The sequence below is a fragment of the Lentzea sp. NPDC058436 genome, assembly GCF_042721515.1.
GTDB lineage: Bacteria > Actinomycetota > Actinomycetes > Mycobacteriales > Pseudonocardiaceae > Lentzea.
Genome location: NZ_JBHXLF010000011.1, coordinates 113,943 through 171,051, shown reverse-complemented (window position 1 = coordinate 171,051; position 57,109 = coordinate 113,943). Strand labels below are relative to the sequence as shown.

The 57,109-nt window shown below is 70.5% G+C and carries 52 protein-coding genes and 1 pseudogene; 31 read left to right on the top strand and 22 right to left on the bottom strand.

Going from position 1 to position 57,109, the window contains the following annotated elements; genetic code table 11:
• Nucleotides 1-82: 82 nt before the first annotated feature.
• The 5 genes from ACFWN2_RS31620 (at nt 83) to ACFWN2_RS31600 (ending at nt 4,401) form a co-directional block, all read left to right on the top strand.
• Nucleotides 83-328: a hypothetical protein gene (locus tag ACFWN2_RS31620; RefSeq protein WP_382433656.1), complete on the top strand. Its 246-nt coding sequence runs from the start codon at nt 83-85 to the stop codon at nt 326-328.
• Between the two features lie 6 nt (nt 329-334).
• The gene (locus ACFWN2_RS31615; RefSeq protein WP_382433654.1) at nt 335-1,000 is read left to right on the top strand and encodes a response regulator transcription factor; all 666 of its coding nucleotides are present in this window, start codon (nt 335-337) and stop codon (nt 998-1,000) included.
• The gene (locus tag ACFWN2_RS31610) at nt 997-2,277 is read left to right on the top strand and encodes an ATP-binding protein (protein ID WP_382433652.1); all 1,281 of its coding nucleotides are present in this window, start codon (nt 997-999) and stop codon (nt 2,275-2,277) included. The genes ACFWN2_RS31615 and ACFWN2_RS31610 overlap by 4 nt, the downstream gene beginning before the upstream one ends.
• Before the next feature lie 715 nt (nt 2,278-2,992).
• Nucleotides 2,993-3,505: an ATP-binding protein gene (locus tag ACFWN2_RS31605; protein WP_382433650.1), complete on the top strand. Its 513-nt coding sequence runs from the start codon at nt 2,993-2,995 to the stop codon at nt 3,503-3,505.
• Nucleotides 3,506-3,774: 269 nt separating this feature from the next.
• A complete protein-coding gene (locus ACFWN2_RS31600; RefSeq protein ID WP_382433648.1) occupies nt 3,775-4,401 on the top strand; it encodes a DUF4360 domain-containing protein in 627 nt (208 codons plus the stop codon).
• Nucleotides 4,402-4,469: 68 nt separating this feature from the next.
• On the opposite strand, the gene ACFWN2_RS31595 is transcribed toward ACFWN2_RS31600, so the two are convergent.
• From ACFWN2_RS31595 to ACFWN2_RS31585, 3 genes are all read right to left on the bottom strand, one after another.
• Nucleotides 4,470-5,297: an extensin family protein gene (locus ACFWN2_RS31595; RefSeq protein ID WP_382433646.1), complete on the bottom strand. Its 828-nt coding sequence runs from the start codon at nt 5,295-5,297 to the stop codon at nt 4,470-4,472.
• 131 nt (nt 5,298-5,428) lie between these two features.
• On the bottom strand, nt 5,429-6,331 hold the full coding sequence (locus ACFWN2_RS31590; RefSeq protein ID WP_382433644.1) for an SRPBCC family protein: 903 nt from the start codon (nt 6,329-6,331) through the stop codon (nt 5,429-5,431).
• Nucleotides 6,332-6,350: 19 nt separating this feature from the next.
• Entirely contained in the window at nt 6,351-7,619 is a 1,269-nt protein-coding gene (locus tag ACFWN2_RS31585) for an NAD(P)/FAD-dependent oxidoreductase (protein WP_382433642.1), read from the bottom strand.
• Between the two features lie 896 nt (nt 7,620-8,515).
• Between ACFWN2_RS31585 and ACFWN2_RS31580 the strand changes: the two genes are divergently transcribed.
• On the top strand, nt 8,516-9,988 hold the full coding sequence (locus ACFWN2_RS31580; protein ID WP_382433640.1) for an FAD-dependent oxidoreductase: 1,473 nt from the start codon (nt 8,516-8,518) through the stop codon (nt 9,986-9,988).
• A gap of 31 nt (nt 9,989-10,019) precedes the next feature.
• Here the strand turns inward: ACFWN2_RS31580 and paaZ are convergent, their stop codons facing one another.
• The 4 genes from paaZ to ACFWN2_RS31560 all read right to left on the bottom strand — a co-directional run bounded on the left by paaZ (nt 10,020) and on the right by ACFWN2_RS31560 (nt 14,819).
• Nucleotides 10,020-12,041: a phenylacetic acid degradation bifunctional protein PaaZ gene (gene paaZ / locus ACFWN2_RS31575; RefSeq protein WP_382433638.1), complete on the bottom strand. Its 2,022-nt coding sequence runs from the start codon at nt 12,039-12,041 to the stop codon at nt 10,020-10,022.
• A 239-nt stretch (nt 12,042-12,280) separates the two neighbouring features.
• Nucleotides 12,281-13,015 (bottom strand): inositol monophosphatase family protein, encoded by a 735-nt coding sequence (locus ACFWN2_RS31570; protein WP_382433636.1) that lies wholly within the window; start codon nt 13,013-13,015, stop codon nt 12,281-12,283.
• A gap of 5 nt (nt 13,016-13,020) precedes the next feature.
• Nucleotides 13,021-13,644, bottom strand: coding sequence for an HAD-IA family hydrolase (locus ACFWN2_RS31565; protein ID WP_382433634.1), 624 nt, complete (start codon nt 13,642-13,644; stop codon nt 13,021-13,023).
• Nucleotides 13,645-13,646: 2 nt separating this feature from the next.
• Nucleotides 13,647-14,819, bottom strand: a complete 1,173-nt coding sequence (locus tag ACFWN2_RS31560; protein ID WP_382433632.1) for an MFS transporter — start codon at nt 14,817-14,819, stop codon at nt 13,647-13,649.
• Nucleotides 14,820-15,079: 260 nt separating this feature from the next.
• On the opposite strand from ACFWN2_RS31560, the gene ACFWN2_RS31555 reads away from it, so the two are divergent.
• The 15 genes and pseudogenes from ACFWN2_RS31555 (at nt 15,080) to ACFWN2_RS31485 (ending at nt 32,729) form a co-directional block, all read left to right on the top strand.
• Nucleotides 15,080-17,818 carry a LuxR C-terminal-related transcriptional regulator gene (locus tag ACFWN2_RS31555; RefSeq protein ID WP_382433630.1) on the top strand — a complete coding sequence of 913 codons (2,739 nt, stop codon included), beginning with the start codon at nt 15,080-15,082 and terminating at the stop codon, nt 17,816-17,818.
• 166 nt (nt 17,819-17,984) lie between these two features.
• Nucleotides 17,985-19,235 carry an aspartate kinase gene (locus tag ACFWN2_RS31550; protein ID WP_382433628.1) on the top strand — a complete coding sequence of 417 codons (1,251 nt, stop codon included), beginning with the start codon at nt 17,985-17,987 and terminating at the stop codon, nt 19,233-19,235.
• Nucleotides 19,232-20,020, top strand: a complete 789-nt coding sequence (locus tag ACFWN2_RS31545) for a 2-amino-3,7-dideoxy-D-threo-hept-6-ulosonate synthase (protein WP_382433626.1) — start codon at nt 19,232-19,234, stop codon at nt 20,018-20,020. The genes ACFWN2_RS31550 and ACFWN2_RS31545 overlap by 4 nt, the downstream gene beginning before the upstream one ends.
• A 16-nt stretch (nt 20,021-20,036) precedes the next feature.
• Nucleotides 20,037-20,927: a family 3 encapsulin nanocompartment shell protein gene (locus ACFWN2_RS31540; RefSeq protein WP_382433624.1), complete on the top strand. Its 891-nt coding sequence runs from the start codon at nt 20,037-20,039 to the stop codon at nt 20,925-20,927.
• On the top strand, nt 20,924-21,826 hold the full coding sequence (locus tag ACFWN2_RS31535; protein ID WP_382433622.1) for a hypothetical protein: 903 nt from the start codon (nt 20,924-20,926) through the stop codon (nt 21,824-21,826). Before ACFWN2_RS31540 ends, ACFWN2_RS31535 begins: the two co-directional genes overlap by 4 nt.
• Nucleotides 21,826-22,575 carry an SDR family NAD(P)-dependent oxidoreductase gene (locus ACFWN2_RS31530; protein WP_382433620.1) on the top strand — a complete coding sequence of 250 codons (750 nt, stop codon included), beginning with the start codon at nt 21,826-21,828 and terminating at the stop codon, nt 22,573-22,575. The genes ACFWN2_RS31535 and ACFWN2_RS31530 overlap by 1 nt, the downstream gene beginning before the upstream one ends.
• A 28-nt stretch (nt 22,576-22,603) precedes the next feature.
• Complete coding sequence (locus tag ACFWN2_RS31525) at nt 22,604-24,187, top strand: AMP-binding protein (RefSeq protein WP_382433618.1); 1,584 nt, start codon at nt 22,604-22,606, stop codon at nt 24,185-24,187.
• Nucleotides 24,188-24,197: 10 nt separating this feature from the next.
• A complete protein-coding gene (locus ACFWN2_RS31520) occupies nt 24,198-25,343 on the top strand; it encodes an acyl-CoA dehydrogenase family protein (RefSeq protein WP_382433616.1) in 1,146 nt (381 codons plus the stop codon).
• A gap of 4 nt (nt 25,344-25,347) precedes the next feature.
• On the top strand, nt 25,348-25,932 hold the full coding sequence (cysC, locus tag ACFWN2_RS31515) for an adenylyl-sulfate kinase (RefSeq protein ID WP_382433710.1): 585 nt from the start codon (nt 25,348-25,350) through the stop codon (nt 25,930-25,932).
• A complete protein-coding gene (gene cysD, locus ACFWN2_RS31510; protein ID WP_382433614.1) occupies nt 25,929-26,843 on the top strand; it encodes a sulfate adenylyltransferase subunit CysD in 915 nt (304 codons plus the stop codon). Before cysC ends, cysD begins: the two co-directional genes overlap by 4 nt.
• Nucleotides 26,843-28,117, top strand: coding sequence for a sulfate adenylyltransferase subunit 1 (locus tag ACFWN2_RS31505; RefSeq protein WP_382433612.1), 1,275 nt, complete (start codon nt 26,843-26,845; stop codon nt 28,115-28,117). Before cysD ends, ACFWN2_RS31505 begins: the two co-directional genes overlap by 1 nt.
• Complete coding sequence (locus ACFWN2_RS31500; protein ID WP_382433610.1) at nt 28,110-29,657, top strand: FAD/NAD(P)-binding protein; 1,548 nt, start codon at nt 28,110-28,112, stop codon at nt 29,655-29,657. Before ACFWN2_RS31505 ends, ACFWN2_RS31500 begins: the two co-directional genes overlap by 8 nt.
• A 4-nt stretch (nt 29,658-29,661) precedes the next feature.
• Nucleotides 29,662-31,233, top strand: a complete 1,572-nt coding sequence (locus ACFWN2_RS31495; protein ID WP_382433608.1) for an aldehyde dehydrogenase family protein — start codon at nt 29,662-29,664, stop codon at nt 31,231-31,233.
• Nucleotides 31,233-31,625, top strand: a pseudogene (locus ACFWN2_RS31490) (SRPBCC family protein); the annotation flags it as partial. The gene ACFWN2_RS31495 and the pseudogene ACFWN2_RS31490, both read left to right, overlap by 1 nt.
• Before the next feature lie 30 nt (nt 31,626-31,655).
• Nucleotides 31,656-32,729, top strand: a complete 1,074-nt coding sequence (locus ACFWN2_RS31485; protein WP_382433708.1) for an NAD(P)-dependent alcohol dehydrogenase — start codon at nt 31,656-31,658, stop codon at nt 32,727-32,729.
• A 4-nt stretch (nt 32,730-32,733) separates the two neighbouring features.
• On the opposite strand, the gene ACFWN2_RS31480 is transcribed toward ACFWN2_RS31485, so the two are convergent.
• From ACFWN2_RS31480 to ACFWN2_RS31455, 6 genes are all read right to left on the bottom strand, one after another.
• A complete protein-coding gene (locus tag ACFWN2_RS31480) occupies nt 32,734-33,201 on the bottom strand; it encodes a CAP domain-containing protein (RefSeq protein ID WP_382433606.1) in 468 nt (155 codons plus the stop codon).
• Nucleotides 33,202-33,269: 68 nt separating this feature from the next.
• Entirely contained in the window at nt 33,270-33,653 is a 384-nt protein-coding gene (locus ACFWN2_RS31475; RefSeq protein WP_382433604.1) for a cysteine/serine endopeptidase inhibitor, read from the bottom strand.
• 10 nt (nt 33,654-33,663) lie between these two features.
• Nucleotides 33,664-34,416, bottom strand: coding sequence for a thaumatin family protein (locus ACFWN2_RS31470; RefSeq protein ID WP_382433602.1), 753 nt, complete (start codon nt 34,414-34,416; stop codon nt 33,664-33,666).
• 60 nt (nt 34,417-34,476) lie between these two features.
• Complete coding sequence (locus ACFWN2_RS31465) at nt 34,477-35,703, bottom strand: LuxR C-terminal-related transcriptional regulator (protein WP_382433600.1); 1,227 nt, start codon at nt 35,701-35,703, stop codon at nt 34,477-34,479.
• On the bottom strand, nt 35,700-37,004 hold the full coding sequence (locus ACFWN2_RS31460; protein WP_382433598.1) for a LuxR C-terminal-related transcriptional regulator: 1,305 nt from the start codon (nt 37,002-37,004) through the stop codon (nt 35,700-35,702). Before ACFWN2_RS31460 ends, ACFWN2_RS31465 begins: the two co-directional genes overlap by 4 nt.
• Before the next feature lie 183 nt (nt 37,005-37,187).
• A complete protein-coding gene (locus ACFWN2_RS31455) occupies nt 37,188-38,093 on the bottom strand; it encodes a LysR family transcriptional regulator (RefSeq protein ID WP_382433596.1) in 906 nt (301 codons plus the stop codon).
• A gap of 71 nt (nt 38,094-38,164) precedes the next feature.
• On the opposite strand from ACFWN2_RS31455, the gene ACFWN2_RS31450 reads away from it, so the two are divergent.
• Both ACFWN2_RS31450 and ACFWN2_RS31445 read left to right on the top strand, forming a co-directional pair.
• The gene (locus tag ACFWN2_RS31450) at nt 38,165-38,833 is read left to right on the top strand and encodes a nitroreductase family protein (RefSeq protein WP_382433594.1); all 669 of its coding nucleotides are present in this window, start codon (nt 38,165-38,167) and stop codon (nt 38,831-38,833) included.
• Between the two features lie 30 nt (nt 38,834-38,863).
• Nucleotides 38,864-39,727 carry an AraC family transcriptional regulator N-terminal domain-containing protein gene (locus ACFWN2_RS31445; protein ID WP_382433592.1) on the top strand — a complete coding sequence of 288 codons (864 nt, stop codon included), beginning with the start codon at nt 38,864-38,866 and terminating at the stop codon, nt 39,725-39,727.
• Here ACFWN2_RS31445 and ACFWN2_RS31440 read toward each other — a convergent pair.
• From ACFWN2_RS31440 to ACFWN2_RS31430, 3 genes are read right to left on the bottom strand one after another with little or no spacing between them, the layout of a single operon-like run.
• Nucleotides 39,705-40,874: a hypothetical protein gene (locus tag ACFWN2_RS31440; protein ID WP_382433590.1), complete on the bottom strand. Its 1,170-nt coding sequence runs from the start codon at nt 40,872-40,874 to the stop codon at nt 39,705-39,707. The genes ACFWN2_RS31445 and ACFWN2_RS31440 overlap by 23 nt on opposite strands.
• A 15-nt stretch (nt 40,875-40,889) precedes the next feature.
• Nucleotides 40,890-41,705 (bottom strand): SDR family NAD(P)-dependent oxidoreductase, encoded by an 816-nt coding sequence (locus ACFWN2_RS31435; protein WP_382433588.1) that lies wholly within the window; start codon nt 41,703-41,705, stop codon nt 40,890-40,892.
• A 39-nt stretch (nt 41,706-41,744) separates the two neighbouring features.
• Nucleotides 41,745-43,400 carry an AMP-binding protein gene (locus tag ACFWN2_RS31430; RefSeq protein ID WP_382433586.1) on the bottom strand — a complete coding sequence of 552 codons (1,656 nt, stop codon included), beginning with the start codon at nt 43,398-43,400 and terminating at the stop codon, nt 41,745-41,747.
• A 93-nt stretch (nt 43,401-43,493) separates the two neighbouring features.
• Between ACFWN2_RS31430 and ACFWN2_RS31425 the strand changes: the two genes are divergently transcribed.
• Nucleotides 43,494-44,270 (top strand): LuxR C-terminal-related transcriptional regulator, encoded by a 777-nt coding sequence (locus ACFWN2_RS31425; protein WP_382433584.1) that lies wholly within the window; start codon nt 43,494-43,496, stop codon nt 44,268-44,270.
• Nucleotides 44,271-44,693 carry a nitroreductase family deazaflavin-dependent oxidoreductase gene (locus ACFWN2_RS31420; protein ID WP_382433582.1) on the top strand — a complete coding sequence of 141 codons (423 nt, stop codon included), beginning with the start codon at nt 44,271-44,273 and terminating at the stop codon, nt 44,691-44,693.
• Here ACFWN2_RS31420 and ACFWN2_RS31415 read toward each other — a convergent pair.
• Nucleotides 44,649-45,212 (bottom strand): hypothetical protein, encoded by a 564-nt coding sequence (locus ACFWN2_RS31415; RefSeq protein ID WP_382433580.1) that lies wholly within the window; start codon nt 45,210-45,212, stop codon nt 44,649-44,651. The genes ACFWN2_RS31420 and ACFWN2_RS31415 overlap by 45 nt on opposite strands.
• Nucleotides 45,209-45,772, bottom strand: a complete 564-nt coding sequence (locus ACFWN2_RS31410; protein WP_382433578.1) for a TetR/AcrR family transcriptional regulator — start codon at nt 45,770-45,772, stop codon at nt 45,209-45,211. Before ACFWN2_RS31410 ends, ACFWN2_RS31415 begins: the two co-directional genes overlap by 4 nt.
• Nucleotides 45,773-45,904: 132 nt before the next feature.
• Between ACFWN2_RS31410 and ACFWN2_RS31405 the strand changes: the two genes are divergently transcribed.
• Together ACFWN2_RS31405 and ACFWN2_RS31400 are read left to right on the top strand one after the other, a co-directional pair.
• Nucleotides 45,905-47,347, top strand: coding sequence for a trypsin-like serine protease (locus tag ACFWN2_RS31405; RefSeq protein WP_382433576.1), 1,443 nt, complete (start codon nt 45,905-45,907; stop codon nt 47,345-47,347).
• A gap of 210 nt (nt 47,348-47,557) precedes the next feature.
• Nucleotides 47,558-48,784: a family 16 glycosylhydrolase gene (locus tag ACFWN2_RS31400; RefSeq protein WP_382433574.1), complete on the top strand. Its 1,227-nt coding sequence runs from the start codon at nt 47,558-47,560 to the stop codon at nt 48,782-48,784.
• Between the two features lie 117 nt (nt 48,785-48,901).
• Here the strand turns inward: ACFWN2_RS31400 and ACFWN2_RS31395 are convergent, their stop codons facing one another.
• Genes ACFWN2_RS31395 through ACFWN2_RS31385 form a run of 3 tightly spaced genes read right to left on the bottom strand, consistent with a single transcriptional unit; the run spans nt 48,902 to nt 50,780 of the window.
• On the bottom strand, nt 48,902-49,759 hold the full coding sequence (locus ACFWN2_RS31395; protein WP_382433572.1) for an ornithine cyclodeaminase family protein: 858 nt from the start codon (nt 49,757-49,759) through the stop codon (nt 48,902-48,904).
• A gap of 17 nt (nt 49,760-49,776) precedes the next feature.
• Nucleotides 49,777-49,938: a DUF397 domain-containing protein gene (locus ACFWN2_RS31390; protein ID WP_382433570.1), complete on the bottom strand. Its 162-nt coding sequence runs from the start codon at nt 49,936-49,938 to the stop codon at nt 49,777-49,779.
• A gap of 11 nt (nt 49,939-49,949) precedes the next feature.
• Nucleotides 49,950-50,780 (bottom strand): DUF5753 domain-containing protein, encoded by an 831-nt coding sequence (locus tag ACFWN2_RS31385; RefSeq protein ID WP_382433568.1) that lies wholly within the window; start codon nt 50,778-50,780, stop codon nt 49,950-49,952.
• A gap of 23 nt (nt 50,781-50,803) precedes the next feature.
• Between ACFWN2_RS31385 and ACFWN2_RS31380 the strand changes: the two genes are divergently transcribed.
• Together ACFWN2_RS31380 and ACFWN2_RS31375 are read left to right on the top strand one after the other, a co-directional pair.
• The gene (locus ACFWN2_RS31380) at nt 50,804-51,097 is read left to right on the top strand and encodes a zinc finger protein (protein WP_382433566.1); all 294 of its coding nucleotides are present in this window, start codon (nt 50,804-50,806) and stop codon (nt 51,095-51,097) included.
• A 47-nt stretch (nt 51,098-51,144) separates the two neighbouring features.
• Nucleotides 51,145-51,327 (top strand): hypothetical protein, encoded by a 183-nt coding sequence (locus ACFWN2_RS31375; RefSeq protein WP_382433564.1) that lies wholly within the window; start codon nt 51,145-51,147, stop codon nt 51,325-51,327.
• Between the two features lie 13 nt (nt 51,328-51,340).
• Here the strand turns inward: ACFWN2_RS31375 and ACFWN2_RS31370 are convergent, their stop codons facing one another.
• Complete coding sequence (locus ACFWN2_RS31370; protein WP_382433562.1) at nt 51,341-52,189, bottom strand: hypothetical protein; 849 nt, start codon at nt 52,187-52,189, stop codon at nt 51,341-51,343.
• Between the two features lie 23 nt (nt 52,190-52,212).
• On the opposite strand from ACFWN2_RS31370, the gene ACFWN2_RS31365 reads away from it, so the two are divergent.
• Nucleotides 52,213-55,323: a phosphodiester glycosidase family protein gene (locus ACFWN2_RS31365; protein ID WP_382433560.1), complete on the top strand. Its 3,111-nt coding sequence runs from the start codon at nt 52,213-52,215 to the stop codon at nt 55,321-55,323.
• A gap of 48 nt (nt 55,324-55,371) precedes the next feature.
• Complete coding sequence (locus ACFWN2_RS31360) at nt 55,372-57,033, top strand: DEAD/DEAH box helicase (protein WP_382433558.1); 1,662 nt, start codon at nt 55,372-55,374, stop codon at nt 57,031-57,033.
• The last annotated feature ends 76 nt before the right edge of the window (nt 57,034-57,109 follow it).

Here is a 57,109-nt window from a genome sequence, read left to right as displayed (position 1 = left end):
AGACGGCGATTGAGCCGAGGTGGGACGCGCATCCGTACTACTGGGAGGAACCGGAACTGACGTAGAGACCACAGGAGGCCTGGTGGAAGAGGTCGTGACAGGCGGCGTGCCGGCGGAGGCGCCGGAAGCGGGCGGCGGGACGGTGATCGAGGTGACCGTCGGCATCGGCAGCACGGCCGACTCCGTCGTGGCCTGGACAGCGGCGACCGGGGCGGGTTCCATCGCCCATCGGATGCCGAACCAGGACAGGCCGACGGCGACCGCGGTCACCAGTGCCCAGGCGACCAGGTATCCGACGGACCTTCTCACTGCGACGATCCTCCCGTAGCGGCTCATGGCATCAGTGCTGCTGGTCGAAGACGACCCCGTGGTGCGGGCGGCGATCACCCGCGCCCTCACCGGCCAGGGCCACATCGTGCACGGTGTCGCGCTCGCGATCGAGGCCTTGCGCGAAGTGACCGCGAACAACTACGACGTCGTGGTGCTCGACCTCGGGCTCCCCGACCTCGACGGAGGTGACGCGCTGCGGATGATCCGGGGCGTAACGAACACCCCGGTGGTCATCGCGACCGCCCGCGACGACGAGGCCGGGATCGTCCGGCTGCTCAACGCGGGCGCCGACGACTACCTCGTCAAACCCTTCTCCAGCGAGATCCTCGAAGCCCGGCTGCAGGCGGTGCTGCGGCGCGCCCGCGACGACAAGCAGCTCGTGATCGGCGGCCTTGAGATCGACGTGCACCTCCGCCGAGCCGCGGTGGACGGCCAGGAGCTCTCCTTGACGCACAAGGAGTTCGAGCTGCTCTCCTACCTCGCGGCACGGCAGGGGGAGGTGGTGCCGCGTGCGGAGATCCTCGCGAGCCTCTGGCCGTCCCACCGCGACGACCAGACGCTGGACGTCCACCTGTCCTGGCTGCGCCGCAAGCTCGGTGAACGGGCCGCACAGCCCCGTTACCTGCACACGGTGCGAGGAGTGGGCGTGCGTCTGGTCGATCCCAGGTGAGGCGGTCACTGGTGCTGGTCGCTCTCGCGGCGACCAGCATGGTGGCGCTGGCGTTCCTCATCCCGCTCGCGATCGTCGTCAAGAGCTCCGCGTACACCCGCGCGCTGAGCGAGGCGGAGAAGCAGGCGAACGCGATGACTCCCGCGTTGCTGATCTCGCAGAGGGAGCAGGAGATCCGCAACGCGATCAGGTTCACCCGGTACGGCGGTCAGCAGCGGCTGGCCGTGCACCTCAGCACCCCGCCCAACACCTACGGCTACTCCCACATCACCGCAGCAGATCTGCGGGAAGCCCAGAAGCTCGCGACCGCGTCCACCATCGAACGGCCCGACGGCGTGGCCTACCTGCAACCGCTGGCCACCAGCGAGAGCGGGATCGTGATCGTCGAGGCGTTCGTGCCGCACGAGCAGCTCAGCCACGGCGTGATCGGGACGTGGTGGGTGCTCGCGGGCGTCGCGGCGGGCCTGGTCGCCGGGTCGGTGATCGTCGCCGACCGGCTGGGCGCGCGGGCCGTCAAGGCCACCCAGGCGTTGGCGGAGGGCGCCCGCAGGATGGGCCAGGGCGACCTCACCGCGGGCGTCCCGGTCACCGGACCGCCCGAGGTCAGGGAGGTCGGCAAGGCGATCAACGCCATGGCCGAACGCGTCCGGGTCCTGCTCGCCGCCGAACGCGAGGTGGTCGCCGACCTCTCGCACCGCCTCAGAACGCCTCTCACGGCCCTTCTCCTGGACGCGGACACCCTCGGGCGGGGTCCTGGCGCGGACCGGGTCCGGGAGGCCGTCCAGGGCCTTGAGAGGGAGGTCGACGAGATCATCAAGGTCGCGCGCGCCGGCCTGCAGCCCGACGACGGCGGCGCCGACGCGTCGGGCGTGGTGCGCGACCGGCTGGTGTTCTGGTCCGCGCTCGCCGACGACCAGGAACGCCCGTGGACGGTCCGCGGCGCAGACAAGCCCGCGCACGTGCCGATCTCCCGCTCCGAACTCGCCGCCGCGCTGGACGCGTTGCTGGGCAACGTCTTCCACTACACGCGGGAGGGCACGCGGTTCGCCGTGACGCTGGTGCACCAGGCCGACCTGGTGGCGCTGGTGGTCGAGGACGCCGGTCCCGGCATCGCGGACTTCCGCCGGGCGGTGCGGCGCGGTGCCAGCGGGGGTGGCTCCACCGGCCTGGGCCTCGACATCGCCCGCCGCGCCGCGGAGAGCACGGGAGGGTCTCTCCACGTCGACCGCGGGCCGTTGGGCGGTGCACGCGTGCAATTGAGGCTCCGGAGGTTCTAGGGCGTCGCAGGTTCTGGGGCGTCACAGGTTCTAGGCGTCACAGGGCCGGAAAACGAACACCGCCGGCGGCGTTCGGACCGTGGGACGGGTCCGACGCCGCCGGCGGGCACCGGCCGGGCCGCGCTGCACCGCTGCCGCACCACCGAGTCCCGAGCAGGAGGAGGGATCCCGATGAGCAGTGCGCACTTGCCTTCCCACACCGGTGGAACGAGGTGGATCAGCCGGGGCTCTCGGCGCCGGGTGTGGGGTCCGGTGTATTCAGTGGAGTCCGTGTCGCTTTTTGCGATCTGACATGAATTTAGCGGACCACCGATCGCCGACCATCCCCCGTTCAGACGATTAATGTTTCTTAAATAGTTTTAAGTTCGACGCCGCCGAGTTAAACGGATTTAAGACGACACGTGCGGCAATTGAAAGCCCCTCCACGACACACAGCCCGGAACATGAACGCGGAGCGGGTTCCTTCACGAACCGTCTCGGCGGCCCGCCTCCGGTTCGCCCGGCGCCGAAGCTGACCCGAATCGATAACGGAGCGAGCCTGACGCTATACTCACAGTGATCGTCGAGCCTTCTCGTCGTGACCCGGACGTGACTTTTGACGGGTGAGTCAACCAGGGCATTGCTTCCCGCGTATACCCATGTAGATTCCCGCTCACCGTGACGGCCATTCGGGTGACCGTCACGGCTCGCGCGCCGCACGCGAAACGGAGGCAGCATGCAGGCGAACGCCCAGACCGCCCAGGTCGACGACCTGACACTCATCGCGCTTCCCACCGCGGTGAACTGCGCGGATCTGTTCGTGCGCTTCACCCTCGGTGAATGGCGCCTGCGCAACATGACCGCGGAGTGCTCGGCCGTCGCCTGTGCGCTGGTCGAAGCAGCCGTCGAATCGGCAGACCCCAGGACGTCGCGGCTCATCACGCTGCGACTGCGCCTGACCGGCGAGTACCTCGTCGTCGAGCTGGAGGCGGCCAGGTTCATCATGCCGCCGACCTCGCCCGATCTGCGCACCGGCGAACTGCAGCTCGCCGGCGGCATCAAGCTGATCTGGTGCGAGCTCGCCCTGCCGACGGGCGTGAGCGCCAACGCGGTGCCGCTGCCCAGGCGCGAGAAGCGCCGTTCGCCCGCCGCAGAGGCGCTGGGCGACGAGCCGGACGTCGATCCCGAGCTCATCCAGCGCATCCTGTTCGGGCTCGGTGGCTCGATGGGCAACGGTCAGCAACGCTAGGCCCAGATCTCACCCACAAGGGCGCATCCATCCGTGGATGCGCCCTTCTGGTGCGCCCAGGTTCGCGGTGGACGCTTCACGAATCTGTTCCCCGCACTTGGAATAACCGCTCGATCCCGTTCATGGATTGCGATTAACCGACCACCGGAAACATTTCGGGAAACCGCAAGGAATGTTGCTCTTCTTGGCGGAGGGGTGGCCGGCAACACTTCCTATACGGTCTCGTACCACGCCGCCCGAACTGTTCCGCACATTCGGAGAGGTGTCGCATGATTCCCGCTCTGGCCGCAGCCGCGCTGGCTCTGTCCACCATCGTCGTTCCCCCGGTCGCGGATCCGCCCCCGACGGGCCAGATCACCATCGACGTGGTCACGGTGAACGGTTCGGGTTGCCGGATCGGCACCGCCGCCGTCGCCGTCTCCCCCGACAACAAGGCGTTCACGGTCACCTACAGCGACTACCTCGCGCAGATCGGCCCGGCCTCGCGGCCCACCGACTTCCGGAAGAACTGCCAGCTGAACCTGAAGGTCAACGTTCCTGGCGGATTCACCTACGGCATCGCCCAGGCCGACTACAGGGGGTTCGCGCACCTCGAACGGGGCGCGAAGGGCACGCAGAAGGCGAGCTACTACTTCCAGGGCATGTCGGACAACGACCAGCGGACCAAGACCTGGAACGGCGCGCTGAGCGACAGCTGGCAGGTCACGCACAAGACGGACGTGGCGTCCATCGTCTACCACCCGTGTGGTGCGAAGCGGAACTTCAACATCAACACCGAGCTGCGGGTGGACAAGGGCACGTCCGACCCGGCGAAGACCAGTTTCATGGCGATGGACTCGACGGACGGGTCGATCGAGACGATCTACCACTTCGCCTGGAAGAAGTGTCCGAAGTAGACACCTCCACCGAAACGGCGAGGCCGAGCCCAGGAGGCATGGGCTCGGCCTCGCTTGCTCCCGCGAACTCAGATGTTCTGGTTCGCGAAACCCTTCGTCGCGATCTTCGACAACATGCCCTGCCACACCGCCGTGCTGGTGTGCGGGTCACCGGTCACGCCCAGCGCGGACTTGAGGCCGTTGAACGCGGCCTGCGTGTTGGGGCCCCAGATGCCGTCGATCGCCAGGCCGGACGCGCGGAAGTTGTTGCAGGTGCCCTGGACGAACTTGGTGTCGGCCTCGGAGTCCTTGAGCACGCGCACCGGCATGCCGCCGAAGTCGGCGTGGATGTGGTCGCGGTGGTCGGCGTTGTACCAGCCGTCGAGCACGTAGCGGAACCGGCGGCGCGTCACGGCCTCGGTGGCGAGGTAGCGCTTGCGCAGCGCGGCGGTGCCCGACGCGTGGTGCTGGTCGAGCGGCGAGGTGACGTTGCCGTTGGACCAGCGGACGTGGTCGAGGTCCATCGCGGTGCCCGCGCCGTGCTGACCGGCCTTGTTGACGTAGAAGCCCGCCGAGACGAGGTAGCTGATCGAGCCGTAGCCCGACGAGAGCGAGCGCAGGTCGCGGATCCAGGCGACGAGCGCGTTGTAGAACGCGTCGGTGGCCTGCCAGTTGCGCGCGGTCGTGTTGCCGCGGTTGGAACGCCAGTAGTAGACGGGAGTGCCGTCGATCTTCTGGAACGTCATCATCGCGAGCGCGCCGGCCTCGGCGGCCTCGATCTCGGCCGGCGTGTGCTGGTCGGCGGGCGTGGGCGCGGCGCCCGCCAGGCCCGGGGCGATGGTGGACAGGCCGGCGAGACCGGCGACCGCGGCCGCGCCCGTGACGAAGCCGCGCCTGGTGACGTTGTTCTCGAACACCCCAGTACTCCCTCTGCGTCCAAGCCGGCGGCGGCAGGGGTGAAGGGCCTGTCTCACCCACCGGCCCGAGGGAGTCTAGGGATCGCGTCCGAACGGCGGAATCGCGCCTGACCTGCGTTTTTCCTTTGCCTTTACCGCACGGCGCCGAGCACGCGGACCAGGCTCTTCTCCGTGTCGTTGCCGAGCTTCTCCAGCGCGAGCTTCGCGACCGGCGCCCCGAACTTCGCGAGTCCGTTGAACTCGACGTGCGCGTGGTAGCCGATCCGGGTGGTGCCCGGCGTGGGTCCGGCGCTGATCGAGATGTCGTCGGTCGAGGTGGCGGTGTCGTTGCGGCCGACGAACTGCAGGCCCTTCGCGTCGTCGCGGGTCAGCTCGTAGACGAGCTCGGTCTTGCGGCCGAGGAACGACGACACGTTGCGCCAGCGCGAGCCGACCCCGACCGGGCCGTCGTCGAGGCGCGTGCACGACACGGTGCCCGGATCCCACTGCTCGGCGCGGGAGAAGTCGCGCAGGTACTCGGTCACGCCCTCCGGGGTGGAGGCCACGGTGAACGTGCGCTCGACGTCCACACCGGACACGTGCGGCGAGTTGAACGCCTGCGGCGCAAGGCGAAGCCGGTACTGGTCGACGAGCTCCGCCTGGCTGTCCGCACGTTCGGTCAGGCGCTGGAGCCGAGTCTCGTCGAAGCTCCCCAGCTTGCGCAGCGTCCGCCACAGCGAGGCCTTGCCCTCGATGCCGACGCGCAGCGCCTCCAGTTCGAGGACGTCGCTGAGCGGCGAACGGCCGAGCACCCTGCCGTTGAACCTGAGCCTGCCGGCCTTCTCGCTCAGCCAGCCGAGCGCCTCCTTGTGCGGCCGCGACTCCACGCCGACCTCGCGCATGAAGTCGAGCAGCTCCTTGCGGTCGGCCTCGATGTCGTCGGCGAGAACCCGCAGTTCGGGATGCGTGCGACTGATGCGGCGCGCGAGCTCGGTGCCCGCCATCGCTCCGGCGAGGTGGTCGTTGAGGTAGATGCCCAGCAGCTCCGTGTTCACGAAAATCGGTTACCCCTGGTCAAACCTGCTCGCGGTCCAGCGCCCGCATCGGCTCCAGGATGATCGGCTGCGCGCGACGACCCGTGACGAGGTTCCACGCCCACTGCGCGAGCACCGCGACCCGGTTGCGCCAACCGACGAGGAACGCGATGTGCACGACAGCCCACGCCACCTTCCCGATCACACCCTTGAGCCGAAGCTTCTTGATGTCCGCGACGGCGTCACCGGGCGAGATGGTGGCCATCGTGCCGAGATCGAGGTACCGGAACGGCTTGGCCCGCCGCCCCCGCAACCGCGCCTTGATGACGCGCGCGACGTGGTGCCCCTCCTGCAAGGCGGGCTCGGCGATGCCGGGCAGGTCGTTGAGGTTCACCATGTCGCCGATGGCGAAGACGTCGTCGGTGACCGAGCAGTCCACCGGGTTCACCCGGATCCGGCCCTTCCGATCGGTCTCGGCCCCCGTCGCCTCGGCCAACTTGCCCGCGAGCGGCGAGGCCTGCACCCCGGCGGCCCAGATGATCGTCTTCGCCTCGACGCGATCCCCGTCCTTGGTGGTGAGCCCCTCGGAGTCGATGGACTCGACCATCGCACCCGTCATCACCGTCACGCCAAGACGTTCGAGCTTCACCCGCGCGTGCTCGCGCAACGGAGGCGAGAACGGCGGCAACACGTGCGGCACAGCGTCCATGAGGGTGATGCGGACATCGCGCGGATCGATCTCCCGGAACTGCCCCTTCAACGCCCTGCGCGCCAGGTCCGCGAGCTGACCGGCCAACTCCACCCCGGTGGGCCCGGCCCCCACGACCGCGAACGACAACCACTGCTTGGGGTCGTCGGCCGCCACCGCCGTCTCGAACGCGCGCAACAACCTCGACCGCAGGTTCACCGCCTGTTCGAGCGTCTTCATCGGCGGCGCCGACTCGGCCCACTCGTCGTGCCCGAAGTAGCTGTCCCGAGACCCCGCCGCCACCACCAGCGTGTCGTACTCGACCTGGCGGGACCTCCCGTCCGGCAGATCCACGTGCACCCGCTTCGCGGCGGTGTCGAACCCGGTCACCTCACCCAGCAACACGTGCGCGTTCCGCTGCCTGCGCAGAACCGCGCGGAACGCGGGCGCGATGTCGCCGGCGGGCAGCAACGCCGTCGCCACCTGGTACAGCAGCGGCTGGAACAGGTGGTGGTTGGTGCGGTCGATCAACGTGACCTCGGCGTCCGCGCGCTTCAGCCCGCGCACCACGCCAAGCCCGCCGAACCCACCTCCGACAACGACTACCCGGTGCTTGCTCATGGGGGTCGCATACCCGCTGGGGGCGCCTCGTATCCGGGGGCGCGGCACATCGGCCCCGAAGGAAGCCGGGGAGGCGCCTGCTGCCTGCCGCGACACTGCCGGTGGCCCGCCACCGCTGGCCCAGGGCAGGCGCCGTGCGCCGCCACCACACACGCCACACGCACCGTGTGCCTCCGCCACACACGCCATGCCACACGCACCGTGCACCGCCGCCACACACGCCACCCCGCAGCCTCCGTGCGCTGCCGCCACACACGCCACGCCGCAGTGGCCGTATGCCGCACCACCACACACGCCATGCCGTAGCCTCCGTGCGCCGCCGCCACACGCGCCATGCAGCAGTGGCCGTGTTCTGCACCACCACACACGCCCAGCCACTACGCGTGCCAGCCGAAGCTGCCTACACACCACCATGCGCACCGCACCGCCCACACGCCCAGTAACCACACACGCCGCACCACCAGACACGTCCGCCTAAACCTCACGTCCCACCACGCGCCCTGCACCGCTCACACGACCGCCACCACACACCCACCGCCCCCGCGGTGTCGCCATCACATACGCCCACCACCACACGCCCACCGCGTCGCAACCCCACCACCACACGCCCGGCCACCACACCCGCCCGCCACCACCCGCCGCAGCTCACGCCCCGAGCGCGCACCACCTTCCCAACCACCGCCGCTCCCACCCGAGCGCGCACCACCACACGCCCAACCCCCGCTCCCACCCGAGCCCGCACCACCCACCCAACCGCCGTTCCCACCCTTGATCCCGCACCACCCACCCGACCGCCGCCCCCACCCGACCGCCGCTCCACCCACCCCACCACCGCCCCACCCCGAGCCCGTCCCCCACCCGCCGCATACCCACCCCGAACGCGGGTATCCGCCCCCATGACCACCACCGCTGACCAGTCGCTCTGGCTCGCCGCCCTCCCAGCGAAGGCCCGCCCGGCGCTGACCGGCGCGCACACCTACGACGTGGCCGTGGTCGGCGGCGGCATCACGGGCCTCACCACCGCGCTCCTGCTCAAGCGGCGCGGCCTGCGCGTCGTCGTGCTGGAGGCGGGCCGGGTCGCGTCCGGTGTGTCCGGCAACAACACCGCCAAGGTCACCGCCCTGCAGTCCACTGTGTACTCGCAGATCCGCGGCAGGCACGGGCTCGCCGCCGCCACCGACTACGCCACCGCGTCACTGGCCGCCGTGGCGCAGGTGGCCGACCTGGCCAAGGACGTCGACTGCGACCTGCGCCGCTCCCCCGCCGTCACCTACGCGTTCACCGAGGCCGAGGTGCGCGACGTCGACAACGAGCTGATCACCGCACGCCAGGTCGGGCTGCCGGTGCGCGTCAGCACGAACGTCGACCTGCCGTTCGAGGTGCACGCGGCGATCCGGCTCGACGACCAGATCAAGCTGCACCCGGTCAAGTACCTGCGGGGGCTGGCCGACCAGATCGACGGCGACGGCAGTCTGGTGTGCGAGAACAGCCGGGTGCTCGACGTGAGCGGCAACCGGGTGTCCACTTCGGACGGAAGCATTGACGCCGAGAAGATCGTGATGGCGACGCACTACCCGACGCTGGACCGGGGGCTGTACTTCCCGCTCCTCGAACTCACCCGCGCCTACTGCATCGCGGCGAAGGTCGACGCGCCGACGCAGGCGCTCGCCATCAGCACCGGCAGTCCTTCGTGGTCGATCTCGGCGCACGAGGACAAGCTGATCCTCGCCGGCCAGAGCCATCCGACCGGCAAGTCCGTCGTGGAACCGTTCCGGCGTCTCGAAGACTTCGCCCGGAAGCACTGGCAGGTCGAGGAGATCACGCACCGCTGGTCGGCGCAGGACCCGACGACGTACGACCACCTGCCGATGATCGGGAGCTACACGCCGGGCAACTCCACCGTGTTCACCGCCACCGGCTACATGAAGTGGGGGCTGACCAGCGGCACGTTCGCCGCGGCGCTGCTCGCCGACCTCGTCACCGGCAAGCCGAACGAGATGGCCGAGCGCTTCAGCCCGCACCGGGTTTCGCTCAAGTCGTTGCCCGCGCTGCTGCGCAAGAACGCCGAGGTCGCCGTGGAGATGGTCGGCGACAGGGTCCTGCCCGCCGGCGCCACCTCCAGCGAAAGGCTGCTGCCCGGTCAGGCCCACGTCATCCGCGACGGCCTGGGCAAGACCGGCGTCTACCGCGACGAGAACGGCCGGCTGCACGGCGTGTCGATGCGCTGCACGCACCTCGGGTGTCTCGTCCGGTTCAACGCCGCCGAACGCAGCTGGGACTGCCCGTGCCACGGGTCGCGGTTCGACGTCGACGGCGAGGTGCTGGAGGGGCCCGCGACCAAGCCCCTCCCCCGCAAGGAGCCCCGCTAGCGGTGCGCCGCCACCGCTGTTCGACGCACCGCTAGCCCTTGGCCACCAGCGTCAGCACGTCGTACTTCGCGACCGACTCGTCCTTCTGGTTCGTCACGTCCGCGTCCCACCGGACCTCGCCGTACTCCTGGTCCTCGCGCGGCGTGATCTGCTTGACCGTCAACGTCACCGTGAGCCGGTCGCCGGGGAACGTCGGCGTGACGAACCGCAGGTTCTCCAGCCCGTAGTTCGCGAGCACCGGGCCGGGTTCCGGCGAGACGAACAGGCCCGCCGCGAACGACACCACGAGGTAGCCGTGCGCGACCCTGCCGCCGAAGAACGGGTTCGCGGCGGCAGCCTCCTCGTCCATGTGCGCGTAGAACGTGTCGCCGGTGAACGACGCGAAGTGCTCGATGTCCTCCAGCGTCACCTCGCGTGGGCCGGCCACGACCGTGTCGCCCACACGGAGCTCGGCCAGCGTCTTGCGGAACGGGTGCACGGCGTCGTCACGGCGTGGCGCGCCGGTGACCCAGCGGTTCGTGATGGCGCCCAACGCGCGCGGGCTGCCCTGCACGGCCGTGCGTTGCATGTGGTGCAGCACGCCGCGCATGCCGCCCATCTCCTCGCCACCGCCGGCTCGGCCCGGTCCGCCGTGCACGAGCATCGGCAGCGGTGAGCCGTGCCCGGTCGACTCGGCGGCGTCCTCGCGGTCCAGCACGAGCAACCGGCCGTGCCACGGCGCTACTCCGATCACGACGTCGCGCACGAAGTCCGTGTCGGCGGAGACGATCGACCCGACCAACGAACCGGCACCCCGCGCTGCCAGAGCGACGGCGTCGTCCAGCGAGGTGTACGGCATCAGAGTCGACACCGGCCCGAACGCCTCGACCTCGTGCGGCTGCACGGCATCCGCGTCCGCGCGAAGCAACATCGGCGACATGAACGCGCCTCGCTCGGCATCAGCGTCCACAAGAGACAGAGCGCCGTCTCCATAGACGACGGAGGCGTTCTCCTGCAACGCCTTCAACGACCGGCGCACCTCCTCGCGCTGCTCCAGACCGGCCAGCGCGCCCATCTTCACGGACCTGTCGGCGGGGTTGCCGATCACGACCTCGGCCAGTTTCGCCACCGTCGCCTCGGCCACCGCGTCCATCAACGACTCGGGCACCAGCGCGCGCCGGATCGCCGTGCACTTCTGCCCGGCCTTGGTCGTCATCTCCGCCACCAGCTGCCCGACGAACAGGTCGAACTCGGGCGTGCCCGGCACCGCGTCCGGCCCGAGGATCGAGCAGTTCAGCGAGTCGGCCTCGGCGTTGAAGCGCACCGACGACCGGATCACGGCCTGGTGCGTGCGCAGGCTCTGCGCCGTGGACGCGGACCCGGTAAACCCGACCAGGTCCTGCGGGGTCAGGTGGTCCAGCAGGTCGCCCGCCGACCCGCACACGAGCTGCAGCGACCCCTCGGGCAGCAACCCGGACGCGAGCATCAGCTCGACCATCTTCTCGGTCACGTACGCGGTCTGCGACGCGGGCTTGATCAGCGACGGCACCCCGGCGATGAACGCGGGCGCGAACTTCTCCAAGGGGCCCCACATGGGGAAGTTGTAGGCGTTGATCTGCACCGCGACCCCGCGCAACGGCGTGCAGATGTGCTGCGCGACGAACGTGCCGCCCCGCCCGAGCGGCTCGACGGGCCCTTCGACGTAGACCTTGTCGTTCGGCAGCTCGCGCTTGGCCTTGGACGCGTACCCCAGCAGCACGCCGAAGCCGCCGTCGACGTCGATCCACGAGTCGGACCTCGTCGCCCCCGACCGCGCCGACAGCGCGTACAGCTCGGCCTTGTGCTCCTTCAGGTACAGCCCGAGGGCCTTCAGCAGCTGTGCCCGCTGGTGGAACGTGAGCTCGCGCAACGCGGGCCCGCCGACCTCGCGCCCGTACCGCAGCGCCGCCCCCATGTCGACGCCCGCCGACGAGATCCGCGCGATCTCCTCGCCCGTCACGGCGTCGTGCAGCGGCGTGCCCTCCACCGACGGCGTGTGCCACCCACCCGACACGTAGCTGCGCAGCAAGCTCATCGCGCCACCCCTTCTCGCTGGGCGCTGGATCATCAGCGACCCGACCACCAGGCAACGTAGCAGGGGTCGGGAGGTCCCGAAGGGGGCTCGTGGGGCGGGGGCAGCGGGGGGAGGTGGTCCAGCGGCCGCGAGCGGGACGGTGGCGCGGGCAGGCGCCGGGTGCGGTGGCGAGCGGGACGGTGACGCGGGCAGGCGCCGGGTGCGGCGGCGAGCGGGCGGCGGCGCTGGCAGGCGGCGGGTCAGCGAGCCACCAGGCCCGCGAGCGCGTCCAGCAGCACCGGCGCCACCTCTGGCCGGCACACCAGCAGGTCCTCGGTGCGCGGGTCCGGCGACCGGTAGTCCACGGCCCTGCCGTCGAGGTGCGAGGCGTGGGCCCCGGCCGCACGCGCAACGGCCACGGGCGCGGCGCTGTCCCACTGGTACTGCCCACCGTCGTGCACGTACGCGTCCACCAGCCCGGTGCACACCGCGACCGTCTTGACCCCGGCCGACCCCATCGGCACCAGTTCGACGTCCAGGACCCTGGCCAGCTCGTCCACCAGCGGCGGCCGGTGGCTGCGACTCACGGCCACCCGCATCGGATCAGCGACAGACGGGGGCAACGGAGTGGGATCGGCGGTGCTGTGCGTGTCACCGGAAGACAGGGCCACGGCCCCGGCGGTGAGCTCCCCACCCTCGACGAGGGCCACGTGAACGGCCCAGTCGTCGCGGGAACGGTCGCAGTACTCACGGGTGCCGTCGAGCGGGTCGATGATCCACAGGCGCCCGGACCGGGCCTCCGCGCCCACCGGAGTCCCCTCCTCCGACAACACGGCGTCGTCAGGGCGGTGGGCAGCGAGTTCGCCGACGAGCAGATCGTGCGCCTGACGGTCGCCCTCACGGCCCAACTCCGGACCGGAGTACGAGGATCGCAGCCGGGACAACAGGTCGCGGGCGGAAGAGGCCAAAGTGGACGCCAGCAAGTGATCATCCACAGTGGTCACCCCTGAACGGTCAGGACGACGCGGTCGCCGAGAACCTCGAACCGCGCGTACGAGAGGTCGGGCACGACTACGTCCGCGTCCAGGCCGGTTCCGACACCGAGTGTCGTGCAGCCCGCCGCCCTGCCGGACTCCAGGCCGGACGCGGTGTCCTCGACGGCGAGGCACCGGCTCGGGTCCGCGCCCAGCTGTTCGGCGGCCGACAGGTACGGCGTGGGCGCGGGTTTGCCGTGGTCGACGTCGTCGGCGGTGACGACCACGTCGGTCACCGGGAGACCGGCGGCGGCGGTGCGGGCGGCCGTGACGTCACGCGTGCAGGAGGTGACGATGGCCTTCATCGAACCTGCCGAACTGGTCGCGTCCAACGCTCCTGGCAGGACGACGACGCCTTCGAGGTCGTGCGTGGCGATGTGCGAGTAGTGCGCCAGACCCTCCGCGTGACGCTCGGGCGGGAGCAACAGGGCGACGATGTCCTTGGCGGGCTTGCCTTCCGTGCCGTCGAGGCGCGCCGGGTCGACGCCTTCCTCCTCGGCCCAGCGGCGCCAGGCCCTGCGGACGGCGGCCGTGGAGTCGATCAGGGTGCCGTCGAGGTCGAACAGCACCGCGTCGAATTCCAGTCGCATGGTCATCCTTTCGCTTGGGAGCCAACGGGTTCACGTTGCGCGACGTAGCGGACGAGCAGGATCACGAAGCCGAGCGCGGCGAGGCCGAGGACACCGCCCAGCACGGCGACGCCGGGCAGTCCTGCCTGGTCGAGCGCGATGCCGCCGAAGCCCGCGCCCGCGACGATGCCGATGTTGAACGCCGACACGGCGAACGACACGGCTAGCTCGCCTCCCTCGCCCGCGGCCTGGAAGAGCGCCGCCTGCACAGCGGGGACGAACGACCACGCCGCGAGCTGCCAGACGACCACCAGAGCGATGGTCTGGGGCACGTCGGTGGACAGCGGCAGCACCGCGAGCAGCGCCACGGCGGTGATGGCGGCGGTGATCAGCAACGTCCTGCGGGAGTCGGTGTCCGCGCCCTTGCCGCCGATCACGTTGCCGACGACGGCGCAGATGCCGGCGATGAACAGCACGACGATCACCATGGTGCTGCCCATCCCGGCGCGCTGCTCCAGCAACGGCACGAGATAGGTGTAGACGGTGAACGTGGCGCCCCAGAACAGGGTGATCGCGGCGAGACCGACGAGGACGGGCGCGGTGCGGACCGCCCGCAGCCGTTCGCTGAGCGGAGCGCCTTCGTCGGCGCCGGTGGGCGGCACCACGGTGGCGATGAAACCCAGTGACAGCAACGCCAGCGCGCCGATCACGAACATCGGCACCCGCCAGCCCATGTGGTGCCCGAGCAGGGTGCTGATCGGCACGCCGAGCGCTGTGGCGGTGTTGACGCCCGCCTGGATCGTCGCGATGGACGACGCCCGGCGCTCCTCCCCGCCCAGCCGTGCGGCGGCACCGATCGCGGTCGCGAGGTAGAGGCCCATCATCGCGCCGGACAGGATCCGCGAGCCCAGCAGCACGGGGTAGTTCGGCGCGAGACCCGCCGTGACGTGGCCGAGCGCGAACACGGTCAGGCAGCCGAAGAGGACCTTGCGGCGGTCCACGCGGTGGAACACGGCGGCGAGCACGGGCGCGCTGATGGCGAACGCGACGGCGTTCAACGTCACCAGCTGGCCCGCGGCCGCCTCCGAGACGCCCAGATCACGTGCGATCTGGGGCAGCAGTCCGACGACGGCGAATTCAGTGCACGCCACCGCGAACGCACCGCTGAACAAAGCCCAAATCCAGATTCTCTTCATCGCCCCCTCCAGGCGTGCGCGTCGGGTACGCAATTGGAAGAAGGGTTGACGGCTCGTTCGACGACTAAGCGGATTTCACCCGACAATTCGAAACTGCCGGTCCACCTACTTCCGTATTCACGTGATCGGAGTAATCGCGACTCTGTCCGGTTACCACCCGTATGAGCGGTTCCAAATGATGATGAAGTGGGTAAGCAACGTGAGCCTGGCGCCTTGGGGGGACATGGCGCGCCACGGACGCTTCAAGGGGAGGACCGACTGTGCTCGAGGACGACGTGGAGCCGCACGCCACGCCGCGATTATCGGGACAAGCCGAACTCGTGGACGCCTCTCTCGCCGCGTTGGCACGGGGTGAGGGCGGCGTTCTGATCGCCGAGCAGCAGGGGGTGCTGGGGCGCAGAGCGCTCGTCGGCCAGGTCAGGGCGGAGGCCGCCCGTGCGGGACTGAGGGTGGTGCACGGTCGTGCGACGCACGTGGACCGTGTCGCGCCGTTGTCGACGTTGCGGGCGGCCCTGAGCTCGAAGGTCACCGGTCCGCACGGGGACTACGACGCCCAGCACCTGACGGCGTTGCGCGAGATCCGCACGCAGCTGGTGGAGCTCGCGAACGGCCCTGGCCTGCTGGTGTGCCTGGACGACCTCCACCTCGCCGACGACGTCACCGCGCTGGCGTTGCGCATGCTCGTGCCGGGGCTCGCGCACACCCCCGTCCTCTGGTTGCTGTCGCTGCGCCGGTCGCAGGCCTCCGCGGCGGTGCTCGGGGTGGTCGACGTGCTGCTGGAGTCCGGCGCCCACCGGCTGCCGGTCTGGCAGCCGACCGAGGAGGAGGTGCGTCTGCTGTGCCGGAGGGTGCTCGGCGCGGAACCCGATCCCGCGGTCGTGGCCATCGCGAGTGATGTCGACGGTGACGCGGAACGGGTCGTGCGCGCGTTGCACGATGCCGGGCACGTGGAGGTGACGAACGGAAAAGCCCTGCTCACCCCTGCTGGACGGGCGCTGCCGCACTGGCTCGTCACCGAGGTCCGCTCCGCGCTCGGTGATCTCGCCGGGCCCGCCTCCGAGGTGCTGGACGCGGGGGCGGTGCTGGGCAGGCGGTTCACCGTGCACGAGGCCGCGGAACTGTTGCGCAGGCCCGTCGCCGAACTGCTCTGGGCGGCGGCGCTGCTGGTGGAGACCGGGGTGCTGGCCGCGGCGACGAACGGCCTGACCTTCCGCAGCGAACTCGTCCGGCGCGTCGTCTACGCGGGGTTGCCCGAACCGGTGCGCACGGCGCTGCACCGCGAGGCGGCGGAGGTCGTCGCGAAGGAGGGCAGGCCCGCCGAGGAGGTCGTGCACCACGTCGAACGCGGCGGCCGCTGGGGTTCGGAGGAGGTCGCGCGCACGTTGCGCAAGGCCGTGCAGGACCGTGCGGGCGGCACGGGAGGGGCGGCGCGGCTGGCGTTGCGGCTCCTGGACCTCGCGGATCACGGCTCGACCGGCACCGGGGACCTGACCGTGGACGCCGTGCGGCTGCTCAGCGCGGACGGCAGGACCTCCCAGGCCTGGGACCTGGCGGTGCGCACCCTGAACGGAACGCCGGACGCGGCCACGGAGACGCGGCTGCTGTGCGCGCTCGCCGAACTGGCCGACTCACGCGAACCCGGTCACGGCCACATGGTCGTCGAGTACGCGCGCCGGGCGTCGGCACGCCTGGACCTGGCCGAACGCGACCACGCCGACCTGGCCGCCGTGCAGGCGTACCGGCTCGCGGCCGCAGGGCACACCGCGGCGGCGGAGAGCGCCGCGGCCTCGGCGGGGTCGGCCGGTGGGGAGGCGGTGGCCCTCGGCTCGGCGGCACGGTCCCGCATCGCGTTGCACCGCGGTGAGCTCGCCCAGGCGCTGGACCTGGCGAGGGCGGCCGTGCACGAGGCGGACCGGGCGGGGCCGTCACAGCGCAGGCTGAACTCGCGGTTGTGGCTGTGCGCTCCGCTCGTGGCGCTGGACCGCTTCGACGAGGTGCATTCCACGCTGACCCTGGTGGCGAAGGAGACCGCGCAGCTGGACGCGGCGTGGCCGGTGCCCCACTGGCAGCACCACAAGGCCCGTGCCCACCTGGCGGCGGGCAGGTTGCGCTCTGCCGCCGCCGACGCCGAACTCGCCGTCCTGACCGCGCGGGAGGCGCCGTCCTCTCCTCTGCTCGGGCGGGCGTTGCTGCTGCTCTGCGAGATCCGCACGGCCCTGGGCGACCTGGACGCGGCCGAGGCGAACCTGCGGGAGGCCGAACGGCTCGGCGGACGGGGTGCCGGGTCGGCCAGGCTCGCGTGGCGGCGGGTGCTGTGGCTGTGCGAGGCCGACCGGCCCGACGACGCGGCCGAGGTGGCGGAAGGCCTGCTGACCAGCCCCGACCTGGTCGCGATCATCACCACCGCGCCGACGCCGGTCGTGCCGGTGCTGACGCGCCTGGCCCGGCACCGCGACGACGAGGGACGCGTCGACCAGGTCGTGCGGATCGCGCACGAGCTGAGCGAACGCAACCCCGGCGTGCTCTGGGTGGCCGCCGCGTCCGCCCACGTCAGAGGCCTGCGCGACCGCGACCTCGGCGCATTGGTCAGGGCCGCGGAGCTGTACCGGCTGTGCGACAGGCCCGCGGCAGCGGCCGCCGCGTTCACCGACGCCGGCCGGACCGCCGACGGCCAGAGGGCCGTTGACCTGCTGGAACAGGCCCGGCACGAGTGGACGGCCGTCGGCGCCGCGCACAGGGCCGGCCGCCGGCACGACCGGGATCCCGACGACACCGTGCCGTCGCTGTCGGCCGAGCTGTGGGCGAGCCTCACCGAGACCGAGGTGCGCGTGGCCAGGCTGGTCGCGCGCGGGCTCACCAACAAGGCCATCGCGGCACGCCTGACCCTCTCCCCCAACACCATTGGTACGCACGTACGCAACGCTTTCACGAAACTCCAGGTCACCAACCGGGTCGAGCTGGCCCTTCAGGTGATCGCACACGCGCGCACCCGCACGTGAATTCGGCGGCCTCTCACTCATTCACGTGAGAGGCCCGGTGCTGATCAGTGAATCCTATCGGCCAGGTTCATGGATTTACGCGAGCTTGACCGCCACTCCGGCCGGAGAACCTCTTTTGCGAGGGGTGAATTTCAGCTCCCATCGGGCGAATTCCGAACGGAGTGGCATGGAGATCAGCATCCAGAAGTACGGCGGCAGCTCGCTTGCCGACGACGCGCAGGTCGCCGCGGTGGCCGAGCGCGTCGCCCAGGCCCACCGGTCGGGCTCCGCCGTCGTCGTGGTGGTGTCCGCCAGGGGCGCCACGACCGACGAGCTGGTCCGCTCGGCCACGGCGGTCAGCGACGTGCCGGACCCGCGGGAGACCGACAAGCTGCTCGCCACGGGTGAGCTGGCCTCCGCCGCGTTGCTCGCCATCGCCCTGCGGGACCTGGAGGTGCCCGCGGTGTCGTTGTCCGGCCCGGAGGCCGGCCTGCGCGCCGTGGGACCGCCCGGCGCCGGGGTGATCGCCTCGATCGACACCGGCACCGTGCGGGACTGGCTCGGCCGCGGCCACGTCGTGGTCGTCGCCGGGTTCCAGGCCCTCGACGACGACGGCGCCGTCGTGACGCTCGGCCGCGGCGGGTCGGACACCTCCGCCGTCGCGCTGGCCGTCGCCCACGGCGCGGCGGTCTGCGAGATCTACACCGACGTGCGCGGTATCGCACGCGCCGATCCCAGGGTCGTGCCCGGCGCCGGCCTGCTGCCCGTGCTGCCCGCCGCCGTGATGGCGGAGATGGCGTTCTCCGGCGCGCGGGTGCTGCACCCGCGTTCCGTCGAGCTCGCCGCGGCGCACGGCGTGGACATCGTCGTCCGCGACTCGTCCGGGCTCGGCGACGGAAGCACGATCTTCGGAGGGAGAGCGGCGATGCTCGACTCGGACGTCCTCGAAGGACGCGCCGGCGTGGTCGCGGTGACGCACGACGAACAGGTGACGCAGGTCCTCGTCGACGCGGGGTGCGACCTCGTGGAGGGCAGCGCACGCGTGCTGGAGGCGTTGGCGCGCCTGGAGATCCCCGTCGACTCGGTGCAGTGGTGGTCGCATCCCGGCGCACCGCTGCGGATGCGGTTCTGCCTCGCCGACGGCGCGGCGGACGAGGCGGCGGAGGCGGTGCGCGAGGAACTCGGCTGCACCGTCACGCTGCGCCGCGAGTTCGGCCGCGTCTGCGCCGTCGGCACCGGTCTGCTGAGCAGGCCGGGACTCACCGCGCTCGGCCTGAACGCGTTGTCGGCGGCCGGGATCACCGCGGAGTGCGTGGCCTGCAGCCAGGCCAGGACGACGTACCTCGTCGCCCGCGACCGCGTGCACGACGCCGTGCGCACGCTCTACGAACGCTTCGGACTTGACCAGCACGACCTGGAAGGGAGCAGGACCCGGTGAACCAGCCGCAATCCTTCGGCGCGAGGCTGCGCCTCGACCGCATCGACCGCAACGGGGACGGCCGGTTGATGATCGTGCCGCTCGACCACTCGGTCGCCGACGGACCGGTGACCCCCGACGACTCGCTCGACGACCTGATCGGCGAACTCGCCGCGGCCAAGGTGGACGCCGTGGTGCTGCACAAGGGAACCGTCCGCCACCTCGACCCCAAGCGGTTCGTCAACACCTCGCTGATCGTCCACCTGAGCGCGAGCACCGCGCACGCCCCCGACCCGGACGCCAAGTACCTCGTCACGAGCGTCGAGGCGGCACTGCGGCTCGGCGCGGACGCCGTCAGCGTGCACGTGAACATGGGCTCGCAGCAGGAAGCCGAGCAGATCGCCGACCTCTCGCGCACCGCGGAGGAGACCGAGCGCTGGGGAATCCCCTTGCTGGCCATGATGTACGCCCGCGGCCCGCAGATCGACAACGCCGCCGACCCCGAGCTCGTCACGCACTCCGCGACGCTCGCCGCCGACCTGGGCGCCGACCTCGTGAAGGTGAGCTACCCCGGTTCGGCCGAGGCCATGGCGGACGTCGTCCGCGCGTGCCCCATCCCCGTCGTCGTGGCGGGCGGCCCGCCGGTGGACGACAAGCGCGACCTGCTGCGCCGCGTCGCCTCCACGGTGCGCGCGGGCGCGGCGGGAGTCGCCATGGGCCGCAACATCTTCCAGCACCCGACGCCGGGCCGGCTGGCCCGCGAGATCGGTGACGTCGTGCACGGCCGCATGGCGATCGCCGCCTGAAAACCAGGAGGCAGCGATGACCACGAGTTCCCCCTTGAAGCAGACCCGCCAGTTGCTGGCGGACCCGGCGATGACCGAGAGCACGCCCGGCTCGGAGTTCGCCCAGGCGGCCACGCTCGGCAACCCGTCCGACGACGTGACCGTCACCTACCGCGCCTACCTGCCCACGGCGTTCCCGCTGTTCGCCGAACGCCCCCGCTTCACCGTGCGGCAGCTGATGAAGATGGCCACGATCCGCGACGACGACTCCCCGTACGTGCGGGAGCCGCAGCCGGAGCAGGAGCGCGACACCCGCTCGGGCGTCACGTTCGACACGACGCCCGAGTCGGCGTTCCGGCCGTTGCTGGACGAGGCCCGGCTGACCGACATCGGCGTGTCCGTCGCGGTGCCGCCGGGGTTGCTGGAGCACCCCAGGCTGCTGGCCGCGTTCATCGACTACCGCCTGCTGGTCCGGTTCGGCACCACCGAGAACGAGGTGCTGCTGCGCGGCAGCCCCGATGGCGCCGTGCCCGGACTGCTGAACCTCCCGGAGGCGCGGAAGCTCCGTGCCGGTCGCGCACCGGCCGACCTGCTCACGGAGGCCGCCGCGCTGGTCGAGGAGACCGGTGGTTCGTGCGACGGGATCGTGGCGCACAACGCCGTGTACTGGCAGGCCGTCGAGTCCGGGCTGCTCAGCAAGCTCGCGGAGGCGGGTGTGCGGATCGCCCGCACCAGGATGATCCCCGAGCACCAGGTGCTGCTCGGCGACTTCCGCGCGGCCACCACGTTCCTCGACCCCGGTGTGGGGCACCTGCGGTTGCGCCGGGGTGCCGGCGAGGACGGCGGCGACCTGCTCGAAGCCGGCAGCCGGATGGGTCTGGCCGTGCACCTGCCCCAGCACTTCGTGCTGCTGGAGGGATCGGCGTGACGCGGGTCCTCTACCTCACCGGCATGATGCGCTGCGGCAGCACGATGATCGGCAACGTCCTGGGCGAGACGGCGGGTTCGTTGCACGTCGGCGAGCTGCACTACCTGTGGCGCAACGGGGTGCTCGGCCAGGGCACCAACTCCAGCTGCGGCTGCGGTGCCGCGCTGACCGAGTGTCCACTGTGGTCGGACGCGCTGGACGACCGGCGGATCGCGACGGCCGTGGACGCGGTGCAGGCCACCAGGCTGCGCGCCCGGCACACCCCGCGGCGCCTCGCCGAGTCGATCGGCCCGCTGACCGCGCCGCCGGACGTGCGCTGGCTGACCGGTCTGACCGCGGACGTGTACCGGCGTGCCGCCGCCGTCGCGGGCGCCGAGGTCGTGGTCGACGGGTCGAAGTACCCGGCGGAGGCGGCGGCGTTGCTCGGGTCGGGACTAGACGTCCGCGTGCTGCACGTGGTGCGCGACGCCCGTGCCACCACGCACTCGTACCGCAAGGACAAGAGCTACGTCGAACGCATGAGCGCGGCCCGCAGCACCGGGTACTGGACGTCGGTCAACGCCGCGTCCGACCTGCTGGCGCTGGCCGGCCGTTCCCGCTACCTGCGCGTGCGGCACGAGGACTTCTCCGCGCGCCCGGCCGAGGTGATCGGCGAGGTGATGGCGTTCGCGGGCATCGGCGGACCGAACCCCGTCTCCGCCGAGGGAACGGTCGAGCTCGGGGTCAACCACACGGTCACCGGCAACCCCGACCGGTTCCACCGCGGACGCGTGCTGATCAAGGACAACGCGCGGTGGCGGACCGACCTGGACTGGAAACCGCGGGCGTTGACGACGGCGGCGGCCGCGCCGCAGCTGGTGCGCTACGGCTACCCCGTGGTGCCGAGGAGGGCGGAGTGATGGATCTCGGACTCGAAGGCAAGGTCGCCCTGATCGCCTGCGCCAGCAGCGGTCTCGGCCTCGGCGTCGCCACCGCTCTCGCCACCGAGGGCGCGCACGTCTCCATCTGCGGCCGCGATCCTGACCGCCTGGCCGAGGCCCACGGCAAGCTCGAAGCACGGGGCGGCAGGGTGCACAGCGAGGTCGCCGACGTCAGCATCGACGGCGCGGTCCAGCGCTGGATCGGCGGCGCGGTGGCCGAGTTCGGCGGCATCGACGTCGTGGTCAGCCACACCGGCGGTGTGGTGCAGGGCCCGGTCGCCGAGTTCGGCCCCGAGGACTACCGCAGGGCCGTCGACACCGCGCTCATCCCGCACGTCGCCCTGGTCACCGCCGCGACGCCGCACCTGCGTCCGGGCGGCCGCGTTCTGATGATCACCTCGGAGGCGGTCCGGCAACCCATGCCGCACAACGTGTTGTCCGGTGTTGCGCGCCAGGGCGTGCTGTCGTACGCGCGGAGCCTCGTGCACGCCTTCGGGGACAGCGGCACAACGGTCAACGTCCTAGCTCCCGGCTACCACGACACGCCGGCGTTGCGCGGACCGTCTGGAGAGGACACTTCCGCCGCGGCCGCCGAGGTGCCGTTGGGCAAGGTCGGCGACCCGGACGACTTCGGCGCGCTGGCCGCGTTCCTCGCCTCCCGGCAGGCCGCCTTCGTCACGGGCGCGCTGCTGCTGGTCGACGGCGGCAACACGCGTGCGCCGGTGTGACCCCACGAACCCTTTGAGGAGCAAGCAGATGACAGCGGAGTACGTCACCCGAGGGTGGTGGCGCGAGAAGGAAACACTCGTCGACGACCTCCGTCGCGCGGCACGGGGGCACCCCGACCGGCGCGCGGTCGTCGTGTGGCACACCGACGGCGGCGACACGGAGACGCTGACCTACGCCGAGTTGGAACGCCGGGTCGAACGGATCGCGGCGGGGCTCGCCGGGCTGGGCGTCGAGCACGGCGACGTGGTGACGCTGCAGCTCCCGAACTCGTGGCAGCTGCTCGCGACCACGCTGGCGTGCGCCAGGATCGGCGCGGTCGCCGGACCGGTGCTGCCGATCATGCGCAAGCGCGAGCTCAAGTTCATGACGGAGCTGACGAAGAGTCCTGTCTACATCGGACCGGTCGAGCACCGCGGCTTCTCGCACGCGGACCTGAGCGAGGAGGTCGCCCGCGAGGTGGCGTCGATCAGGCATCGGATCCTGATCGGCGTCGCCGGCCACGGGGACGCTCTGGACTTCGACACCGCGCTGCTCGGCGAACCGGGCACCGAGGGCGCGTTCTTCGGCGACACCGAGGGCCGCGAGGCGAAGCCGGACGACCTGGCGTACGTCATGTTCACGTCGGGCACGACCGGTGAGCCCAAGGGCGTGATGCACAGCCACAACACGTTGCACGCCACCAACCGCATGCAGATCGACGCGCTGCGCCTGCGTGACGACGAGGTCACCGCGATGGGCTCCCCCACCACCCACAACGCCGGGTGGACGTGGAACTTCACCATGCCGTTGCTGCTCGGCGCCACGTGCGTGCACATCGACAACTGGGACGCGGACCTGATGCTGCGAATCCTCGAAGAGGAACGCGTCAGCTTCTTCATGGGCGCGCCACCGTTCCTGGTCGACCTCATCGACCGCCAGAAGGAGCAGCAGCGCGACCTGTCCGCGCTGAAGACGTTCGCCACGGGCAGCGCGCCGATCCCGCCCGTGCTGGTCGAGCAGGCCCGCGACGTGCTGGGCTGCCGCCTGTACGCGTTGTGGGGCATGACCGAGAACGGCGCGCCGACGATCACCCGTCCCGAGGACCCGGAGATGCGGGCGGCCGAGAGCGACGGATCCCCGTTGCCCGGCATGGAGGTCCGCATCACCGACGACGACAGGTTGCAGGTGCGCGGCGCCACGCAGTGCCTCGGCTACTTCGGCCGGCCGGAGGTGTACGCGGACAACGTCACCGACGACGGCTGGTTCGACACCGGCGACCTCGCCCGCCCGGACGGCCACGGCGGCATCCGGATCGCGGGGCGGGACAAGGACGTCATCTCCCGCGGCGGCGAGAAGGTGCCCGTGGTGGAGGTCGAGGCGGCGCTGCTGCGGCACCCGTCGATCAAGGACGTCGCCGTCGTCGCCTACCCCGACGACCGGCTCGGCGAACGGGCCTGTGCGGTCATCGTGCCGCAGGGCGAGCCGCCGGAGCTGCCCGCGTTGCGCGAGCACCTCGACGGACTCGGCATGGCCAAGCAGTACTGGCCGGAACGCGTCGAGCACGTCGGCGAGCTGCCGACGACGCCCAGCGGCAAGGTCCAGAAGTTCCGGCTGCGCGAGCAACTGGTCTGAGGAGGCGGACGTGGACTTCTCGTTCACCGAGGAACAACAGGCGCTGGCGGAGAAGGTCAGGGCGTTCGCCGAGGACACCGTGGCCCGGCACGCGGCGCTCGACGACCGCGAACGCACGTTCTGGTCCGGCTTCTTCGCCGAACTGGGCCGCGCGGGACTCACCGGTCTGATGATCGCCGAAGAGCTCGGCGGCAGCGGTCTCGGCGCGGTCGAGGCCGGCATCGCGGTCGAGCAGCTGGCACGGGTGGAGGCGACCGCCTGCTACCCCGTGGTCAACGCGGCCCTGATCGGCGGCATCATCGGCCGCAGCGGCACGACGTCGCAGCGGGCCGACTGGCTGCCCGCGGTGGCGGCGGGCGACGCCGTGGTCGCGTTGGTGCTGACCGAACCCGACCACGGCACGGACGCCGCCGCGATCGAGCTGAGCGCGGAGCGCGACGGTGACGGCTGGGTCCTCACCGGCACCAAGACGTCGATCATGCTCGGCATGCACGCCACGCACGGCCTGGTGTTCGCCCGCACCAGCGACGACGGCGCGCGCGGCGTGACCGCGTTCTACCTGCCGCTCAACCGCGACGGCATCGCACGGGAACGGCTCGACGACCTCGGCGTGCGCGCCGGCGGCCGCGCCACGCTGCGGTTCGCCGGGGTGCGCGCGTCCGACGACGAGATCGTCGGCGGTGTCGGCGAGGGCTTCGGCGGTGTGATGCGCGGGTTCGACCACTCCCGCGCGCTGATCGCCGTCCTCGCCATCGCCAACGCCCAGGCGGCGCTGGACGACGCGTTGGAGCACGCCCGCGAACGCGAGACGTTCGGGCAGGTCATCGGCAAGCACCAGGGTGTCGCGTTCCCGTTGGTGGAGCACGCGACCCGACTGCACGCCGCACGGCTGCTGGCGTTCGAGGCGTTGTGGCGCGCGGACTCCGGGCTCGACCACCGCACCGAGGCGAACATGGCCAAGTGGTGGGCCTGCCGGATCGGGGTCGAGGCCGCCCACCAGGCGCTGCTGACCCTCGGCCACCGCGGCTGGCACGACGACCACCCGGCCAGCCGCCGCGTCCGCGACGCCATCGGGCAGGAGATCGCGGACGGCACCGAGAACGCCACGAAGCTCGTGGTGGCGAGGAAACTGCTCGGCCGCGAATACGCGCCGTGACCCACTGACGAAGAAGGAGGATTTCGTGACCACCACGCTGTGGCTGACCGGGCTGCCCAGCTCCGGCAAGTCGACACTCGGCCGGGAACTGGTCGAGAAGCTGCGCACCGAGCGCAAGGTGCAGCACCTGGACGGTGATGCCGTCCGCAGGGACTTCTTTCCCGAACTCGGGTTCAGCAAAGAGGATCGTACGGAGAACATCCTGCGCATCGGCCGGCTCGCCGCGATGCTGGCCTCGCACGACGTGCTCGCCGTCGTCTCGGTGATCGCGCCGTTTCGCGAGGTGCGCGACCAGGTCCGCGCGGAGCACGAGGACGCGGGCCTCACGTTCGTCGAGGTCTACGTGGACGCGCCGGTGGACGTCTGCGCCGAACGGGACGTGAAGGGCCTGTACGCCAAGGCGGAACGCGGCCAGGTGCAGGCGATGACCGGGGTCAGCGACGTCTACGAGGCGCCCGTGTCGCCCGAGGTGCTCGTCGACACCGCCACCCTCAGCGTCGAGCAGGGCACGGAGATGATCGAACGGGCCCTGGCGCGCTGCGAGAGCGAACGAACCGAGCAGGACATCAGGGAGGTGGTGCTGCGATGAGCGCTCCCGCCAAGGAAAAGGCCGTCACCGGCATCGAGCAGCTGGAGGCCGAGGCGATCCACGTCCTGCGCGAGGTCGCGGGCGAGTTCGACCGGCCGGCGCTGTTGTTCTCCGGTGGCAAGGACTCCACCGTCCTGGTGCACCTCGCCGTGCGCGCTTTCGCCCCGATAGCACCGCCTTTCACGCTCGTGCACGTCGACACAGGGCACAACTTCCCCGAGGTGCTGCGGTTCCGCGACGACATCGTGGAGCGGTACGGGCTGCGGCTGCACGTCGCCGAGGTCCAGGACTGGATCGACCGCGGTGCCGTGAAGGAACGCGAGGACGGTATGCGCAACCCGTTGCAGACCGTGCCGTTGCTCGACACGATCACCGACCAGAAGTACGACGCGGTGATCGGCGGCGGCCGTCGCGACGAGGAACGCTCGCGTGCCAAGGAACGCATCTTCAGCGTCCGCGACAGCTTCGGCCGCTGGGACCCGCGCCGTCAGCGCGTCGAGCTGTGGAACCTCTACAACGGCATGCACTCGCCCGGTGAGCACGTGCGGGTGTTCCCGATCTCGAACTGGACCGAGCTCGACGTGTGGCGCTACGTGCGGGAGCACGACATCGAGCTGCCGTCGCTGTACTTCGCGCACTCCCGCGAGGTGCACATGAGGGACGGCATGTGGCTGACGTCCGGGCAGTGGGGCGGGCCGGCCGAGGGTGAGGAGACCGTCGAGAAGACCGTGCGCTACCGCACCGTCGGCGACGGCTCGTGCACCGGTGCGGTCGAGTCCGACGCGGCCACGGTCGACGACATCATCGACGAGATCAAGGCGAGCCGGCTCACCGAGCGCGGCGCCAGCAGGGCCGACGACCGCATGTCCGAGGCCGCCATGGAGGACCGCAAGCGGGAGGGGTACTTCTGATGACGTCCGACCTGTTGCGACTGGTGACGGCCGGCAGCGTGGACGACGGCAAGTCCACTTTGGTCGGACGGCTGCTCTACGACACCAAGTCCGTTCTCAGCGACCAGATCGACGCGGTGCTGCGCAGCAGCGAGGAGCGCGGGCTCGACAACCCGGACCTCTCGCTGCTGGTGGACGGCCTGCGCGCCGAACGGGAGCAGGGCATCACGATCGACGTGGCGTACCGCTACTTCGCGACGGCCCGCCGCACGTTCGTCCTCGCCGACACCCCCGGCCACGTGCACTACCTGCGCAACACCGTCACCGGCGCGTCGACCGCCGACCACGCGGTGCTGCTGACCGACGCGCGCAAGGGCGTGCTGGAGCAGACCCGCAGGCACCTGGCCGTGATGGCGATGCTCGGCGTCCCGGGCATCACGCTCGCGGTCAACAAGCTCGACCTGGTCGACTTCTCCCAGGAGACCTACGAGTCGATCCGCGCCGAGTTCGTCGCGCACGCCGAGTCGCTCGGTTTCCGCGCCGACCAGATCACGACCGTGCCGATCTCCGCCCTGGCCGGTGACAACGTGGTGACCCGCTCCGACCGAACCCCCTGGTACGACGGGCCGACGTTGCTCGAACACCTGGAGACCGTGACCCCGGACGAACGAGGCTGCGACGTCGGCCTGCGCGTGCCCGTCCAGTACGTGCTGCGCGACGGCGCGACCGACTACCGCGCCTACGCGGGTCAGGTCGCGGCGGGCGAGGTGCGTCCCGGCGACGAGGTCGTGGTGCTGCCCGCGGGAACCAGGTCCACGGTCACGGCGGTGGGCACCCCGGACGGCCCGGTCGACGAGGCGACGACGGGACAGCCCGTGGCACTGACGCTCGCCGACGACCTGCCGATCAGCCGAGGCGACCTGATCGCCGCCGCCGACCGCGTGCCGGAACTCGCCACCGAGGTGACCGCCACCGTCTGCTGGCTCGCGGAAGAACCCTTGCGCCCCGGCGCGCGCGTGCTGCTCAAGCACGGCACGCGCACCACGAAGTGCCGGGTGCCCAGCGTGTCCGCGAAGTTCGACGAGCAGCGCCTGCGCCTCGAACAGTCGCCGGAGTGCCTGGAGCTCAACGACATCGGCCAGGTGCGGCTGGAGGTCGCCGACGCACTCCCGTTCGACACCTACACCGACTGCGTGGCAACGGGCGCGTTCCTGCTCATCGACCCCGACGGCGGCGACACGCTCGCGGCGGGCCAGGTCGGCGACACGCTGTCCGCGGTGACCGGTGATGCCTGACCGCACCCGAGTGGTCGTCGTCGGCGCCGGCGCGAGCGGGACGCTGGCGGCGATCCACCTGCTGCGCGCCGGCGTCCCGCTGGAGTTGGTGCTGGTCGACCGCAGCGGCGAGTTCGGGCCGGGGCGGGCCTACCGCACAGGGGATCCGGGGCACCTGCTCAACACCGCCGCGGGCAAGATGAGCGCGCTGGCGGACGACCCGGGGCACTTCGCGCGGTGGGCCGGGGCGGCGGGGGACGAGTTCCTGCCGCGCGGGGAGTACGGGCGGTACCTGGCGGAGACGCTGCGGGTGGAGGAAGCGGACGCGGTGGCGCGGCACCTCGCGGGTGCTGCCTCGGGTTCACGCGGCAGCGCCGCGGTCCGCCACCTCGCCGACACCCCCACCACCGCGGCCCGGCACCTCGCCGACACCCCCACCACTGCGGTCCGGCACCTCGCCGACTCCACCGCCTCCCGCGACGACGCCTCGGCCCGGCGGGTAGCGGGCACCGCCGGCCCCACCTCCGGCACCACGGCCCGGCACCTCGCCAAGGCCCCCTCCTCCCCCACCAACACCACCATTCGCCACCTCCCCGACACCGCCACCGGCCTGACCTCCCACCCCCACGGCGTCACCGTCGACCTCGCACGAACCGGCCCCGTCCAAGCGGACTTCGCCGTCCTCGCACCCGGCGTCGGCACCACCGACCCGCTGGCCGGCCTCGTCCCGCAGGACTCCCCGCGCTACGTCGCCGACCCCTGGGCCGCCCCACTCCCCCGCACCGGCGGCGCACCCGTCCTCGTGCTCGGCACCGGTCTGTCCATGATGGACATCTCGGTCGCGGTGGCGCGCGACTCCGTGGTGCACGCCGTGTCCCGGCACGGCCTTCTCCCCCAACCCCACCGGCACGGCACCGGCCCCAAGCCGGACCTCCCGGACCCACCGCGCCGCACGACCTCGCTCGGCGAGCTGATGGCGTTCGTGCGGCGCACCGTCCAGGCCCACCCGGACCGCTGGCGGGACGTCCTCGACCACCTGCGGCCTCACACGCACCGCCTGTGGCGCCAGCTCGACGTGCCCGAACGGCGCCGCTTCCTCGACCGGGTCGGCCATTACTGGAACGTCCACCGCCACCGGGCCGCGCCCACCACCCACCGGCGGGTGCGACGGCTCATCGACGACGGCCGGCTGAGGCTGCACCAGGGCCAGGTCACCGCGGTCCGCCCAGCGGACGAGGGGTTCCACGTCGACCTGACCGGGCCGCGCGGCGAGCGGACGCTGACGGTGGGCTGGCTGGTCAACGCCACGGGGTTCCGCCAGGACGGCGGGCCGCTGGTCCGCGGCCTGGTGAACGACGGCACCGCGCGGCCGGACCCGATCGGGCTCGGGGTGCGGACCGAAGCCGACGGCCGGGTGCTGGACGAAAGAGGGGAACCGTGCCGCATCTTCACGCTCGGCGCGCTGCGGCGCGGGGAGCTGTTCGAGAGCACCGCCGTGCCGGAGATCCGCGCCCAGGCGGCCGAGATCGCGGCGACCGTGGCCGCGCACAGGACGAGGTGATGACATGAACGACCTGCTGATGTACCCGGCCTACATCGACGGCAAGGACGTCGAGCACCCCGAGGGCCGCTACGTCCACACCGTCACGGCCCGCGCGGTGCTGGAGGACACGATGCCCGCGCTGGCGCTGAAACGCGATCTCGACGCGGGCAGGGTCGACCCGCGGCAGGCGGGCCCGGCCGTGGTCGGCGGGTGTGCGCTGGCGGACGACCGGATGGCGGTCGACGCGCTGGAGGCGGCGGCGCGGGCGGCACCGGAGTGGGCGCGGACGTCGCTGGCCGACCGGCTGGAGATCGGCGCGCGCATCGGCGAACGGCTGCGCGAGAAGCGTGACGAGATCGTGGAACTGCTGGTGGCAGAAGGACAACCGCGTGATCTCGCCGGGCCGACGCTCGACGAGTACTGGATCGCCGACTTCAGCTCGGAGACGCTGTCGTTCTGCGCCTCGCAGATGCAGACGAGCAAGCACCGCGGCCGTGGTGGGCACGCCACGGTCCGCCGGGTGCCGGACGGCGTCGTCTGCGTCAACCCTCCGCAGAACGCCTCCACGCCCAACGCGCTGTTCGGCGCGACGGCACTGCTCGCGGGCAACGCCGTGGTGATCCGCGCGCCCCGGGGCGTACCGCTGGCCACCACGCACGCGCTGCGCGAGGTCGTCGTGCCCGTGCTGGAGGAGGCCGGCGCGCCCACCGGCGTGTTGAACATCCTTTGTGGACCACCGATGACCGACCTGTGGCTGGAAAGCCCGCACGTCAACGACATCGTCTACGTCGGCAGCAGTGAGAAGGGCCTGGAGTTCGAACGGGCCGCCGTCGCCGCGGGCAAGAAACCCGTGCTGGAGCTCGCCGGCAACGACTGCGTCGTGGTGTGGGCCGACGCCGACCTCGACGCGGCGGCGGCGTCGATCACCGAGAACTTCCGGCAGTCCGGCCAGATCTGCAACATCCCCAACCACGTGATCGCCCACCCCGCCATCGCGGACGCGCTGCTGGACCGTCTCGTCACCGCCGCCGCGAACACGAAACCCGGCTACCCCGACGAGTCGGGTGTGGTTCTGACGCCGGTGCTCATGGCGGAGCAGCACTTCGCCGACATCGCGGACGCGGTGCGCCGGGGCGCGCGCCTGCTGCACGGCGGGCGACGGCTCGAAGTCGACGGAACACCGTCGGACACCGGGTTCTTCGTGGAACCGGCGGTGCTGCGGATCAACGGACTCGACCTGGCCCGGCGCACCCCCGCCGTGCGCGAGGAGACGTTCTCCCCGCTGCTGCCGGTCGTCGTCCCGGAGGAGCACGACGGCCTGTTCGACGAGGTGCTGGAGTTCGTGTGCGCCAACCGCTACGGGCTGCGCAACTCGTTCTGGGTGGAGGACGAACGACTCGTCGCCGCCATCACGGAGAAGGTGACGACCGGCGGGGTCGTGAACGTCAACGACTCGCACTCGGCGTTCCGGCCGTTCCTGCCGACGCACGGCGGCACCGGCCTGACCGGCGGCGTGTTCGGCGAGGCCAACTACCTGATGCTGCGCACCACCCACCTGCAGGGCGTCAACGTGAAACGGGGAGGAGCAAGGTGATGAAGGAGCACAGCGTCGCACTCAGGACGCCGATGCCCGCCGACGAGGTGTTCGACCGCTTGCTGCGCCCCGCGAACTTCAGCGGGGCCGGCATCGAGTCCGTCGAGCCGTCCGCCGAAGGAGACCGCTACGCGCTGCGGTTCCGCGGCGGCCTCGCCAGGTGGACCCAGCGCACCGAGGCCGACCGCGCGGCACGCGTGCTGCGGTTCGCCCAGGTGGACGGGGACTTCGTGGACTTCGGCGGCAGCTGGGAGGTCACGCCCGACGGCACCGGCAGCCGGGTCGTGCACCGGGTCTCCTTCCGCACCAGCGTCCCGCACCTCGCGGGGGCGATCGAACCGATGATCGCGCGAGTGCTGTTGCGGGCCGCCGCGGACGTGGTGTCCGGACTGGCCGGGACCGCGGAGGTCGTCGAGGGCTCGCTGCACGACGAGGTGCCCGGCGAGAGGACACCGGTCGCCGCCTACGCCGCCCCGTCCGCGGGCGCCGCACTCGAACCGACCACGATCGAACGCCGTCCGCCCGGCCCGCACGACGTCTCCATCGCCATCAGGTACTGCGGCGTCTGCCACTCCGACGTCCACCAGGTCCACGGCGACTGGGGCGACGGGACGTTCCCGATGGTGCCCGGCCACGAGATCGCCGGTGTCGTCACGGCGATCGGCACCGACGTCACGAAGCACGCCGTCGGCGACCGCGTCGGTGTCGGCGTCATCGTCGGCTCGTGCCGCGAGTGCGCGATGTGCGAGGAAGGCCTGGAGCAGTACTGCGAGGACTCGGTCGAGACCTACGCCGCCACGGACACCTACCACGGCGGCGGCCCCACCCACGGCGGCTACTCGACGCACATCGTCACCGACGAGCACTTCGTCCTGCGGATCCCGGACTCCCTGCCGCTCGAAGCGGCCGCGCCGTTGCTGTGCGCGGGCATCACCACCTACTCGCCGCTCAAGCACTGGAAAGCAGGGCCGGGCAAGAAGGTCGCGGTGCTCGGCCTGGGCGGTCTCGGCCACCTCGCCGTGAAGATCGCGCACGCCATGGGTGCCGAGGTCACCGTGCTGTCCCGGACCCTGTCCAAAAAGGACGACGGGCTCGGCCTGGGCGCCGACCACTTCCACGCCACGGACGACCCGGCGACGTTCGACCTGCTCGCCGGCACGTTCGACCTCATCGTGTGCACGGTCTCCAGCCGCCTCGACGTCGGCGCCTACCTGGCACTGCTGGCCAACGGCGGCACGATGGTCTACCTCGGCATCACCGACGAGCCGCTGGACGTCAGCGTGTTCTCACTGCTGCGCGGCCGTGCCTCGCTCGCGGGGTCGCAGATCGGCGGCATGGCCGAGACGCAGGAGATGCTCGACTTCTGCGCGCGCCACGGGATCGGCGCCGACATCGAGGTCGTCGGCGCCGATCGGCTCAACGAGGCGTTCGACCGCGTGCGGCACGGTGACGTGCGGTACCGGTTCGTGGTGGACGCCTCGACGTTCCAGTCGTGAGCGGTCAGCGCGTGCCGAAGTCCTGCGTCCAGTAGTGGCCGTACGTCGTGCCCTGCCGGTACGCGTAGCCGACACCGATGTCGCGCAGCGCGCAGTTCAGGATGTTCGCGCGGTGCCCGGAGCTGTTCATCCACGACCGCACGACGGCGGCCGCGTTCTGCTGCCCCGCGGCCACGTTCTCGGCGGCCCTGGTCCAGCGGGTGTAGCCGGCGCGTTCGATCCTGGTGACGAAGTTGCTGCCGTCGGAACCGGTGTGGCTCATGAAGTTCTTCGCGGCCATGTCGGCGGAGTGGCGCTGCGCCGCGGTGTTGAGAGCCGCGTTCGCCTTGAGCGCGGGGCAGTTCACCTTGGCGCGCTCGGCGTTGGTCAGGGCGATCACGTCGTCCTGCACCGCCGCGGAGGCCTGCGGTGCGAGGGTGGCCGCCAGCGCCAGTGTCGCGGCGGCGATCAGGGAGGTGCGTAACGCGAACATCGTTGTTCTCCTGTGCAGGGAAGAGAAGGGAGCCGGGGCTGACCCCGGCTCCCGCGGTTGTCAGCGGATCAGACGATCTGCCAGGTCACGTTGATGATGCCGACCGAGGTGTTGGCCAGTGAGGAGAAGGCGGGCTGGCTGAGGTCGATCTTGTTGCTCGCGCAGCTCGGGCACTTGTCCTTGATCGGCACCGTGATGGTCTTGCCGTTGTAGGTGACGCGGATCGACTTGCGGCACAACGGGTCGTTGTTCGGGTTGGGCGTGGTCCACAGGGCGGCAGGGGCCGCGACCAGCATTTGCGTACCCGCGTTGATCTGCGTGCCGCAGGCGCCGTAACCGGCGTCGTTGTACCAGCTGGCGGTGCCGCTGACGGCCGAGGCGGTGCCGGAGAAGACGAACGACAGGACCGCGGCCGACGCGAGGGCGCCGAGCACCTTGACAGCTGACTTCATGATGTTCCCCTCAGGAGTTGAACGTGACCTTGAAACCCGAGCAGTTGCCGCACTGGTACACGGTCTGGTTGCCCGGCTCGGTGTCCTGCTTGGACCACGCGTAGGCCTTGGGGCAGCGGGACTTGATGGTGTTGCTGTAGTCGGTCTGCGCGTCGCGGTTGGGGTTGACGCAGTTGATGCGCTGACCGTTCGCGCCGTACTTGACGTACGCGGGGTTGCAGTAGGGCAACAGGTTCTCGGGGCACCCGGCGGTACCGCACGAGGTGGAGCCCGGTGGTGGGGACGCGTTCACCGGTGTGATGACCACCGGCACGGAGAAGGCGTTGACGTAGCTGACGTTGTACCAGGGTGCGAGCCGGTCGCGGGAGTCGAAGTTGAACTCCGCGAGGCTCGCCGGCTGCTCACCGGTGACGCACCGGGCGGCCTGGACACCGCAGTCGCCCACCGCGCAACGGAAGTCCACGCCCGAGGTCCCCGTGCAGCCCGTGCGGGCGAAGAACTTGCCGCGCCAGTGGCCTGGCGCCGAGGTCTCGGGGATCGTGATGGTCGCGGACTGGCCGCTGCGCAGCGTGGGCATGTTCGTCAGCACCTGCGAGCCGTCCGCGTTGACGGTGCTGCCGACCCAGATCGTCTGGCCGGTGTTGTTGACGAAGGTGACCGTGTGGTTGATCGCCGCGCTCGCCGTGGGCACGGCGAGTCCCGCGACGGCGAACGCCAGTGCGAACACCGCGGCGATCGAACGGCCCAGTAATCGTGTGAGCATCTGCGGGCTCCCTCCTGCGCAACCGGTGCCGGCGCACCGGATGTCGTCAGGAGTCCACGATCACCCGGAGTAGCCGCCCGTGACTCCACGGTGAGTCCGCAAAGTTCCGGTCCATCTGGTGACCTGCAGTTCACGCCGGCCCGACAGCCCGAGCTTGCGGTAGACCCTGGTGAGGTGGAGCTCGACGGTCCGGGTCGCCATCGCGAGCTTCGTCCCGATCTCCCTGTTGTTCAGCCCCGTGCGCACGAGCCGCGCGACCTCGGCCTCGACGGGCGTCAGCACCGGGCCACCCGACGCGTCCGCACACCCCACGACCTCGTCGACCCGGCTGACGAGCGCGGTGTCGCCGATGTCGAGTGCGGTGGCGCGGGCCAGCGCGTAGATCTCGCACGCCGCCGCCTGCCTGCCGTGCGCGGTGAGCCGATCGGCGTAGTCGCACAGCACCTCCGCGAGCTCCAGCCTCGCGTGCGCCATCTCCAGCAGGCGGATCGCACGCTCGTAGGTCGTGAGGTCCTCGCCGTTCGGCGCACTCGCCCGCGCGACCGCCGACAGGCTCCGGCCGAGGGCCCTGGGCTCGCCCCAGCGCGCCGCGGCGGCGTGTTCCTCCATCGCCAGGCGCAGGGCTTCCTCGTTGTCGCCACAGGCCAGTGCGGCACGGGAGGCGTGGGAGCGCCACTGCAGCACGCCGGGGTTGACGACACCGTCCTCGGCGAGAGCCCTGCCGCACGCGAGATGCGCCTCCAGGGCGTCGTGCGGGCGGTCCGTCGCCATGGCCACCGTCGCCGTGGCGGAGAGCAGCAGCGAACGACCGGGGTGTCCGGACTTGATCCTCGCGTCGACGTCGTGGGCGACCAGCAGTGCCTCAGCGGCGCGCGCTTCCCCTCTGGCGACGAGCAGTTCCACCTTCCACAGCAACGCGACCGAGCGGATCTCGTCCGCGATGCCGTTGTGCCGCAACGTGGCGAGCAGTGAGGAACACCTTTCGAGATCACCTGTGTGGCGCGCGACGCACGCACGGGCGAGCAGCACGCACTCCGCCATCACCCGGTCCCCTGGACGTTCTTCCAGCAGCGACAGGCTGTGCGTGTCGGCGGCGACGAGTTCACCCGCGCAGACCAACGTCCCCAGCGCGCGGGACACGCACAGTGGGTTCGCCCTGCACACGGGAGACGCCAGGGCGGTCTCGGCCGCCTGGACGGCCTCGGTCCAGTTCTCCCCCGCCGCGAGCAGTCCCACCGCGACGGCCGCCGCGCAGTCGTGACCGGGATCGGCCGACCAGCGGCTCATGCGGTGGGAACGAACGCCCGCCGAAGCCCCGGCCTGCCCGCCACTCCCATCTTGCGGTAGACGGCGGTGAGGTGGAACTCGACGGTGCGCAGGGTCAGGCACAGCTCCGCGGCGATCTCGCGGTTCGACTTCCCCGCTCTGGCCAGCAGGGCGATTCTGCGTTCCTGTCTGCTCAACGCGGACTCACCGTCGTTGCGCAACAACCGCGACGCCAGCACGTTCGCCGCGTCGATCCACTGTGGACACAAGTCGGACGCGGCTTCACGCAGGCGCCGGGTGTGCTTCCTGGCGCGCTCGACCTCACCGCGTCCCAGCAGGAGCTGCGCCAGGTCGTGACGGGCCCGCAACGCCTCGTCGGCGGTCGAGGCCCGCCCGAGGTAGGCGATGGCCTCCTCCAGCAGGACGTCGTCACCGCGCGCCAGGGCGCAGGCGTGCAGGCCGAGCCCGATCCCCCTGGGCGCTCCCCACCGCCTCGCCGCCACCAGGTCCTTGTCGGCGCAGATCCTCGCGAGCACGAGATCTCCCGCGTCGAACGCCGCGAGGGCCGCAGAAGAGCGCCACGGCAGCACCGCCGGGTTGACAACACCCCACGAGGCGAGTTGCCGCCCGCATTCGAGGAACTCGTCCAACGCACCGGCGCCCTGCCCCTCGGCCAGCAGTAGCCGCCCCCGCGCGAAGTACAGCTCGGCGCTGTCCGGGTGCTCGGCCAGCACACCGGCCAGGCGTTCGGACTCCAGCACGGCACGCGCCCTGTCCGGCTCCCCGGCCTCGGTGAGCGCCAGGACGAGCCACGCGACCGCCACGGCCCTCAGTCGCGCGTGCACACCTCTGCCCAGCGCGCCGTCCAGCAACCGGACCGCGGCACGGGGATCGCCGCGCAGCAGCATGATCCGTCCACCGAGGAGGTCGTGGACGTCCCCGCGACCGGCCTTGGACGCCCAGATCCGGTGCGCCGCCGCGACTTCGTCGGCGTAGGTCAGCACCATCAGCGCCTGCCAGAACGTTCCGGAGTCCCGCGTCCCCACCGCCGTCAGCGCACGCAGCGCGGCGTCGACCGCCTCTTCCCGTCCGGCACCCAGGTTCGCGGCCTGGACGGCGCGAAACGAGAGCGCTCTCACACCTCGGGACCACCGGCCGTTCCTGGGGCTGCCGGGCAGGTAGGCGAGCGTCCCCGGCTCCAGTTCGCCGGGCCCGAGCGCCACCGCGTTCCCGGCGAGCCGGTCGGCCTCGTTCCAGCGCCCGCTGCGGACCAGTGCGAACCGTTTGCGGCGAATGTCGTCGAGCGGGGCGCTGTTCGTCATTTCGACGGTGTCCTTCCCGGCCGGCCAATCGATACGCGGGATACCTCCCGGAATCCGTCTCATATGGACGGTGACCTGGTCTGGACCTTACCGGGAAACGCTTCCCGTTTGAACCGGGACTTTTCGCTTCTTCGCCTCTTGGCAAACTCGGATTGGAGGAGTATTAAAGGGAAATTGGCGAGACTAACCACCGAAGAGCGCGGCGCAGTGCTCGGCGAACGCGTGCGCCCGGCGCGTCAGCGGACCACCGGCAGCCCACCCCAGCACGACGGGCGTGGTGGGCACGACGTCGCGCAACCGCACCGCCACCACCTCCAGCCCCTCGTACGACGAGCTCACCGCCGGCTGCTGCACGGTGATCGAGTAACCGAGGCCACGAGCCACCAGCGAGCGTGCCAGCTCGAAGCCGCGGGCCCGGTGCGTCACCACCATCTCCACGCCCGCGGCGGCGAACACCGAGCGGAAGTAACGTTCGCTCGGCGGAACGTCCAGCAGCACGAACGGATCGCCGGCGAGTTCGCGCAACGCCACCGCGCGCCGCCGGCGGAACCGGTGCCCGGCGGGCAGGAGCACCTTGGGCGACTGGTCGTACAACGTCCTCGTCGCGATGCCGGGCACCAGGTCCTGGTCGTAGAGGAACGCGATCTCGCACCGCCCCGCGACCAGGTCCTCCCCGATCTCCGGCAGGCTCCCCTCGACGAACCGGACCGACACCTCCGGGTGCGCGCTCTCGAACGTCGCGATCGCCGCGGGCAGGTGGAACGGCGCGATCGGCGCGTAGCAGCCGACCGTCAGCACGCCGCTGACCTGCGAGCTCAGCCCGCGTGCCTCCACGCCGAGATCACCCATCGCCCCGACCACGCGCCGGGCGTCCGAGAGCACCCGCGTGCCCGCCGCCGTCAACGCGGCACCCCTGCGCGGAGATCGCAGCACCAGCCTCAGGTCCAGCACGCGTTCCATTTCGCTCAACGCCAGCGAGATCGCGCCCTGCGAGACGTGGCACCGCGCGGCGGCGGACGTCAGAGAACCGGTCTCCGCCACCGCGATCAGGTATTCGAGCTGCCGCAGCGTCACGTTCGGCAGATTCATGAGTCGAGCTTATAACTGACCGAAGAAACTTGAACTGGCCAAAAGAATGTGCCGCGGGCATCGTCGCAACGGTGACCCGACCGCACACCCACCCGTTCGTCCCGTACGCACCACCCCGTCTGCCGATCGAGGAGGGACTCGACCGCGGCAGGGCGTTGCACCGGCTGCTCGACGCACGCCGGTCCGTCCGCTGGTTCTCGCCGGACCCCGTGCCGGCCGAGGCGATCGAACTGGCCGTGCTCGCCGCGAACACCGCCCCGAGCGGCGCGCACCAGCAGCCGTGGCGGTTCGTCGCCACACGGAACCCGGACCTCAAGCGCCGCATCCGGCACGCGGCCGAGGAAGAGGAACGCCGGTTCTACCACGAACGCGAGCTACCGGACTGGCACGCGGCCCTCGCCCGGCTGGAGACCAACGCGACCAAGGAGTTCCTGGAGGTCGCGCCCTGGCTCGTGGTCGCGTTCGCGCAGAAGCAGCAGAACGGCAAGAAGACCTACTACACCAACGAAAGCGTCGGCATCGCGTGCGGCTTCTTCATCGCCGCGCTGCACTCGATGGGTCTCGCGACCCTGACGCACACGCCGAACCCGATGACGTTCCTGACCGACCTGCTCGGACGGCCCGGCGAACGCCCGTACGTCCTGTTCCCGATCGGCTACCCGGCCGACGACTGCGAGGTGCCGGACCTGCGCCGCAAACCGCTCGGTGAAGCACTGACCTTCACCGACGGGCTTGCCTGATCGTCCCACCACCGGGGAGCATCAGTCCCCGTGGACGAACTACGCGCGCTGATCTCCAAGCACGCCCGCCCGGACCTGACCACGATCATCGACGACGTCCTGGTCTCCCGGACCACCGTCGGCGGCCCGCCCGCCCCGTCGATGACCGGCACGATCCTCGCGTTCGTCGCCCAAGGCCGCAAACGCATCGCATTAGGCGACCGCGTCTACGACTACCGGGCGGGCCAGTACCTCGTCGCGTCGATCGACATGCCGATCACGGGCAACTACGTGGACATCGGCCCGTCCGAACCCGCGCTCGGCCTCGGCCTGGTCCTGCGGCCGGACAAGGTCGCCGAACTGCTCCTCGCCCACGACCTCCCGAAGGCCACGGGCACTCCCGAGGGCCTGGCCGTCAGCGACGCCTCCCCCGAGCTCCTCGACGCCGTGACGAGGCTCGCCCGCCTGCTCGACCAGCCGAAGGACGCGCGGGCGCTGGCCCCGTTGATCAAGCAGGAGATCCTCTGGCGGGTCATGACCGGCGAGCAGGGCGCCGCCGTGCGCGCGCTCGGCGCCCAGGACAGCGGCCTGAGCCACATCGCCAGGGCCGTGAAGTGGATCAGGGAGAACTACGCGGAGTCGTTCAGGGTCGAGAACGTCGCGCGCATCGCGGGCATGAGCGAGTCGGCGTTCTACCGCAACTTCCAGGCCGTCACGGCGATGAGCCCGATCCAGTTCCAGAAGCAGATCCGGCTGCAGGAGGCCAGGTTGCTGCTCGCGACGAACCCCGACGTGACGAGCGTCAGCCACCGCGTCGGCTACGACAGCCCGTCGCAGTTCAGCCGCGAGTACCGCCGCCAGTTCGGCGCACCGCCGAGCAGGGACGCGAAGCTCAGGCTCCTGCCCGCTCTCTGACGTTCAGGTACACCGCGCGGACCTCCAGCGTCCGCTCGACCTTCTCGATCACGGGCGCGAAGAACTGCCGCCGGTGCTCGGCGTCGCTCATCGAGATCACCGAGAAGTACATGCTGCCGAACGCCGCGAACAGCGTGGCGTTGCGCAACATCGCCGACGGCAGGCCGGGGATCTTCGACGGTTTCGCCGGCGAGCCGATCCACTGCTCGGCGATCTCGGGCGTCACCACGATCAGGCCGAGCACCACGAAGAACGCGAACAGCGCGAGCCCGATCACCGCGGCCTGCACGAGCTGCCGGATCGCGAGCATCACCAGCAGGTTGCGCGACTGCCGGCCGTTCAACCGCCTGGGCGGCAACGCTTCGGTGATCTCGACACCGGCCAGCGGCGTGCCCTTGCAGGCCACGCTGAGGATCTCGGGGCGCAGGTCCTGCTCGACCCTGCCGATCTCGTCGCGCAACCGGGCCGCGGCCGCCAGCACCGTGATCGCGGCGAACAGCAGCACGATCAGGCTGACCCTCGGCCACGGCAGCTTGTCCATCGCCTGCCACAGCTCACCGGTGAAGAACAGGAACAGCGTCACGAACAGCATCGGCGGCAGCGCCCTGCCGATCAGGTGCACGCTGTTGCGCAGGTCCGCGATCACGTGCCGGATGGCGGCGCGCAGCAACGATCCCAGCCCGTACGTCGTGGCGAGCATCGTCGCGACGAACGCCGCCCCGAACACGAGGACGAACCACACCAGGGCCACCCACACCGAATCGGTCTCCCGATCCCCGTCCGGTGCCTTGAACCGGATGTCGATCGCGGACTGGACCAACGGCGTGATGATCGGTATCGCCGCGTACACGACCAGCAGCAGCACGGTCATGCGCGGCGAGAAGTTCGGCATCCGCCGCACGAACAGCGAGAGCAGCACCCAGGCCGACACCATCACCGCGACGATCAGCCCGAGCAGCACCCACCGCGACAGCCCTGCGGACTGCTGCAGCACCAGCCACGCGAGGCTGCCCGCCGCCACGAACGTCAGCGCGGGCAACATCCGCGGCAGTACGTGCGACCGGAAGCCGTACCCCTCGATCATCGTCGGCGCGCCCTGCCGCACGAACCACTGCTCGGTCCGCCGCACGACCGTCTCCGAAGCCACGGCGAGGATCATGCCTCACCGCTCGAACAGGCGCGCCATGATGGAGTAGTAGTGGGTCGGCGTGATGCGGGCGAGCGCGTCGAACACGTAGGCGTCCGGCCCGACCAGCACTCGCGACTTCCCGCGCTCGACGCCGCGGTGGATGATCTCGGCGGCCTTGTCCGGCGTGGTCAGCGCGATCCGGTCGAAGTCCGTGGCGATCTGCTCCAGCGACCGGCCGTTCTCGTCGAGCTCGGCGTGGATGCGGCCGTTGCGGATGATGTTGGTCTTGATGCCGCCGGGGTGCACCGCGACGGCCGAGACGCCGGTGCCGCGCAGTTCTTGGCGCAGCGAGTCGGTGAAGCCGCGCACGGCGAACTTCGCGGCGCAGTACGCGCTCTGCTTCGGCATCCCGCACAGCCCGAACACGCTGGAGGTGTTCACGACGACGCCGTAGTTCTGCTGGACGAGCTGCGGCAGGAACGCCCGCGTGCCGTTCACGACACCCCAGTAGTTGATGTCGAACAGCCAGGAGTCGTCCTCCACCACGGAGTTCAGCACCGTCGTGGAGGTGGCCACGCCCGCGTTGTTGAACACGGCCGCGAGCGGCAGGTCGAGCCACGCGCGCACCTCGTCCGCGAACGCCCGCACGTCCTCGGCGTCGCGCACGTCGAGAACCCTGGTCAGCACCGGGCCCTGCAGCGAGGCCGCGGTCTTCTCCAGCTCGATCTCGTTGACGTCGGCGATGGCCACGGGCGACCCGTGCCGGGACAGCCGCCGCGCGAGGCTGCGGCCGATCCCCGAGGCGGCCCCGGTGATCACCGCCGGACGTCCTGAGATCTTGCGGACCATGTGTCTGCTCCTGTCGTCGAGGACGGCGGAGCCCCCACGTTAGCCGCGCAGTTCGGGGAACTGGTCGTCGCGCCACTCGCCCGTACCAGCGCCGCCTTCCTCCTCCCGCGTGCGCAGGTCGACCCGGCGGATCTTGCCGGACACGGTCTTGGGCAGCTCGAAGAACTCCAGCCGCCGGATCCGCTGGAACGGCGCCAGGTTCTCGCGCGCGTGCCGGAGGATCTGCAACGCCGTCTCGCAGTTCGGCTCCCAGCCGGGGCTCAGCGCGACGTACGCCTTGGGCACCGCGAGCCGCAGCGGATCGGGCGCGGGCACCACGGCGGCCTCGGTGACCGCCGGGTGCTCGATCAGCACGCTCTCCAGCTCGAACGGCGAGATCTTGTAGTCCGACGCCTTGAACACGTCGTCCGTGCGCCCGATGTAGAACAGGTAGCCGTCCTCGTCGCGGCTCGCGATGTCGCCCGTGTGGTAGTAACCGCCGGCCATCGCCTCGGCGTTGCGCTCCTCGTCGCCGTGGTAGCCGACCATCAACGACATCGGCCGCTGCGCCAGGTCGACGCAGATCTCGCCCTCGTCGGCCCGCTCGCCGGTGATCGGGTCGACCAGCACGACAGGGACGCCCCGCAACGGCCGTCCCATCGAGCCGAGCTTCACCGGCGCGCCCGGCACGTTGCCGACCGACAGGGTGGTCTCGGTCTGCCCGAACCCGTCGCGGATCGTGAGGCCCCACTGCTTCTGGACCTGCTCGATCACCTCGGGGTTGAGCGGCTCACCGGCGGCCACGACCTCGCGCAACCCGCCTGGCCCGCCGCTGAGGTCGGCCTTGATCAGCATCCGCCACACGGTCGGCGGCGCGCAGAAAGTGCTGACGCCCTTCTCGCGGATCTGGCCGAGCAACGCGGCCGCGTCGAACCGGGCGTAGTTGTAGACGAAGATCGTCGCTTCGGCGATCCACGGCGCGAAGAAGCAGCTCCAGGCGTGCTTGGCCCAGCCGGGCGAGCTGATGTTGAGGTGCACGTCGCCGGGCTTCACGCCGATCCAGTGCATGGTCGTGAGGTGGCCCGCCGGGTACGAGACCTGGGTGTGCTCGACCAGTTTCGGACGGCTGGTCGTGCCGGAGGTGAAGTACAGCAGCAGCCGGTCGTCCGGCGCCGTCTCCGGGTGCGGCACCGGGTCGTCCGCCGCCTGCGCCGTTTCCGCGTAGTCCAGCCAGCCTTCCGCCGTGCCGCCAACGCTGATGAGCACGGGTCCGGCCGCGAACTTGCCCGCGTCCTCGACGCGCGCGATGACGTGCCGCACGGAACCCCGTCGCAGCCGGTCGGTGAGGTCGGCCGGTCCCAGCGCGGTGGTCGTCGGCATGATCACCGCGCCCAGCTTCATCACCGCGAGCATCGACTCCCACAGCTCGGCCTGGTTGCCCAGCATGATCATCACGCTGTCGCCCCTGCCGACGCCGTGACCCGCGAGCCAGCGCGCGACGCGGTTCGACCGGCGGCGCACCTCGTCGAACGAGAAGGCGCGCTCGGAGCCGTCCTCCTCGACGATGTGCAACGCCGTGCTGGAGTTGCCGTCGGCGATGACGTCGAACCAGTCGTGCGCCCAGTTGAAGCTGCCGTCGAAGCTCGGCCAGGCGAACGCGTCCGGGTCGCTGAGCATCAGGTCGCGGGCCGCGCGGTAGGTGTCGTGACTGGACATGTCGGAGAGGGTGGGAGCGCCGGCGCCGCAGGTATACCCCCGATCGGGGGTATACCCCTTTTCGAGGGTGTGACGGTCAGCGAAACTCTGGACGTGCTGCCAGACCGCTTCCAGTCGTTGCTGCCGCAACGCCTGGACATGCTCCGCCGTGCCACCGGGCTGCCCGTCGTGTTCGGCGGGGCGCTGACGCCCGGCCGCGACCTGGTGCTCAGCAGCTTCTTCGGCACGCACGGGACGTCGTTGCACGGACTGCGCATCGGCACCGGCCGGGGCCTCGGCGGCACGGCCATCGCGATGGGCACGGCGGTGCGCGTCAACGACTACGCCACGACCAAGGCGATCACCCACGAGTTCGACCAGATGGTGGTCGTGAACGAACGCCTGACGTCCGTGTTCGCCTACCCGGTGACGGTGCGCGGCACCGTGCTCGGCGTCCTCTACGGGGCGGTGCGCGGGCAGACGACCGTCGGCGACCGGGCGATCAGGACGGCCGGCGCCATCGCACAGGGATTCGCACAGGACCTGAACATGCCTTTCCCCCAGAATCAGACACTGCACACGCAGGCCGCCCTCCGCGAACTGGCCGAGGTGGCCAAGCTCGTCGGGGATCCGGTGCTGCGCGAACGACTCCGCAAGGTGCACCAGAGCCTCGGCGGCGAGCCACCCGTCAGCGTTCCCAGTGGTTTGACCCCGCGTGAACTCGATACGCTTCGGCTGGCCGCGGTCGGTGCGTCCAATCGGGAGATCGCCGCCGAGCTCGGGTTGAGCACCGAGACCGTCAAGGCCTACCTCCGGGGCGCGATGCGCAAGCTGGGGGTGCACAACAGAACCGCCGCCGTCCACGCGGCGAGGTCGACGGGAGCGCTCTAGATGTCGTTGATGGAGAAGGCCGTGGTCGGGACCGATCGGCTGCTCTTCAAGCTGACCGGCGGCAAGTTCACCGTCATGTCGCTGTCGAAGCAGACCGGCCTGACGTTGATCACCGTCGGTGCGAAGAGCGGTGAGCGGCGCGAGAACCAGGTCCAGTACGTGGCCGACGGCGACGCGATGCTCGTCGTGGGGTCGAACTGGGGCAAGCCGCACCACCCGGCCTGGACGACGAACCTGATCAAGAACCCGGACATCCAGGTGAATGTGCGCGGCGACGTCCGCGACGTGCGGGGCACGTTGCTCGAAGGGGCCGAGCGGGAGGCCGCCTGGTCCCGCATGGTGGCGGCCTATCCCGCTTTCCAGGACTACGTCGAACGTTCAGGCGGCCGCGAACTGCGGGTCTTCCGCCTCACTGCGCGCTGAGTCCCACGCCAGCCACAAGCAGCCCGCGATCATGAGCACGCCGTGGGCGATCCGCACCGCCGGTGGCGTGAAGAACTGCGGCAGGAACAACGCGAACCCGGCGGCGAACACGATCGCCGCCGTGGTGCGGAGCTTCAGCGCGACCATCACCGCCGCGACGCCCATCGTGACGAGCCCGAGCCCGAAGGTCGTGACGGCGAACGGGTTGTAGCGCACGGCCTCGGCGAGTTCGAGGACGTTCGGCTGCTGCGCGACGGCGTGCAGGCCGAAGTCCTCGGCGCCGTAGTACGGCAGCGTGAGGCCGGCGCCGACCCAGAACGTGATCGCGGCCGTGCGGTGGATCTCCAGCAACGCGATCGGCACGAGGATGAAGCCGATCATCGCGAACAGGTGCGAGAGGACCCACGCGGTCGAGCCCATCGAGGCCGCCGCCCCCGCGGCCGTCGTCTCGTCGTGCCACGGTCTCAGCGCCGGGTACAGCAGGAAGAGCAGGCCCGCGGCCGACAGCGTCCACTTCACGATTGCCCCCTGAGATCGGTGAGGTACATCCGGACCAGCTGGTCGTAGGTGTCGTCGAGGCCCTCGGGCAGGCCGAACCCGCCGCTCGACTCGATCGACGCGAAGCCGTGCACGATCACCCTCAGCCGCCGCGTGGCGTGGATGGCTTCGGAGCCCTCCAGGCCGTACTGCCGCAACGTCGCGAGCACGACCTCCATGAACTTCGTGCCCGCCGCCTCCTGCAGGTCGTTGTGCAGCGGGTCCATCGGCGCGACCGCGTAGCGGTTCGGGTGCTCCTGCACGTAGGCGCGATACGCGTGCATGAGCGCGCTCACGGCGTCGTCCCCCGCCCGCCCCAGGACCGCGTCGGTGAACCGCGCGGTCATGTCCTCCAGCACCCGCACGCCGATGTGGCCGCGCAGTTCGCCGAGGCTCGCGATGTGCTTGTACAGCGAGGGCGTGGCGACACCGGTCCGCGCGGCGACGGCGGCGAGGGTCAGCGCGTCGGCGCCCTGCTCGTCGATCAGCTCCAGTGCGGCGTCCACGACCTTGGCGGTGGTGAGACGTGGGCGAGCGTTCATAGCCCAAAAGCTACTGTCATTAGCTTCGCGGGTCAAGCGGGGAGGTTTCGTGAAGATCTTGCGGATTCTCCGCGCAGTTCGTCCCCTCGACGCTATGAAGAGGAGGTCATTCGCATCGGCAAGGAGATTCCATTGCGATTAGCCAAGATCCTGGGGGCGGCCGCCGCGAGCGTGGTGCTCGCGTCGACCATCACGGCTGCACCGGCCACTGCCGGTCCGACGTTGCAGAACACGCTGGATCCCAAGGCCGTCAAGGAGTCCGTCGACTACCTCGTGCAGACCTACCGGGTCAGCGAGCGCGAGGCGTTGCGGAGACTCGAACTCCAGAACGACGCCGCGAAGCTGGACGAGAGACTCCGGAAGGAGGCCGCCGGCGAGTACGGCGGCATGTGGCTCGACCAGCAGGCCGGCGAACTCGTCGTCGCGATGACGAGACCCAACGCTGCCCAGCGGCAGATCGCCGCCATGCCCGAGCGGGCCAGCGTGAAGGTCCGCACGGTCAAGAACTCACTGGCGTCACTGAAAGCGGCCCACGACCGGATCAGCAGGCAGGTCGGCGCCGGAGCGGACTCGGTCTACCTGCCGGCCGTCAGCACGACCGAGAACCGCGTCGTCGTCTGGGAACGCGCCTGGCTCAAGGAGAACAAGGTCGGAGCGGCCGCGCAGGAGGAGGCCCGCACGTTCGACGCGGACCCCGGCATGGTGTCGACGCGCGTCCTGCCGAAGCCCACGCCGTACTCGGCCGACCCGGTCGACTGGGGCTTCTGCCACCCGCTGTACTGCACGAACTACGGCCCCATGCGCGGCGGCCTGCGCCTGGACATGAGGCGTGACAACGGAACCACCGGCGGCTGCACCTCGGCCTTCAACCTCCGCACGACCGGCGGAGCGTTCCCCGGCGTGCCGTGGGTGCTGACGGCGGGCCACTGCATGGCCACCAAGACGAACAACGTGCCGACCGAGCACAACCGGCAGGTCGTCCTGAACCAGCACGGCATCGAGAAGAACTCCTACCCGTACGACTACGCGGCCCTGCGGTACGTGGACGCGGCCACCCAGAACAGGTGGCTGGACAGCCAGACCGACCGCAACACCGTGCTGAAGTACTGCCGCAACGGCGGTCTGGACAGCAACGGCGACACCCCCTGCGGCCCGCAGGCCACGTCGCAGAACCAGGAGATCACCTCCGTCACCCCGCTGTCCGGGATCCTGACCGGTGCCGTCGTGTGCGCCACGGGCTCCGGCGCAAGCTCGGTGAACTACCCGGACTCCTACGACAGCGGCTCCGGCGTCGACTACCTCGTCGGCACGCGCTGCGGCCGGGTCCTCTCGACCGACGTCGGCATCAACACCGACCTGTGCGCGCGCAACGGTGACAGCGGCAGCCCGCTGTTCAGCCAGGTCGACCGGGCAGGCCTCGGCATCCTGAACGGGAGCCAGCAGTCCCGCAGCGGCCCCTGCCAGTTGGGCGAGCTGAACAACTACTCGCCGCTCTCGACGGTCCTCGAAGACCTCAGCGCACGCCAGGCGAGCGGTGGTTCGGTCTTCTCCGTGATCACCACTCCGCAGGGCTGACGTTCACAGTCTCCGGAGGGCCTGTCCGAGGCCCTCCGGAGGCACTTTCAGGCTTAAGCAGCCTTAAATCCGCTGGTATCGAGGTAGATCACTTGAGAGCGCTCTCATCTGACAAATTCGTGAAAACCTTTACACGTTGACCGTGGGTCACGGCGCGACAACACTTCCGAACCACTGGGCGCACAACCAACACCCGGAAAGGTCGGTTCGATGCATCGACGCATCGGGACGGCCCTTGCCGCTGCCTTGATGGTGGCCGCAGGGATCACCGTCGCCACCACCAGCCAAGCTCCCCCTGCCAACGCGGCGGTGACCTGGGCCGACGAGTTCAACGCTCCCGCCGGCTCCGGCGTCGACGGTGGCAAGTGGAACATGGAAGTGGGCAACAACAACGGCAACAACAGGGAACACCAGTGGTACCAGGCCGGTACCTCCAACGCGGCGCACGACGGCCAGGGCAACCTCGTCATCACCGCCAAGAAGGAGAACCCCGGCAACTACAACTGCTGGTACGGCAGGTGTCAGTACACGTCCGCGCGCATCAACACCGCGAACAAGTTCACCCAGACCTACGGCCGGTTCGAAGCGCGGATGAAGATGCCGCGCGGCAAGGGAATCTGGCCCGCGTTCTGGATGCTCGGCGCTGACATCAACACCGGTAACCCGTGGCCGGGCTCCGGCGAGATCGACATCATGGAGTTCCTGGGACACCAGACGAACACCGTGTACGGCACGATCCACGGCCCCGGTTACTCCGGTGCCGGCGGCAAGTCCCACGCCTTCAACGGCCCGAACTTCTCCGACGGTTTCCACAACTTCGCAGTGGACTGGAAGCCCGGCGAGATCACTTGGTCGGTGGACGGCAACGTCTACGCCCGCAACACGCCGACCGACGTCAACGGCAACCCGTGGGTGTTCAACAAGCCCTTCTTCATCATCATCAACCTTGCGGTCGGTGGTGAGTGGCCGGGCTACCCGGACGCCAGCACGACGTTCCCGCAGCAGCTCGTGATCGACTGGGTCCGCGCCTCCTCCGCCGACACCCCGCCTCCCAGCGGCGGCGGCTCGGAGATCCGCGGCATCGGCGGCAAGTGCCTCGACGTGCCCTGGGCGAACAACGCCAACGGCACGCCCATCCAGGTCGTCGGCTGCAACGGCAACGCCGCCCAGAAGTGGAGCCGTCCCGGTGACGGCACGATCCGCGCCCTGGGCAAGTGCCTCGACGTGAACGCCGGCGGTACCGCCAACGGCACGGTGGTCCAGCTCTGGGACTGCAACGGCTCGGCCGCCCAGCAATGGGCCGTCAGCGGGGCACAGGACATCGTGAACCCGCAGGCGAACAAGTGTCTCGACACCATCGGCGGCGGTTCGGCCGACGGAACGAAGACGCACATCTGGCAGTGCCTCGGCGTGGCCAGCCAGAAGTGGCAGGTCTGAGGTAGGTCTCTCCCCGTCAGGCCCCGCATGGCCTGACGGGGAGATCCGAGAGCGCTGGACGTGAACCCCCGCGGCGGATGGGTTCACGTCCAGCGCTTCTGCTTCTCCTGCTGGAGTTCAGGCGAGAAGCCTTGCCACGGCCCAGTCCTGCACCGCGACGCCGACCGACTTGAACACGGTCCGGCCCTCCCGCAGCGGCGGATTCCCCAGCGCCGCACCGAGTTCGACGAGCGACTCCAGCCTGAGCACACCGGACTGCACGGCCCGGATGATCTCCCCTGCCTCGCTCAGCGCCGCCTCGACCTGGTCCACCACCACGACCCCGGCGGTCGCCAGCAGTTCCTCGGGCAGCTCCCGCATCACCGGCCGGTACGAGCCGATCGCGTTGACGTGCACCCGTTCCTTGAGCGAGTCGCACCGGAACAACGGCGCCGTCGACGCCGTCGCGCAGCACACGACGTCCGCGCTCTCGACGGCCTCGTCCGCGCTCGCCGCCGTGTCCATCACCGTGTCCGGCAGCTCGTCGCGCAGGCCCTCCAGCAACGCCTCGGCCTTCTTGGTGTCGCGGTTGAAGACGACGAGCTTCTTCAACGGCCGCACCGCGTGCACGGCCCGGACCTGGTCGACGGCCTGCGCCCCCGCCCCCAGCAACGCCAGGTGCGACGCGTCCTCGTCGGCCAGCAGATCCGTTGCCACACCGACGACAGCGCCGGTCCGCAGCGTCGTGAGCGGCACCGCGTCCGTGACGAACTGACCGTCCGGGTGCGAGTACACGACCGTGCCGGTGATCACCGGGTCGCGTTCGACCTCGATGCTGATCACCTTGACCGCGGTGGAGTTCGTCGGCCGGTGGTGCACCGCCATGACGAGCGACCGGCTGTCGCTGAACGCGTGCCGCGGCGGCAGGTCGAACTCCTCCGCGGCCAGCCCGACGAACGCTTCACGCACGGCATCGATCGCTGCGGGCATGGTCATGCCCGGATGGTATCGACTCAGGCGGAGCGCTTGACCGCGCCCAGGAACGACGACCAGGCGGCCGCGCCCACCGCGAGGTGGACGGCGGGCGCCTTGGTGTCCCGGATCCCGATGCCGGTGGCGACTTCCACGCACTCGCTGGCGTTCGCGCTGTAGCTGCTCTTGCGCCACTCGGCCATCAAATCTCTCCTCAACCGATGATGTCTTTGATCAGACTCCTCGATTGTTCCTCGTCCAACGCCGTCCGGCCGAGTGATTCGACCACCGCGTCGTAGCTCTTGACCGGCAGCGCCGCCTCGACGATCAGGCTGGCGTTCTCGCTCTCCACGAACACGACCGGCTCGACCTTGTGGAACCGCATCAGGTTGAAGCCCCCGGCATGGCCGGCGTGCGCCCCGACCGACGTCGGCACCACCCTCATGACGATGGTGAGCCGCGTCGACATCCTCAGCAGGTGCTCCAGCTGAGCGCGCATCACCTCCTCACCACCGACCGGTGTCCTGAGCACCGACTCGTGGAAGAAGAACGTCGCCTTCACCCCGGACCGCAGCGCCTCACTGCGCGCCACCCGAGCGGCGACGCGCTCTTCCACCTCGTCCTCGGGCACGTTGGCGCTCGCCCTGATCACGGCACGCGCGTAGTCCGGAATCTGCAGCGTGCCGTGCACCAGCAACGGCAACCAGCTGATGAGCGTCTTGGCGGTGGACTCGTGCTGGAGCAGCGTGCGAGGCGTGATCGGCTCGACCGCTCCGTGCTCCTGGAGCCACCCCTTCACGTTCGTCGCGTGGAACAGCTTCATCAGGTGTTCCCGTTCGCCCGACGGCGTCCGGCACGCGCCCAGCAGCAGCGCGAGGTCCAGCTCGGTCACGCCGCCCTTCCCGTTGACGGCGTCCGACAACTTGGCTTCCTGCCAGTCGACGATCTCGGCGACGGCCCGCGACGTCATACCCGTGGCCGCGATGGCCGCGCGAAGCCCGTCACCGAACTCGCGGCCTCTCGCAGTGGAGAATCTTTTCGGCATGGCCGGGGACGCTAGCGCCATTCATGGGCATTCCAGAACATTTGACGCCAACACAACCCAAAAGGGCGTTAGCTTGGACCTCCTCCAAGCTGCAGAATAATTCCGTGAAGTTCCGATGGGCGCCCCACGACGGGCTGCGACATGCCGTTCGCGACGAGCTGACCAGGGGGCGGCTCGTCGAGACTCTGTGCGGCGATCCTTTTGTTCCTCAAGAGCTGGACCTGTGGACCAACAAGAACGTGTGGCCGACGTGCCGTGACTGCGACGGTGTGTGGCGAGAGAGCGAGGGGATCCTGCCATGGCCGCGGAAATCCTGACGGAAGACCTTCTGCGCGTATCTCTTCAACGCCTCTCGCGTGAGGTGGTGAAGACTTATCCACAGTTCGGTGAGTTGCTCGCGCAGAACATGTTGCGCACGTGCGGGCTGATTCCTGATCTGGAGAGGGCCGAGCATTGCCGCGAGCTCGGCACGTTGCTCATCGACCTCGGCAGGCTGTACCTGGCGGAGGCCGACGCGCTCAGCACCGTGGAGGCTCAGCAGGACTGAGCGCTCCCCCGTCCTACAGCTCCGACATCACGACCGCGCGCCCGCTCGTGTCGAACTCGTGGGCCAGCGTCGCCAGCCCCTCCCCACCGGCGGCCCACGCCGCGGTCCACGTGAGGCACTCCGCCGCCCCGTTCCCGCCCCGCTCGACGAGATCGACCCCGATCGAGTCGAGCCAGTCCCACGACGTGCCGGCGATCCCGGCCAGGAAGGCCTCGTCCCACGTGCGCACCAGCTCGCGAACGGTCCCCTCACGGCGTGCGCGCTCGTTGACGTCCTTGATCCACGCCTGCCGCTCCTCCTCCGAGAGCACCACACCGGTCTCGGGCTCCCGGAACCCCGGCAGGTCGTGCGCCAGACCGCCCGAGCCGACGTAGAGCACGCGCCGGTCGGCGAAGAACTCCCCCACCCGGCGTCCCAGAGCGGCGGCGCGGCGGAAAGTGGCGTGGGGTGGCGAGGCGCAGTTGACGAAGATCGGCAGCACGGGCTTGGCGGAGATCGAGCCCAGCAGGTCGCGGGCCGTGTGGCCGAACGCGTGGTCCAGCGCGGCCTCGTAGGCCGTGGCGACGTCGAACTCGGACGCCACCAGCCCGGCCACCAGCTCTCGCCCGAGATCGGACGGCACGTCGTACGAGCCCACCGGCCCGGCGACGTCGCCCTGGGCGGTGGCGCTCAGGACCACGGCGAAGGTCGGGACCACCGAGCGGAAGGCGCGGCGGTGGTCGGTGCCGAAGAAGACCACCAGCTCCGGGTCGAACGCGCGCACGGCCTCCCGTGCGTCCGCGATCGCCGCACGGACCGGGCCGTCGGGCGCGCCGGGGAGGGTGATCAGGTGCGAGGAGCAGACCGTTAGGCGGTTCTTCACCGGACCAGTCTAGGTTCCGGGGCGTGACGAGACGTGCACTTGCGGTGATCATCACCGCCGCCCTCCTTGCGCCCGTTTCCCCCGCTCACGCCGACACCGGACGCATCGAGACCGATCGCGCGGAGAGACCGGTCGCGCCGGGCGTCACGCTCAGCTCGTTCGACTGGTACGAGCCGGACGGGTGGGTTCGCGGGGACGCGCTGGCCGTCGACCTCACGAAGGCGCGGGTCGGGTACGTCGATCCCGGCACCGTCACGCAGGCGGCACCGCTGTCGCAGCAGGCGCCGCAGGCGGTCGCGGCGATCAACGGCGACTTCTTCGACATCAACAACTCCAACGCGCCGGAAGGCGTGGGTGTCCAGGACGGCCGGCTCAGGAAGTCCGGCAACGGGCGCGCGGTGGGCATCGACGCGGCCGGCATCGGCAGCGTGATGGAGACCTTCTTCGAGGGCACGCTCAACGGCACGCACGAACTGACGCAGCTCAACAGCGCGAAGATCGACGTGGACGGCATCGGCGTCTTCAACCCGTTGTGGGGCACGTACAGCCGAGCGCGCGCTGTGCAAGGTGCGACCAACGCTGCCGAGGTCATCGTCAAGAACGACGTCGTCCAGAAGGTCCAGAGCCCGAGCGGCGAGCCCGTCGAGGGGTACGCGCTGGTCGGCCGGGACAAGGGCGCGGACGCGCTAAAGGCGCTCAAGCCCGGCGACCGCGCGGAGATCAGCTACCGGAACCGCACCAGCGACGGCAGCGAACCGAGGACGGCCATCGGCGGGCGGCAGCTCCTCGTCAGGGACGGCAAGAACGTCGCACCGGCGGACGCCCTGCACCCGCGCACTGCGGTCGGGTTCTCGCGGGACGGCAGGAAGATGCACCTGCTGACCGTCGACGGACGGCAGAGCGCCTACCTCCAGGGCCTCGACCTCAGGGACCTCGCCGACGCGATGATCGAACTGGGCGCGCACAACGCCCTCAACCTCGACGGCGGCGGCTCGTCCACCATGCTCGCCCGCGAACCCGGCACCACGGGACTCAAGCTCGTCAACACCCCGTCGGACGGCGGCGAACGCCCGATCCCCAACGGTCTCGCGCTCTACGCGCCCACCGGGACCGGCCGCCTCACCGGCTTCGACGTCCAGACCGCCAGCACGCGCGTCTTCCCCGGACTCAGCCGCCGGATGACCGTGCGCGGCCACGACGAGACGTTCGGCCCGGCCTCCGACACGCGGCACGTCACGCGCGCGACGGGCGGCTGGGCCGTCGGCGACACGTTCCACGCGGCGGCCCGCCCCGGACCGGCGTCGTTCACCGCCTTCCGCGGTCTGACGACGAAGACCACCCGGCTCACGGTGCTGGGCGAGCTCGCCAGGATCGCGCCGGAGAGCACGCGGATCAGTCTCCACGAGAACGAGCGCAAGCCTTTGCGCGTCAACGGTTTCGACGCGAAGGGCTTCATCGCGCCGATCGAGCGCGCCGATCTCGACCTCGACTACGACCGCGAGATCGTCGAGATCACCCCGGACCTGCAGATCAGGGCGTTGAAGACCGGCGCGACCACGATCAAGTTGCGGGTCAAGAACAAAACGACCGAAACCGCGGTCACGGTCGGCGCGCACGACCGGCTCCTGGCGGACTTCGACGACGCTCCACAGTGGACCTTCGGGTCCGCCAGGGCGACCGGGAAGGTCGAGCCGGCGCCGAACGGCCACACGGGCCAGGGCCTGAAGCTGAGCTACGACTTCACGCAGTCGACCGGTACCCGCACCGCCTACGCGATCCCGCCCGAGCCCCTCAGGATCGACGGACAGCCCCTGACCCTCGCCGCGAACGTCCTGGGCAGCGGCAAGGGCGAGTGGACCGCGTTCACCGTCACCGACTCGACAGGACAGTCGCGGTCGCTCTACGGCCCGTACGTCACCTGGACCGGCTGGCAGCGGATCGAGGTCGCGGTGCCGCCCGAACTCAGGTTCCCCGTCAGCGTCACCAGGTTCTACACGATCGAGACCAGGGCGGACCGGTCCTACACGGGCGAGGTCGTGGTCGACGACATCGTCGCGAGAGTGCCGCCGCAGGTCGCCCTCCCGCCCGAACCGGACCTGCGCGAGGGCGTGATCGGCCGGGCGGAGGGCTGGAGGTTCGCGGTCATGTCCGACGCCCAGTTCGTGGCGCGCGACCCCGACAGCGACCTGGTCAGGTCCGCCCGCCGCACGCTGCGGGAGATCAGGTCGTCCGGCGCCGATTTCGTCGTGATCAACGGTGACTTCGTGGACGAGGCCTCACCGGAGGACTTCACGCTCGCCCGCAGGATCCTGACCGAGGAGCTCGGCGACTTCCCCTGGTACTACGTGCCGGGCAACCACGAGATCATGGGTCCGGGCACGATCGACAACTTCCGCCGCGAGTTCGGCACGACCAGCCGCACTTTCGACCACAAGGGCACCAGGTTCGTGCTGCTCGACTCGTCCACCGGAACGATCAGAGGCGGTGGCTTCGAGCAGGTGGAGATGCTGAAGAACGCGCTCGACACAGCCGCCGGCCAGGCCGTCGTGCTCATGCACCACCCTCCGCGCGACCCGACGCCCGCACGCACGAGCCAGCTCGCCGACCGCCTCGAAGCGTCCTGGTTCGAGCGGCTGCTGTCCGAACGAGACAGACCGACGGCGTTCATCGGCGGCCACGTCGGCGGGTTCTTCGCGTCCACAGTGGACGGCGTGCCGCACGTGGTCAACGGCAACTCCGGCAAGGCTCCCGCCGAACCGGGCGGGTTCACCGGCTGGACGCTGTTCGGCGTCACCGGGAACAACATCAAAGCCGAGATCCGTCCGCACCTGGACTCGCTCCAGGTCCGGGCTCCGTCCACCCTTCGACCCGGCTCCTCGGAAACGGTTGTGGCCACGGTGAAACAGGGTTCCCGGTCGGTCCCGGTGCGCTATCCGATGGGCGCGGTGTGGGAAGGGTCACGTGGAGTCCACGTGGGCGAGAAGGAAGGAATCCGGCCGTGGCACGTCGCTTGGCTCGAACCGGACAACGCCGTCCTCACCGGAATCAGGCCTGGTCAGGCGAAGATCTCGGTCACGGTCAGCGGGGTGACGGCCGGCGCGGAGGTGCGCGTGGAGGCGAGGGAGGCCGCCTGAGCTGGTCTGGGTGAGTGCGATGTGAGGCGGTGGGGGAAGATACTCCCCATGACCACCGCCGACAACGGTTTCGCCGACCTGGGGCTGCGCTCCGACATCCTCAACGCACTCACCACGCTGGGCTACGAGGAGCCGACGCCGATCCAGAGCGAAGCGATCCCGCCACTGCTCGCGGGCAACGACCTGCTGGGCCAGGCGGCCACGGGCACGGGCAAGACGGCGGCGTTCGCGCTGCCGCTGCTCGAGCGCATCGCCGACCGGATCGGCAAGGGCGAGAAGCCGCTGGCTCTCGTCCTCGCCCCGACCCGTGAGCTGGCGGTGCAGGTCTCCGAGGCGGTGCACCGCTACGGCCGCCACATGGGCACCCGCGTGCTCCCGATCTACGGCGGCCAGCCGATCGGCCGCCAGCTGCGCGAGCTGTCCCGCGGCGTCGACGTGGTGGTCGCGACCCCCGGCCGCGCGATCGACCACCTCCAGCGCGGCACGCTGCAGCTCGGTGACCTGCAGGTCGTCGTGCTCGACGAGGCCGACGAGATGCTCGACATGGGCTTCGCCGAGGACATCGACGCGATCCTCACCGAGACCCCGGCCGAGCGGCAGACCGTGCTGTTCTCGGCGACGATGCCGCCGCGCATCGACCGCATGGCCAAGAGCCACCTGCGCAGCCCCGTGCTGATCCAGATCGAGCGCGAGAAGACCGAGCCGGGCGAGGCCCCGCGCGTGCGGCAGACCGCGTACCTGGTGCGCCGCGAGCACAAGCCCGCCGCCCTCGGCCGCGTGCTGGACGTCGAGTCGCCGACCGCCGCCGTCGTCTTCTGCCGCACCCGCGACGAGGTCGACCAGCTCACCGAGACCCTGAACGGCCGCGGCTACCGCGCCGAGTCGCTGCACGGCGGCATCAGCCAGGAGCAGCGCGACCGCGTCATGTCCCGCCTGCGCTCCGGCACGGCCGACCTGCTGGTGGCCACCGACGTCGCCGCCCGCGGCCTCGACATCGAGCAGCTCACGCACGTCGTGAACTACAACGTGCCGTCCGCCCCCGAGGCGTACACGCACCGCATCGGCCGCGTGGGCCGCGCCGGCCGTGAGGGCGTCGCGATCACCCTGGTCGAGCCGCGCGAGAACTCGATGCTCAAGACGATCGAGCGCGTCAGCAAGACCAAGATCCCGATGGAGAAGGTCCCGACGGTCGCCGACCTGCGCGCCCGGCAGCTGGAGCTGACCCGCTCGTCGCTGCAGGAGTCGCTGATGGAGGACGACCTGTCGCGGTTCCGCGTGGTCGTCGAGACGCTGGCCGACGAGTTCGACGTCATGGACATCGCCCTGGCCGCGGTGAAGCTCGCGCACGAGGCCTCCGGTGCCGCCGCCGACGAGGAGGAGATCCCGGAGGTGCGCCCGCGCGAGGACCGTCCGCGCCGCGACGGTGCCCCGGCAGGCCCGCGCCGTGAGCGTCGTGGCCCGTCCGAGGGCATGACGCGCCTGTTCCTCGGCGCAGGCCGCTCGTCGGGCATCCGGCCGCAGGACATCGTCGGCGCGATCACCGGCGAGACCCAGCTGAAGGGCCGCGACATCGGCGCGATCGAGATCGCCGACCGGTTCTCGCTGGTCGAGGTGCCGGGCCCAGCCGCAAACGACGTGATCGAGCAGCTGCGCGACGCCACGATCAAGGGCAAGCGCGTGACGATCCGCCGCGAGCGCCAGCCACGCTAGTCCCTGAACTGCGAAACGCTCGGCTGGGGTCTCCCGGCCGAGCGTTTGCGGGCGCTGACGGCACGAAACGAGATCA

Excerpts from the sequence above, each read along its gene's own strand:
- ACFWN2_RS31605 (WP_382433650.1), top strand. The coding sequence starts at position 2,993 with ATGCAGGCGAACGCCCAGACCGCCCAGGTCGACGACCTGACACTCATC.
- paaZ (WP_382433638.1), bottom strand. The coding sequence starts at position 12,041 with ATGAGCTTGCTGCGCAGCTACGTGTCGGGTGGGTGGCACACGCCGTCG.
- ACFWN2_RS31360 (WP_382433558.1), top strand. The coding sequence starts at position 55,372 with ATGACCACCGCCGACAACGGTTTCGCCGACCTGGGGCTGCGCTCCGAC.
- ACFWN2_RS31580 (WP_382433640.1), top strand. The coding sequence starts at position 8,516 with ATGACCACCACCGCTGACCAGTCGCTCTGGCTCGCCGCCCTCCCAGCG.
- ACFWN2_RS31470 (WP_382433602.1), bottom strand. The coding sequence starts at position 34,416 with ATGCTCACACGATTACTGGGCCGTTCGATCGCCGCGGTGTTCGCACTG.
- ACFWN2_RS31475 (WP_382433604.1), bottom strand. The coding sequence starts at position 33,653 with ATGAAGTCAGCTGTCAAGGTGCTCGGCGCCCTCGCGTCGGCCGCGGTC.
- ACFWN2_RS31540 (WP_382433624.1), top strand. The coding sequence starts at position 20,037 with ATGACCACGAGTTCCCCCTTGAAGCAGACCCGCCAGTTGCTGGCGGAC.
- ACFWN2_RS31395 (WP_382433572.1), bottom strand. The coding sequence starts at position 49,759 with ATGACCATGCCCGCAGCGATCGATGCCGTGCGTGAAGCGTTCGTCGGG.
- ACFWN2_RS31455 (WP_382433596.1), bottom strand. The coding sequence starts at position 38,093 with ATGAATCTGCCGAACGTGACGCTGCGGCAGCTCGAATACCTGATCGCG.
- ACFWN2_RS31385 (WP_382433568.1), bottom strand. The coding sequence starts at position 50,780 with ATGCCGAAAAGATTCTCCACTGCGAGAGGCCGCGAGTTCGGTGACGGG.
- cysD (WP_382433614.1), top strand. The coding sequence starts at position 25,929 with ATGAGCGCTCCCGCCAAGGAAAAGGCCGTCACCGGCATCGAGCAGCTG.
- ACFWN2_RS31565 (WP_382433634.1), bottom strand. The coding sequence starts at position 13,644 with ATGCGACTGGAATTCGACGCGGTGCTGTTCGACCTCGACGGCACCCTG.
- ACFWN2_RS31505 (WP_382433612.1), top strand. The coding sequence starts at position 26,843 with ATGACGTCCGACCTGTTGCGACTGGTGACGGCCGGCAGCGTGGACGAC.
- ACFWN2_RS31465 (WP_382433600.1), bottom strand. The coding sequence starts at position 35,703 with ATGAGCCGCTGGTCGGCCGATCCCGGTCACGACTGCGCGGCGGCCGTC.
- ACFWN2_RS31600 (WP_382433648.1), top strand. The coding sequence starts at position 3,775 with ATGATTCCCGCTCTGGCCGCAGCCGCGCTGGCTCTGTCCACCATCGTC.
- ACFWN2_RS31460 (WP_382433598.1), bottom strand. The coding sequence starts at position 37,004 with ATGACGAACAGCGCCCCGCTCGACGACATTCGCCGCAAACGGTTCGCA.
- ACFWN2_RS31480 (WP_382433606.1), bottom strand. The coding sequence starts at position 33,201 with ATGTTCGCGTTACGCACCTCCCTGATCGCCGCCGCGACACTGGCGCTG.
- ACFWN2_RS31525 (WP_382433618.1), top strand. The coding sequence starts at position 22,604 with ATGACAGCGGAGTACGTCACCCGAGGGTGGTGGCGCGAGAAGGAAACA.
- ACFWN2_RS31410 (WP_382433578.1), bottom strand. The coding sequence starts at position 45,772 with ATGAACGCTCGCCCACGTCTCACCACCGCCAAGGTCGTGGACGCCGCA.
- ACFWN2_RS31560 (WP_382433632.1), bottom strand. The coding sequence starts at position 14,819 with ATGAAGAGAATCTGGATTTGGGCTTTGTTCAGCGGTGCGTTCGCGGTG.
- ACFWN2_RS31420 (WP_382433582.1), top strand. The coding sequence starts at position 44,271 with ATGTCGTTGATGGAGAAGGCCGTGGTCGGGACCGATCGGCTGCTCTTC.
- ACFWN2_RS31500 (WP_382433610.1), top strand. The coding sequence starts at position 28,110 with ATGCCTGACCGCACCCGAGTGGTCGTCGTCGGCGCCGGCGCGAGCGGG.
- ACFWN2_RS31380 (WP_382433566.1), top strand. The coding sequence starts at position 50,804 with ATGGGCATTCCAGAACATTTGACGCCAACACAACCCAAAAGGGCGTTA.
- ACFWN2_RS31530 (WP_382433620.1), top strand. The coding sequence starts at position 21,826 with ATGGATCTCGGACTCGAAGGCAAGGTCGCCCTGATCGCCTGCGCCAGC.
- ACFWN2_RS31585 (WP_382433642.1), bottom strand. The coding sequence starts at position 7,619 with ATGAGCAAGCACCGGGTAGTCGTTGTCGGAGGTGGGTTCGGCGGGCTT.
- ACFWN2_RS31430 (WP_382433586.1), bottom strand. The coding sequence starts at position 43,400 with ATGTCCAGTCACGACACCTACCGCGCGGCCCGCGACCTGATGCTCAGC.
- ACFWN2_RS31390 (WP_382433570.1), bottom strand. The coding sequence starts at position 49,938 with ATGGCCGAGTGGCGCAAGAGCAGCTACAGCGCGAACGCCAGCGAGTGC.
- ACFWN2_RS31495 (WP_382433608.1), top strand. The coding sequence starts at position 29,662 with ATGAACGACCTGCTGATGTACCCGGCCTACATCGACGGCAAGGACGTC.
- ACFWN2_RS31615 (WP_382433654.1), top strand. The coding sequence starts at position 335 with ATGGCATCAGTGCTGCTGGTCGAAGACGACCCCGTGGTGCGGGCGGCG.
- ACFWN2_RS31400 (WP_382433574.1), top strand. The coding sequence starts at position 47,558 with ATGCATCGACGCATCGGGACGGCCCTTGCCGCTGCCTTGATGGTGGCC.
- ACFWN2_RS31435 (WP_382433588.1), bottom strand. The coding sequence starts at position 41,705 with ATGGTCCGCAAGATCTCAGGACGTCCGGCGGTGATCACCGGGGCCGCC.
- ACFWN2_RS31550 (WP_382433628.1), top strand. The coding sequence starts at position 17,985 with ATGGAGATCAGCATCCAGAAGTACGGCGGCAGCTCGCTTGCCGACGAC.